Source organism: Terracoccus sp. 273MFTsu3.1, assembly GCF_000383675.1.
Taxonomy (GTDB): domain Bacteria; phylum Actinomycetota; class Actinomycetes; order Actinomycetales; family Dermatophilaceae; genus Terrabacter.
The window spans coordinates 227,316-282,514 of record NZ_KB911826.1; the positions used below are offsets into that span (position 1 = coordinate 227,316).

General features: G+C 68.1%; 49 protein-coding genes (1 of these 49 only partly in view). 20 read left to right on the top strand and 29 right to left on the bottom strand.

From position 1 onward, the window contains the following. Window positions 1-1,043 carry the 5' portion of an alkaline phosphatase gene (locus tag H283_RS0119515; RefSeq protein WP_020145213.1) on the bottom strand. The gene continues 622 nt to the left of window position 1, outside the view, so 1,043 of the gene's 1,665 nt are visible here — the first part of the coding sequence; its start codon is at window positions 1,041-1,043; its stop codon lies beyond the left edge, outside the window. 280 nt (window positions 1,044-1,323) lie between these two features. On the opposite strand from H283_RS0119515, the gene acs reads away from it, so the two are divergent. The 10 genes from acs (at window position 1,324) to H283_RS0119565 (ending at window position 14,909) form a co-directional block, all read left to right on the top strand. Then, entirely contained in the window at window positions 1,324-3,318 is a 1,995-nt protein-coding gene (gene acs / locus H283_RS0119520) for an acetate--CoA ligase (RefSeq protein WP_051103698.1), read from the top strand. A gap of 356 nt (window positions 3,319-3,674) precedes the next feature. Beyond that, window positions 3,675-4,745, top strand: coding sequence for a trypsin-like peptidase domain-containing protein (locus H283_RS0119525; RefSeq protein WP_020145215.1), 1,071 nt, complete (start codon window positions 3,675-3,677; stop codon window positions 4,743-4,745). Then, entirely contained in the window at window positions 4,733-5,881 is a 1,149-nt protein-coding gene (locus H283_RS0119530; protein WP_020145216.1) for a hypothetical protein, read from the top strand. The genes H283_RS0119525 and H283_RS0119530 overlap by 13 nt, the downstream gene beginning before the upstream one ends. Next, complete coding sequence (locus H283_RS0119535) at window positions 5,878-9,006, top strand: ATP-binding protein (RefSeq protein WP_020665709.1); 3,129 nt, start codon at window positions 5,878-5,880, stop codon at window positions 9,004-9,006. The genes H283_RS0119530 and H283_RS0119535 overlap by 4 nt, the downstream gene beginning before the upstream one ends. After that, on the top strand, window positions 9,003-9,599 hold the full coding sequence (locus H283_RS0119540; RefSeq protein WP_020145217.1) for a hypothetical protein: 597 nt from the start codon (window positions 9,003-9,005) through the stop codon (window positions 9,597-9,599). Before H283_RS0119535 ends, H283_RS0119540 begins: the two co-directional genes overlap by 4 nt. A gap of 106 nt (window positions 9,600-9,705) precedes the next feature. Then, the gene (locus H283_RS0119545; RefSeq protein WP_028785754.1) at window positions 9,706-10,251 is read left to right on the top strand and encodes an NADPH-dependent FMN reductase; all 546 of its coding nucleotides are present in this window, start codon (window positions 9,706-9,708) and stop codon (window positions 10,249-10,251) included. Window positions 10,252-10,485: 234 nt separating this feature from the next. Beyond that, window positions 10,486-11,076 carry a hypothetical protein gene (locus H283_RS0119550; protein WP_020145219.1) on the top strand — a complete coding sequence of 197 codons (591 nt, stop codon included), beginning with the start codon at window positions 10,486-10,488 and terminating at the stop codon, window positions 11,074-11,076. 114 nt (window positions 11,077-11,190) lie between these two features. Further along, window positions 11,191-12,951: a DEAD/DEAH box helicase gene (locus tag H283_RS0119555; protein WP_020145220.1), complete on the top strand. Its 1,761-nt coding sequence runs from the start codon at window positions 11,191-11,193 to the stop codon at window positions 12,949-12,951. A gap of 353 nt (window positions 12,952-13,304) precedes the next feature. Then, window positions 13,305-14,111 carry a LuxR C-terminal-related transcriptional regulator gene (locus tag H283_RS0119560; RefSeq protein ID WP_020145221.1) on the top strand — a complete coding sequence of 269 codons (807 nt, stop codon included), beginning with the start codon at window positions 13,305-13,307 and terminating at the stop codon, window positions 14,109-14,111. A gap of 60 nt (window positions 14,112-14,171) precedes the next feature. Continuing rightward, a complete protein-coding gene (locus H283_RS0119565; protein ID WP_028785755.1) occupies window positions 14,172-14,909 on the top strand; it encodes an AAA family ATPase in 738 nt (245 codons plus the stop codon). On the opposite strand, the gene H283_RS0119570 is transcribed toward H283_RS0119565, so the two are convergent. The 12 genes from H283_RS0119570 to H283_RS0119635 all read right to left on the bottom strand — a co-directional run bounded on the left by H283_RS0119570 (window position 14,903) and on the right by H283_RS0119635 (window position 26,924). After that, a complete protein-coding gene (locus tag H283_RS0119570) occupies window positions 14,903-15,949 on the bottom strand; it encodes an acyltransferase (RefSeq protein WP_196806025.1) in 1,047 nt (348 codons plus the stop codon). The genes H283_RS0119565 and H283_RS0119570 overlap by 7 nt on opposite strands. Window positions 15,950-16,089: 140 nt before the next feature. Next, window positions 16,090-16,983, bottom strand: coding sequence for a glycosyltransferase family 87 protein (locus tag H283_RS0119575; protein WP_020145224.1), 894 nt, complete (start codon window positions 16,981-16,983; stop codon window positions 16,090-16,092). Then, window positions 16,980-18,410, bottom strand: a complete 1,431-nt coding sequence (locus H283_RS0119580) for a hypothetical protein (RefSeq protein WP_156023318.1) — start codon at window positions 18,408-18,410, stop codon at window positions 16,980-16,982. Before H283_RS0119580 ends, H283_RS0119575 begins: the two co-directional genes overlap by 4 nt. Before the next feature lie 8 nt (window positions 18,411-18,418). Further along, window positions 18,419-19,339 (bottom strand): type II secretion system F family protein, encoded by a 921-nt coding sequence (locus H283_RS0119590; RefSeq protein WP_020145227.1) that lies wholly within the window; start codon window positions 19,337-19,339, stop codon window positions 18,419-18,421. A 1-nt stretch (window position 19,340) separates the two neighbouring features. Continuing rightward, window positions 19,341-21,299, bottom strand: coding sequence for a type II secretion system F family protein (locus H283_RS0119595; RefSeq protein WP_231372328.1), 1,959 nt, complete (start codon window positions 21,297-21,299; stop codon window positions 19,341-19,343). A 29-nt stretch (window positions 21,300-21,328) separates the two neighbouring features. Continuing rightward, window positions 21,329-22,726 (bottom strand): CpaF family protein, encoded by a 1,398-nt coding sequence (locus H283_RS0119600; RefSeq protein ID WP_020145229.1) that lies wholly within the window; start codon window positions 22,724-22,726, stop codon window positions 21,329-21,331. Further along, window positions 22,723-23,895: an AAA family ATPase gene (locus H283_RS0119605; RefSeq protein ID WP_020145230.1), complete on the bottom strand. Its 1,173-nt coding sequence runs from the start codon at window positions 23,893-23,895 to the stop codon at window positions 22,723-22,725. The genes H283_RS0119600 and H283_RS0119605 overlap by 4 nt, the downstream gene beginning before the upstream one ends. Then, complete coding sequence (locus H283_RS0119610; RefSeq protein ID WP_020145231.1) at window positions 23,892-24,689, bottom strand: Flp pilus assembly protein CpaB; 798 nt, start codon at window positions 24,687-24,689, stop codon at window positions 23,892-23,894. The genes H283_RS0119605 and H283_RS0119610 overlap by 4 nt, the downstream gene beginning before the upstream one ends. 45 nt (window positions 24,690-24,734) lie before the next feature. Then, window positions 24,735-26,009: a pilus assembly protein TadG-related protein gene (locus H283_RS27885; RefSeq protein WP_156023319.1), complete on the bottom strand. Its 1,275-nt coding sequence runs from the start codon at window positions 26,007-26,009 to the stop codon at window positions 24,735-24,737. Continuing rightward, window positions 25,997-26,389 (bottom strand): TadE/TadG family type IV pilus assembly protein, encoded by a 393-nt coding sequence (locus tag H283_RS26905; RefSeq protein WP_156023320.1) that lies wholly within the window; start codon window positions 26,387-26,389, stop codon window positions 25,997-25,999. The genes H283_RS27885 and H283_RS26905 overlap by 13 nt, the downstream gene beginning before the upstream one ends. 70 nt (window positions 26,390-26,459) lie before the next feature. Continuing rightward, complete coding sequence (locus tag H283_RS0119630; RefSeq protein WP_020145235.1) at window positions 26,460-26,630, bottom strand: Flp family type IVb pilin; 171 nt, start codon at window positions 26,628-26,630, stop codon at window positions 26,460-26,462. A 123-nt stretch (window positions 26,631-26,753) separates the two neighbouring features. Beyond that, the gene (locus tag H283_RS0119635) at window positions 26,754-26,924 is read right to left on the bottom strand and encodes a Flp family type IVb pilin (RefSeq protein ID WP_020145236.1); all 171 of its coding nucleotides are present in this window, start codon (window positions 26,922-26,924) and stop codon (window positions 26,754-26,756) included. Window positions 26,925-27,227: 303 nt separating this feature from the next. Between H283_RS0119635 and H283_RS25820 the strand changes: the two genes are divergently transcribed. Both H283_RS25820 and H283_RS0119645 read left to right on the top strand, forming a co-directional pair. After that, complete coding sequence (locus tag H283_RS25820; RefSeq protein ID WP_020145237.1) at window positions 27,228-28,340, top strand: glycosyltransferase 87 family protein; 1,113 nt, start codon at window positions 27,228-27,230, stop codon at window positions 28,338-28,340. A gap of 143 nt (window positions 28,341-28,483) precedes the next feature. Next, window positions 28,484-29,731, top strand: a complete 1,248-nt coding sequence (locus H283_RS0119645; RefSeq protein WP_156023322.1) for a hypothetical protein — start codon at window positions 28,484-28,486, stop codon at window positions 29,729-29,731. Here H283_RS0119645 and H283_RS0119650 read toward each other — a convergent pair. Beyond that, window positions 29,728-30,855 (bottom strand): acyltransferase, encoded by a 1,128-nt coding sequence (locus tag H283_RS0119650; protein WP_196806026.1) that lies wholly within the window; start codon window positions 30,853-30,855, stop codon window positions 29,728-29,730. The two genes, H283_RS0119645 and H283_RS0119650, sit on opposite strands and share 4 nt — an antisense overlap. Before the next feature lie 276 nt (window positions 30,856-31,131). Between H283_RS0119650 and H283_RS26910 the strand changes: the two genes are divergently transcribed. Next, the gene (locus tag H283_RS26910) at window positions 31,132-32,424 is read left to right on the top strand and encodes a hypothetical protein (RefSeq protein ID WP_020145240.1); all 1,293 of its coding nucleotides are present in this window, start codon (window positions 31,132-31,134) and stop codon (window positions 32,422-32,424) included. A gap of 14 nt (window positions 32,425-32,438) precedes the next feature. Here H283_RS26910 and H283_RS0119660 read toward each other — a convergent pair whose 3' ends face one another. The 9 genes from H283_RS0119660 to H283_RS0119700 form a co-directional block, all read right to left on the bottom strand. Beyond that, the gene (locus tag H283_RS0119660) at window positions 32,439-33,356 is read right to left on the bottom strand and encodes a glycosyltransferase family 2 protein (RefSeq protein WP_020145241.1); all 918 of its coding nucleotides are present in this window, start codon (window positions 33,354-33,356) and stop codon (window positions 32,439-32,441) included. Beyond that, a complete protein-coding gene (locus tag H283_RS0119665; protein WP_020145242.1) occupies window positions 33,353-33,841 on the bottom strand; it encodes a GtrA family protein in 489 nt (162 codons plus the stop codon). The genes H283_RS0119660 and H283_RS0119665 overlap by 4 nt, the downstream gene beginning before the upstream one ends. 236 nt (window positions 33,842-34,077) lie before the next feature. Next, window positions 34,078-34,962, bottom strand: coding sequence for a transketolase family protein (locus H283_RS0119670; RefSeq protein WP_020145243.1), 885 nt, complete (start codon window positions 34,960-34,962; stop codon window positions 34,078-34,080). Beyond that, window positions 34,959-35,771: a transketolase gene (locus H283_RS0119675; RefSeq protein WP_020145244.1), complete on the bottom strand. Its 813-nt coding sequence runs from the start codon at window positions 35,769-35,771 to the stop codon at window positions 34,959-34,961. Before H283_RS0119675 ends, H283_RS0119670 begins: the two co-directional genes overlap by 4 nt. A gap of 1 nt (window position 35,772) precedes the next feature. After that, entirely contained in the window at window positions 35,773-36,759 is a 987-nt protein-coding gene (locus tag H283_RS0119680; protein WP_255324766.1) for an NAD(P)-dependent oxidoreductase, read from the bottom strand. A 43-nt stretch (window positions 36,760-36,802) separates the two neighbouring features. Beyond that, window positions 36,803-38,125, bottom strand: coding sequence for a lipopolysaccharide biosynthesis protein RfbH (rfbH, locus tag H283_RS0119685; RefSeq protein WP_028785758.1), 1,323 nt, complete (start codon window positions 38,123-38,125; stop codon window positions 36,803-36,805). Next, window positions 38,122-39,195, bottom strand: a complete 1,074-nt coding sequence (gene rfbG, locus H283_RS0119690; RefSeq protein WP_020145248.1) for a CDP-glucose 4,6-dehydratase — start codon at window positions 39,193-39,195, stop codon at window positions 38,122-38,124. The genes rfbH and rfbG overlap by 4 nt, the downstream gene beginning before the upstream one ends. Continuing rightward, window positions 39,196-39,969 carry a glucose-1-phosphate cytidylyltransferase gene (gene rfbF, locus H283_RS0119695; RefSeq protein WP_020145249.1) on the bottom strand — a complete coding sequence of 258 codons (774 nt, stop codon included), beginning with the start codon at window positions 39,967-39,969 and terminating at the stop codon, window positions 39,196-39,198. Then, window positions 39,966-40,961, bottom strand: coding sequence for an FAD-binding oxidoreductase (locus H283_RS0119700; RefSeq protein ID WP_020145250.1), 996 nt, complete (start codon window positions 40,959-40,961; stop codon window positions 39,966-39,968). Before H283_RS0119700 ends, rfbF begins: the two co-directional genes overlap by 4 nt. A 251-nt stretch (window positions 40,962-41,212) precedes the next feature. On the opposite strand from H283_RS0119700, the gene H283_RS0119705 reads away from it, so the two are divergent. Together H283_RS0119705 and H283_RS0119710 are read left to right on the top strand one after the other, a co-directional pair. After that, the gene (locus H283_RS0119705; RefSeq protein ID WP_028785759.1) at window positions 41,213-42,148 is read left to right on the top strand and encodes a glycosyltransferase family 2 protein; all 936 of its coding nucleotides are present in this window, start codon (window positions 41,213-41,215) and stop codon (window positions 42,146-42,148) included. A gap of 53 nt (window positions 42,149-42,201) precedes the next feature. Next, window positions 42,202-43,746: a hypothetical protein gene (locus tag H283_RS0119710; protein ID WP_156023324.1), complete on the top strand. Its 1,545-nt coding sequence runs from the start codon at window positions 42,202-42,204 to the stop codon at window positions 43,744-43,746. A 23-nt stretch (window positions 43,747-43,769) separates the two neighbouring features. On the opposite strand, the gene H283_RS0119715 is transcribed toward H283_RS0119710, so the two are convergent. From H283_RS0119715 to H283_RS0119740, 6 genes are all read right to left on the bottom strand, one after another. Next, entirely contained in the window at window positions 43,770-45,602 is a 1,833-nt protein-coding gene (locus H283_RS0119715) for a hypothetical protein (RefSeq protein WP_231372329.1), read from the bottom strand. 171 nt (window positions 45,603-45,773) lie between these two features. Further along, window positions 45,774-46,448 carry a bifunctional 2-polyprenyl-6-hydroxyphenol methylase/3-demethylubiquinol 3-O-methyltransferase UbiG gene (locus tag H283_RS0119720; protein ID WP_020145254.1) on the bottom strand — a complete coding sequence of 225 codons (675 nt, stop codon included), beginning with the start codon at window positions 46,446-46,448 and terminating at the stop codon, window positions 45,774-45,776. Window positions 46,449-46,460: 12 nt separating this feature from the next. Next, the gene (locus tag H283_RS0119725) at window positions 46,461-47,483 is read right to left on the bottom strand and encodes an NAD(P)-dependent oxidoreductase (RefSeq protein ID WP_028785760.1); all 1,023 of its coding nucleotides are present in this window, start codon (window positions 47,481-47,483) and stop codon (window positions 46,461-46,463) included. Continuing rightward, entirely contained in the window at window positions 47,480-48,235 is a 756-nt protein-coding gene (locus H283_RS0119730; protein ID WP_020145256.1) for a glycosyltransferase, read from the bottom strand. The genes H283_RS0119725 and H283_RS0119730 overlap by 4 nt, the downstream gene beginning before the upstream one ends. Then, on the bottom strand, window positions 48,232-49,413 hold the full coding sequence (locus H283_RS0119735) for a nucleotide sugar dehydrogenase (RefSeq protein WP_028785761.1): 1,182 nt from the start codon (window positions 49,411-49,413) through the stop codon (window positions 48,232-48,234). Before H283_RS0119735 ends, H283_RS0119730 begins: the two co-directional genes overlap by 4 nt. A gap of 129 nt (window positions 49,414-49,542) precedes the next feature. After that, window positions 49,543-49,785 (bottom strand): hypothetical protein, encoded by a 243-nt coding sequence (locus H283_RS0119740; protein WP_020145258.1) that lies wholly within the window; start codon window positions 49,783-49,785, stop codon window positions 49,543-49,545. 321 nt (window positions 49,786-50,106) lie between these two features. Between H283_RS0119740 and nhaA the strand changes: the two genes are divergently transcribed. The 5 genes from nhaA to H283_RS27890 form a co-directional block, all read left to right on the top strand. Beyond that, window positions 50,107-51,480, top strand: coding sequence for a Na+/H+ antiporter NhaA (nhaA, locus tag H283_RS0119745; RefSeq protein ID WP_020145259.1), 1,374 nt, complete (start codon window positions 50,107-50,109; stop codon window positions 51,478-51,480). Window positions 51,481-51,579: 99 nt separating this feature from the next. Then, window positions 51,580-52,128, top strand: coding sequence for a phage holin family protein (locus tag H283_RS25830; protein WP_020145260.1), 549 nt, complete (start codon window positions 51,580-51,582; stop codon window positions 52,126-52,128). Between the two features lie 22 nt (window positions 52,129-52,150). Beyond that, window positions 52,151-53,062 (top strand): alpha/beta fold hydrolase, encoded by a 912-nt coding sequence (locus H283_RS0119755; protein WP_020145261.1) that lies wholly within the window; start codon window positions 52,151-52,153, stop codon window positions 53,060-53,062. A 1-nt stretch (window position 53,063) separates the two neighbouring features. Beyond that, window positions 53,064-53,891, top strand: coding sequence for a serine hydrolase (locus H283_RS25835; protein ID WP_020145262.1), 828 nt, complete (start codon window positions 53,064-53,066; stop codon window positions 53,889-53,891). A 476-nt stretch (window positions 53,892-54,367) separates the two neighbouring features. Continuing rightward, a partial coding sequence (locus H283_RS27890) for a hypothetical protein (protein WP_156023326.1) occupies window positions 54,368-55,199 on the top strand: 832 nt, incomplete at its 3' end.

The following is a 55,199-nucleotide window of genomic DNA, read 5'->3' on the forward strand; positions in this document are numbered from 1 at the left end:
CACTGCTCCTGCTCCATCCCGGGCAGCGAGCGCGTCGGGTCGTCCGCCGCGGGGCAGTCCTTGTAGCCGTCGCCGCAGGCCTGGTCGGAGCGGTACTGGCGCGTGTCGAGCATGTGGAGGTTCGCGAGCCGGCCCCACCGGACGCGGCGGTAGAGGTCGAGGTTCGGGCCGTCCGGCACCGACGAGCGGCGCAGCGGCATGTTCTCGTAGTACGCGCGGTAGGCCGCCGCACGGCGCTGGAGGAACGTCGGCGTCTCGGCGACCTTCTCGGGGACGTCACCGGCGTAGTTGTTGTCGACCTCGTGGTCGTCCCAGACGGCGAGCCATGGCGCGGCGGCGTGAGCGGCCTGGAGGTCGGGGTCGCTCTTGTACTGCGCGTAGCGCTGCCGGTAGCCGGCGAGCGTCGTCGTCTCCGGTCCGGCGTGGTTGCGGCCGACGCCGTTGCCACCACCCTCGTACTGGTAGTCCCCGAGGTGGAGGATGACGTCCGGCCGCTCCTCCGCGAGACGCCCGTACGCCGTGAAGTAGCCCGCGGGGAAGTTCGAGCACGAGACGAACGCCATGGCGAGCGCCGACGGGGTCTCCCACGGGTTCGGCGCAGTGACCGCTCGACCGGCCTCGGAGAGGTGCTTGCCCAGGCGGAAGCGGTAGAAGTACTCGCGGCCCGGTCGGAGGCCGTGGACCTCGACGTGCACGGAGTGAGCCCAACCGGGCTGTGCCGCAACCGATCCCGCCTTGACGACGTCGGCGAACCGCTCGTCCGACGCGACCTGCCAGTTGAGCTGGTAGGTCGCGGACGGCATACCGCCCAGTCCGTCGGCGGCGAGCGGGTCGAGGGCGAGGCGCGTCCAGAGGACGAAGCCGTCGGGCTCGGGGTCGCCGCTGGCGACCCCGAGGGTGAAGGGGTTGGTGGCCGGGACGACGGCCGCCGCGCTCGGGCGGCTGTCGAGGACGACGCCGGCCCCGGCGAGGGCGACGGTCCCGGTGGCGAGGCCACCACGGAGAAGGGTTCGGCGAGAGGGCAGCTGGTGAGTCGTGTCCATATCGTCCACATTTGTGACTCTGCGGCCCGCGCAGCCCACCACGCGGAGAACCTCTGGTGAAGCGTTGGGGCGAGATGGCGTATGCCGTCCGCCCGCCATGGGTGCCCACGGGCCCGACCGCTCGTCCTCGGACTCGGACCGCTCGGCGGGCTACTGGTCGGTAGCGATGAGACCCGGCTCACTCCACCCTTGAAGCGCGAACTAGCCTGCGTTTGAGTTGTGCATCAACCACGTCGACCCCGCCGACACGCGCGCGGGCGGCGCGACCGCACCATCGTCGATGCGAAAGGGTGACACCGTGAGCGAAGAGCCGCTCGAGAACCTCGTCCATGAGGGACTGACCTTCCCACCGCCGCCCGAGTTCGCCGCGGAGGCGAACGGCACGGCCGACCTCTACGACCAGGCGGCCGCCGACCACGAGGGCTTCTGGGCCGATCAGGCCCGCCAGTACCTGACGTGGAGCACCCCGTTCACGCAGTCGCTCGACTGGAGCAACCCGCCCTTCGCGAAGTGGTTCGCCGACGGCGAGCTCAACGCGTGCGTCAACGCCGTCGACCGCCACGTCGAAGCCGGCCGCGGCGACAAGGTCGCGATCCACTTCGTCGGTGAGCCCGAGGGCGACACCCGCGACATCACGTACGCCGACCTCCACGCCGAGGTGCAGCGCGCGGCCAACGCCCTCGCCGACCTCGGCGTCGGCAAGGGTGACACCGTCGCGATCTACCTGCCGATGATCCCCGAGGCCGCGGTCGCGATGCTCGCCTGCGCCCGCCTCGGCGCCCCGCACTCCGTCGTCTTCGGCGGTTTCTCGGCCGAGGCCCTGCACTCGCGCATCGACGATGCCAAGGCGAAGGTCGTCATCACGGCGGACGGCGGCTACCGCCGCGGCGCCCCGTCAGCCCTCAAGCCCGCGGTCGACGCGGCCCTCGACCACGACGACACGTCGGTCGAGCACGTGCTCGTCGTCAAGCGAACCGGCCAGGACACCGCGTGGAACGACCGCGACGTCTGGTGGCACGAGGCCCTCGAGAAGGCCGCCCCGACCCATGAGGCGCAGCCCTTCGAGGCCGAGCACCCGCTCTTCATCCTCTACACGTCGGGCACGACCGGGAAGCCGAAGGGCATCTTCCACACGACCGGCGGCTACCTGACGCAGGCCGCGTACACGAACGCCGTCGTCCACGACGTCCACCGCGACACCGACGTCTACTGGTGCACCGCCGACATCGGCTGGGTCACAGGTCACTCCTACATCGTCTACGGGCCGCTCACCAACGGCGTCACGCAGGTGATGTACGAAGGCACCCCCGACACCCCGCACCAGGGCCGCTGGTGGGAGATCGTGCAGGACTACAAGGTCACGATCCTCTACACGGCCCCGACGGCCGTGCGCACCTTCATGAAGTGGGGCGCCGACATCCCGGCGAAGTTCGACATGAGCTCGCTGCGCCTGCTCGGGTCGGTCGGCGAGCCGATCAACCCCGAGGCGTGGCTCTGGTACCACAAGCACATCGGCGGGGGACGTGCCCCGATCGTCGACACGTGGTGGCAGACCGAGACGGGCGCCATCATGATCAGCCCGCTGCCTGGTGTCACGAAGCTCGAGCCCGGCTCGGCGCAGAAGCCGATCCCCGGCATCAGCGCCGAGATCCTCGACGACGAGGGCAAGCCGTTCACGACGCCCGAGCAGGTCGGCTACCTCGTGCTGACGAAGCCGTGGCCGTCGATGCTGCGCGGCATCTGGGGCGACCCGGAGCGCTACAAGGAGACGTACTGGTCGCGGTTCGGCGAGAAGTACTACTTCGCCGGCGACGGCGCGAAGTACGACGCCGACGGCAACATCTGGCTGCTCGGCCGGGTCGACGACGTCATGAACGTCTCGGGCCACCGCCTCTCGACGGCCGAGATCGAGTCGGCCCTCGTGTCGCACCCGAAGGTCGCCGAGGCCGCGGTGGTCGGCGCCAACGACGAGACGACCGGCCAGGCCGTCTGCGCCTTCGTCATCCTGCGCCAGGAGTTCGTCGAGGAGGCCGACGAGGTCGGCGAGGGGAAGGACCTCGTCCAGGAGCTGCGCAACCACGTGGCCAAGGAGATCGGCCCGATCGCGAAGCCGCGCTCGATCATGATCGTCAGCGAGCTGCCCAAGACCCGCTCCGGCAAGATCATGCGACGCCTCCTGCGTGACGTGGCCGAGGGCCGCGAGGTCGGCGACGTGACGACCCTCGCCGACAGCTCGGTCATGGACCTCATCAAGACGGGCATGACGAAGGACTGACGCCTCACCGCCAGAGCACGTATGCCGCCCGCCTCCACCTTCGTGGTGAGGCGGGCGGTGTGCGTCCGCGGTCCAGTACGCCGGTAGGCCGTCGGTCCACGACCTCGGCTCACCTCCCACACGGGTGTCGGGATCGCCCCGGATCGGCCGCGTACGACGTATCACGGACGTGACGCGCGAGCTCTGTTCCGCATGGCCCGGCGTGGGCCGACCCGCACCGGTTGCGCAGCGCATGTCCCGCGTTGTCGCAAATCGGGCGTGCTGCCAACGCACTGGTGCTTCACTGGAATGACTGACGGTGACCCCGCGACGGGGACCTGAGCGCGGGGTGCTCCGACCGACCTCGGAGGGCTCTGATGACGCACCCCCTCGACACCTATCCCCTCGACTTCTCTGAGTCCGACGTCCAGGACGTGCGCACGGCGCTCATCAACGCCTACGACAGCCCCGACGCCCTCAAGGACTTGCTCAGGCAGTCGGGCGTCCGCACCGGCAGCATCAACCTGGCGCGGGCCGTCGACTACGTCTGGACCGACGCTCTGGCCGTGGCCCGCAAGCAGGACAAGCTGCGCGTGCTGCTCTCGACGGCTGCGCGCGACCCGAACGCTGCCGCGATCCGGCCGCTGCTCGACGCACTCGTCGCCGGCACCTCGACCGACTCGACCGACTCGACCGACTCGGCCGACACGAGCGACGCGGCGGGGCCCGACGCGCTCGCGTGGAAGGTCAACCCGGCCGACGAGACCGGGCTCGAGCGGGTCATCGAGAGCGAGTCGACGCTGCTCGACATCTCCTTCCTCGAGCGCGGCCTCGAGGTGGCGGCCTCGGTGTGCAAGCTCGTCGTCGTCCACGGCGGCAAGCGTTTCCACGGCACCGCCTTCCACATCGGCATGGGCACGCTGCTGACGAACCACCACGTCCTCTACGCCGGGGGGACGCCCGCGTCGTCGGTCGAGGCATGGTTCGGCTACGAGCAGTCCTTCGACGGTGGCGAGCGCGTACACACCGTGGTGCCGTGCGACCCGGCGTCGATCGTCGGGAGCGCCGACCACGACTGGGCGGTGGTGCGCGCGAGCGACGCGCTCCCCGACGACGCACGCCCCCTGCCCCCTACGGGTCCCTTGCCCGAGGAGCTGGACCGGGTCTACATCGTGCAGCACCCCAACGGCGAGGTGAAGAAGATCGGCATGGTGCACAACGTCGTCACCGCGGTGACGGACGACGTGCTGCAGTACCGCACCGACACGGCCGGGGGCTCCTCCGGCTCACCCGTCTTCGACGAGTCGTGGCGGGTCGTGGGCCTGCACCACCGTTGGGGCAGCACGACCCGCGCCGGCCGCACCGAGTACTACAACCAGGGTCGGCGGGTCGACAGGGTGGTGGCCGGTCTCGAGGCGAAGGGGGTGGGCACGCCATGGGTCAGCTAGACGGCGAGTTCCACGTGACCAACCCCAACGCGAAGGCGCTCTACGACTTCGTCCGGGTGACCTTCGACAGCGTCGACTCGGTCAAGGTCTTCACCCAGACCGCCGGCATGGCCACCGGCATGATCGAGGTCGGTGGCCCCATCGACCCGCTGTGGCTCGACGTGCTCCGGGCAGCGGGCAAGCAGCGGCTGCTGCGCAAGCTCGTCGCGGCGATCCAGGCCGACCCCAACAGCGCCGACCCAGGCGCACAGGCGCTCATGCTCGAGCTGCTTGCGGAGCCCGAGGACGCGACCCCGGCAGAGGCGTCCCCACCCGGCCCCCAGCCCGCCGCAGCAGCCGCGGTTGCCGCCATGGCAGCAGCCGTCGACGCCGTGGCTGCCGACATCTACGACGAGGGCCTGCTGTGGAAGGACATGCCCTTCATCGGTCGCGACTCCCTCCGCGAGAGCCTCAAGCTCATGGTGCCCCCGGCCCCGCACCGCTCGCTGCTCGTCATCGGCAACGAGGGCTCCGGCAAGACGTGGACGCGCCAGTTCCTGCGGTACCTCAAGGAGAACGGCGGCTCGATGCAGCTGCGTCCGATCGACATGTCGCTGCGCGCCGGGCTGCCGGTCGACGAGCGCGAGCTGGCCTCGCTCGTCGCCGACGCCCTGCTCGGCAAGGAACCGCCGACGTTCGACCCGACGGCTCAGCCCGAGGCCGTCGTGAGCCGGATGCGCATCTGGCTGAGCGGCGAGCTGGAGGACTCGACCCGCCCGATCTGGCTCGTGCTCGACGGCTTCACGCCGAAGACGGCCACCGCGGGCGCGATCCAGCTCGTCAACGAGCTCGCCCAAGCCGCCGCCAACGGTGAGCTCGGCCCGGTACATGTCATCGTGCTTGGCTACAACGGCAACCCGGCGCTGACGGCGGCGGCTCTGTGCGAGGCGCTGGCCGCACCGACGCGCGATGAGGTCAAGGAGTTCTTCGCACGGGCAGCCCTGGCACTGCAGGGGACTCAGCCAGCAGACGCGGCTCTCGAGCAGCTCGTCGACCGCTTCGACGCGAAGCACGGACCTCTCGCCACGACGCCGATCAGCCGGCTCGGCCCCCTGGCCCGAGAGCGCGCGCTCACCCTCTTCCGGGACGAGCCGTGACGAGCGACGAGGCGGAGCGCAGGACACCTCCGATCATCACCGCGGAGGACATGGCGGCGCGGCTGGACGCCCTCGAGTCACGCGAGGCGCAGGCTGCTCATGAGTCGGCGACGACGGAGACGCCGGATGTCGGTCCGCCGATCAGCCCACAGCGCCGGCACTGGCGCGAGCACGTGTGCCTGCTCGACTACTTCTCCCTCGAGGACCTCCACGGCGACGGACCCGAGGCCCCTTCGCACCCGACCCGGAGGGCGCCCACGAGCTCCCTCTGGGACTCGGCCGTGCGCGCGGTGCGGGGCATGATGCACCCCGACGAGCTCCCGTCCGGCTCGAGCACGCCGACCCACGCCAAGGACGACGCCAGGCACCACGAGCTCGACGTGTTCGTCCGTGAGGACTGCGACGTCGTGGCCACCCGACGCGGGTCGGCCTGGCAGCTGCGCCTCGACGTCCGACGGGCGACGCTCGAGACCCTCGGGCGCGCACGGGCGCTAGCGCTCATGGCGAGCCCGTATGCCGTCGAGCCGGCTCGCGACGACATCGCCCACCACATGGCTCACCGCCTGCTGGAGGGCACCACCGCGCTGCGCGGTCTCACGCCGACCGAGCTCGCCGGCATACTCCGGGCCCTCGACTGGCTCTCCGGGATGGGGATCGACCTACCGAGCGAGCACGACGTGGAGTGCGAGCTAGACCTGGCCAACGTCCTCACCCCGTTGCGGGCCGTGTCGACCGACGACTTCCTGGGGCGCGAGCGCGAGCTGACGTTGCTCGGGACGTACCTGTACGGGCCCCCGCCGACGAGGCCCCTCGCGCTCCACGGCCCGGGCGGCGTGGGCAAGTCGACACTGCTCGCGCACTTCGTGCTCGAGCACGTCGAGCGCACCGACGACCCCTTGCTCTTCACGTACCTCACGTTCGACCGGGGTGAACTCGACGCGCAGTTCCCGCTGACGCTCGTCGCGGAGGCGTGCCGACAGCTCTCGCTCCAGGCACCGATGCTCGTCCAGCCGCTGACGCAGGTGCGGGCCTCGATAGACGAGGTGCTGACGGCGCAGCTGAGATTGGCGCACGAGCACTCCCTGGCCCGCGGGCGGTCGAGCCGTGATGCCGCGCGCACCCGGGCCGACCAGGCCGTGCTCGCCGAGCAGTTCGCCCACGTCGTCAACGACGCAACGGGTGGCGCGCCGATCCTCGTGCTGCTCGACACTTTCGAGATGGCGCAGCGCCGCAGGGGCTCGTTCCTCGGCCAGCTGGGCGCCGCCCTCGGGCGCATGCAGGCGCGGATGCCGTCACTGCGCTTCGTCATCGCCGGGAGGGCACCCGTTGCCGGGATGAAGGCGCACAACGTCCCGCTGGAGGGGCTCGACCCCGCCCAGGCACGGGCGCTGCTCCGCCACGCGCTGCGCGGCCTGACCGTGCCGGACGACCTCGTGGACAGGGTGGCCTCGAACGTGTCGGGGAACCCGCTGAGCTTGCGCCTCGCCGCGGACCTCATCCGGCGGGAGGGCGCGGCGAGCCTCTCGACGAGCCGCGGGCGCAACCGGCTGCTGTTCGAGCTGCGCGAGGAGCAGGTGCAGGGCGTGCTCTACCGCCGCATCCTCGACCGCGTCGACCGGTCGGTGCGGCCACTCGCCAACCCGGGCCTCGTCGTCCGCAAGATCACGAGCGACGTCATCCTCGAGGTCCTTGCCGAGCCGTGCGGCCTCGCGCGCCTGACACCGAAGAAGGCCGAGCGGCTCTTCGACACCCTGCGCCGCGAGATCTCACTCGTCACCGAGGCCCGGCCGGGGGTGCTCGTCCACCGGGCCGACGTGCGTCGCGAGATGCTGCCGCTGCTCGAGACGGAGGCCCCGGCCCGGGTGCGCGAGATCCACGAGCGCGCCGTCACGTACTACGCGGGACGGCCGGAGTTCGACGACCAGGTCGAGCACCTCTACCACCGGCTCATGCTCGGAGAGCCGTCGACGACCCTCGACCGGTACTGGGTGGACTCCGCAGCGCCGTTCCTGTCCGACGCCTGGACCGAGTACCCGCCGGACGGACGCGTCTACCTGGCCGGGAAGCTCAGGGTCGACGCGGACCCTGAGGACCTGACCGCGGCTGATCGGATCGCGTGGGTCCGGCAGGCGACCTACCAGGCGCAGGCACAGCTCGACGCCGGGCAGCCGGCCCTCGCGCTGGAGATCCTGCGCGGCCGCACCCTCGAGCCGTCCGATCCGACGATCACCCGGCTCGTTGTCGAGGCCCTCGCTGCTCAGGGCGACGACGCCGAGGCGCTCGTCGTGGCGGAGCAGGGCATCGTCGATGCCGGACACGAACTCAGCCTCGACGGAGTGCACCTCGGCATCCTCGCCGCCCGCGTGGCGGAGGACGGTGCCGCCACCGACGATCCCGGTTCGGGGTTCGCCATCGCACGCCGGCACTACCTCGACGCACGCGACGCGGCAGTCGACTTCGGCGCGCCAGCAGAGGCGCTCACGGCAGCGGCGGGGGCACTGCGAGTGACGCGCCGCTTCGATGGGCTGCGACGCACCCTGACCCGGGAGGCCGTCGCCGCACTGCCTCCCTGGCCCGACCCCGAGCGGGACGTGGAGCTGCGCTCGACGCTCGTCAAGGAGATCACGGGGCTCGGCACACAAGAGGTCACGCAACACCCGGGTCTGCTGCGCGAGCTCGCTGCCGAGCTCGGCTCGCAGCTGCCCTCGCTGCTGATCGCGGCCGCCGACACCCTGGGCGTGGACGCGCTCGGCGCGACGGCACGTGACCTGCCGAGCGCCACGAGGTCGGTCCTGGCCGAGACGGCAACTGGTACGCGGTCGCTCCCTCTTCCGACCGGGACACCACCGGTGGCCGAGGAGCCCGTGGCAGAGGACGCTCCTGCCCAGGCAGATTCCGTAGAGCCGACGGCCGAACCGGCCGCCGCCTCACCGACACCTGCACAGCCCGTCACCACCGACCCGCCCGGCACGTCCAGCTCCTACGGGTCGACGATCGCCGACGCTCTGCGCACCAGCCCTGGGGACGACGAGCTCAAGGAGTCGCTGTCGACGTACTGGCAGCGAGAGGCCGACCAACCCTCGTACGACTACGACGAGGGTTCCAGCGAGGGGAGCGCACCATGAGCACTACTGACACCACCACCACCAACCCCCAACCCGCCAAGGGCAACGGCGTCCCGTGGCTGGCCCTCTTCATAGTGGCGGCCCTCGTCACCGTCGTCTACGCGTCGCTGTCCGTCGCAGCGTGGGTGCGGGCCGATGACAGCGACGTGACCGCCGACGTGTGGACGCGGCTGACGTTCGTGCTCCACGGTGTCGAGGCGATCGCGTTCACCGCCATCGGGTGGCTCTTCGGCCGTGAGGTGCACCGCGGCGAGGCCGAGAGCGCGAAGAAGGACAAGGAGCAGGCGCAGGAGACCGTCGAACAGGTGCGCGAGGAGAAGACGGCCGCCCTGTTGCGCGAGCGGGACGCGGAGTCACGCGGCCGCGAGCTCGCCGAGGGCGTACGCGTGGCCAACCTCGCACGGGCACGGACCGGCCCCAGCGGCGCCAGCGCTCCCACCGGCCAGGACACTGACGGCGGCGACGAGGTCTCGCCAGCCGACGACGGGACGCGCTCGCTGCCTCCGGCCGGGTCGACGGGCGCCGGGCCGGCCGTGGACGCGGTCCCCGACCACCTCGTCGGCCTCGCCGACCGCCTCTTCCCGCCGCGCTGACGCACGTAGGGACGAGCCGGCATACGTCACCTCGTTGTGACCCGGGCCACGCGCCCAGCACGGGCCCTCGCGGAATGCCCAGCCGACTGTGATAGTTGGTTGAAACGTGAAGCAACTTCGAATCGTCGTGTCCTCCACCCGTCCCGGCCGCATCGGCCCGAAGGTCGCCGAGTGGGTCGCCTCGCAGGCGCCCGCGAGCGAGTGGGAGGTCGAGCTGCTCGACCTGTCGTCGCTGCCCTTCTTCGACGAGGAGGACATGCCGCGCAACGGCAACTACGCCAAGCCCCACACGAAGGACTGGGCCTCCAAGGTCTTCGAGTCCGACGCCCTCGTCGTCGTGACGCCGCAGTACAACCGCAGCTTCCCGGCCCCGATCAAGAACGCCATCGACTACCTCTTCGCCGAGTGGGACGCCAAGCCCATTGCGCTCGTCGGCTACGGCTGGAGCGGCGCGAGCGATGCCACCGCCGACCTCACAAAGGTCCTCGCCCACGTCAAGGCCGACGTCGTCGGTTCGACCGGTCTCGTCTTCACCCAGGACGTCTCCCCCGCCGGTGAGCTCGACGTCACCGACGAGCGCCGCGCCGAGCTCGGCGCCCTCCTCGACGCGCTGGCCGCCAAGGTCGACGAGCCCGTCGGCGCCACCGCCTGAGCCCAGCACTCGCACACCGCACCTCCGACGGGGGCCGCCCACGGTGGGCGGCTCCCGTCGTCGTCCCCTGGCGTATGCCGCCCTCCCGAGGTCGGCGAGTGGGGCGGCCTTTCGTGGCCGTTTCGACGACGAACCTCTTGATCCGGTGATACAAAGCGGGGCATACGAGGCATACGTGTCGTTCCTGAAACAGCCCGGGACGCGGCCGCCCCCCGCCACGACCCCGGAGGATGCATGTCGCACGACGACGCCGACGCGTCTCACAGCCCGACCCGACGCACCGTCGTCAAGGGCGCTGCCTGGACGATGCCCGCCGTGCTCGTCGCGGCTCCGGCCCCGGTGGTGGCGGCGTCCGTCGCCCCGCTGACCTTCACCGGGTCCGCCTGCAAGCTCCCGGGCGGCTCGTCGGACACCTACAAGGGCTACGTCTTCGAGCTCGTCGCCACGAGCGCCGGCGGCTCCGACAACACGGTCACGGTGATCACCGGAGTGACCGTCGACGGGGTCCCCGAACCGCACTACGCCGTGTCGGTCAAGAGCGGCTCCTGCACGTGCTCCTCGTGCGGGAGCGCCCCGACGAACCACCAGTGGTGCACCCAGAGCGGCGCCGGCACGCAGCGCGTGCTGCTCTACACGGACGGCGCTGCGAGCGGGACGAGCTCCAACAGCGAGGTCTGCGTGACCTACACCCGCTACCGCTGCGACTGCTCGCCCGTGGTCGGCTCGCAGCCGGTCACGATCTGCAGCGGCCGCCGCTCGACGCCACCGATCACGGGCGGCGGCGGCGCCTGCCGGATCTCCGACGTCTTCCCCCTGCCCACCTGACCCAGACGCGGGGCCGACGGCATCGCGTGTCGCACACCCCCTCCGAGGCACTACCGTCAGGGGGTGAGCGAGCGCAGCCTGGAGTCCGAAGCACCCGAGACCGATGCCCCTGAGGTGGAGGCGGGCGCGGTCGAGCCCGATCGGGTCTCGTTCGCCGACCTCGGTCTCGACGACAAGGTGCTCAAGGCGCTGCGAGACGTCGGTTACGAGTACCCGTCGCCGATCCAGGAGGCGACGATCCCGGCCTTGCTCGACGGGCGCCACGTCGTCGGGCTCGCCCAGACCGGCACGGGCAAGACGGCGGCCTTCGCACTGCCGATCCTCAGCCGCCTCGACCTCAAGCAGAAGAGCCCGCAGGCGCTGATCCTCGCGCCGACGCGTGAGCTCGCCCTGCAGGTCTGCGAGGCGTTCGAGCGGTATGCCGCCCACCTCCGGGGCGTGCACGTGCTGCCCGTCTACGGCGGCCAGGCCTACGGCGTCCAGCTGAGCGCGCTGCGCCGCGGCGTCCACATCGTCGTCGGCACCCCGGGCCGCATCATGGACCACCTCGAGAAGGGCACGCTCGACCTGAGCGAGCTGCGCTTCCTCGTGCTCGACGAGGCCGACGAGATGCTCAAGATGGGCTTCGCCGACGACGTCGAGACGATCCTGGCCGACACCCCGGACGACAAGCACGTCGCGCTCTTCTCGGCGACGATGCCCGCGCAGATCCGGCGCATCTCGAAGAAGTACCTCCAGGACCCCGTCGAGATCACGGTCAAGACGACGACGTCGACGGCGCCGAACATCACGCAGCGCTACCTCACGGTGAGCTACCCGCAGAAGGTCGACGCCCTGACCCGCATCCTCGAGGTCGAGAACTTCGAGGGGATGATCGTCTTCGTCCGCACGAAGAACGAGACCGAGACGCTCGCGGAGAAGCTGCGCGCCCGAGGCTTCTCGGCGATGGCGATCAACGGCGACATCGCCCAGAACCAGCGCGAGCGCACCGTCGACCAGCTGAAGTCGGGCAAGCTCGACATCCTCGTCGCCACCGACGTCGCGGCCCGCGGCCTCGACGTCGAGCGCATCAGCCACGTCGTCAACTACGACATCCCGACCGACACCGAGTCCTACGTGCACCGCATCGGCCGTACCGGCCGCGCCGGCCGCAGCGGGGACGCCATCTCCTTCGTCACGCCGCGCGAGCGCCACCTGCTCAAGGCCATCGAGAAGGCGACCCGCCAGTCGCTCACGCCGATGACCCTGCCCACGGTCGACGACATCAACGCGACCCGCCTCACCCGGTTCGACGACGCCATCACCGAGGCCCTCTCGACCGACAAGGTCGACTTCTTCCGCGACGTCATCGCCCACTACGTCAACGAGCACAACGTGCCCGAGGCCGATGTCGCGGCGGCCCTGGCCGTCGTGCTCCAGGGTGACGAGCCGATGCTGCTCGACCCCGAGCCGGTTCGTCCCGCACGGACGTTCGACGACCGCGGCTCGCGCGACCGTCGTGACGACCGCGGTGACCGCGGAGGCCGGCCCGGTCGCAACGACCGCAACGACCGGGGCGACCGGGGTCCGCGACGCGGCACGTCCGGGCCGATGGCGACGTACCGGATCGCCGTCGGGCGCCGCCACAAGGTCGAGCCGCGCCAGATCGTCGGCGCCCTGGCCAACGAGGGCGGCCTCGGCCGGCAGGACTTCGGGCACATCGACATCCGCGCCGACCACTCCCTCGTCGAGCTGCCGGCGACCCTGCCACCCGGCACGTGGGACAAGCTGCGCTCGACGCGCATCTCGGGTCAGCTCATCGAGCTGAGCGAGTCGCAGGAGCGCGGTAGCCGACCGGCGGCGTCCACGCCGTACCGCAAGGGCCCGCGCGACTGACCCCACCGATCGGCCTCGTCGGCCGTGTCGCGGTCGTCGGCGTCGTCGCCGGCCCGGTCGGTCTCGCCGTCCGGGCAAGGACGAGGCTCACAGAAGGGGCTCCCGACGGCGCACGGTGCGCTCCCCCCTGTGCAGCACACCCTGCCGTTCCGTCGGCTCGTGCCAGGCTCCCGGCGCCCTGACGCCGACGAACCTCCACGAACTCGTCCAACCCCACCCTCGTCGTGCCATTCTGAAGGCCGACGCGGATCGCTGTCGAGTGTCGTTTCGGACACCTTGACGGCGACCGCGCTCGGCTCTTCGCAGGGCTTCGACAGACGGCGGCGGCAACCGCCCTCGTTGGAGGAGGAGACGTGGTGCTCGGTCGAGAGGTGGCAGCCGCGAGCGTGGCGCGAGACCTCGCTGTGGCTGCGGCGCGCGGCGAACCCTTGTTCCCGCTGCTGCCCGCCGTCGTCGAGGTCCTGCGGGCCGACACCGGCGTGGGTCTCACCCGCCTCCGCCGGACCGGACGGGGCATCGACGTGTCGGTGGAGGTCGCCGGCTCGGCCCCGATTACGCCGGCGATGGGTCGCCTCGCCGCGGAGGTCGCCGACCGGCACCCGGCGATCCCCGTGCTGTCGACGTCCGGAGCGGTCCGGGTCAGCGACCTCGTCTCGATCCGGGACTTCTGGCACACGGACGTCTACGAGCGAATGCACGGACACGTCGGTGGGCGTTACCCGGCGGCGGTCATGCTCCACAGCTCCTCGACCGACGTCGTGTTCCTCGGCGCGCACCGCGGCACCGTCGACTTCAGCGCGGAGGACCTCCAGCTGCTCGAAGCGATCCAGCGCCCCCTCGTGGCGGCGCTGGCGTTCCGGGCCGCACTCGACGACACCATCGCGGTGCTCAGCGGCCACGGGACCGCGCTGACCTGCGGCTCTCTCGGAGAGGACCTGGGGTCGATCGCCGCTCTCTGCGCCGACTACCGCCCCACCCAGCGCGAGGCCGAGGTGCTGAGCCTCGCCGCCGCCGGGTGGACCAACCTTCGCATCGCCCGCCGGCTCGGCATCACCGAGCGCACGGTGCGCAAGCACCTCAGCTCCGTCTACGAGCAGTCGGGTCGGCGCGGTAGGGCGTCCGCGGCGGCATGGTGGACGGCCCAGCAGGACCACGGCTGAGCGATGGCGTATGCCGTCCGCCCGGGCCCGCGCGCCCCGTCCTTCTCGTAGGGTCGGCACATGGGGGACGACTGGACCGCACCACTGCCGGTGCGGCGCGTGCGCCGATCGGAGGATGCGACGCTCGCCGACTCGCAGTGGCCGGCGACGCTCGGCCCCGTTGCCCACGTGCTCGGCCGGGGACTCGACCTCGCACAGGCGACGATCGTCGTCGGTGAGAACGGCACCGGGAAGTCCACGTTCGTCGAGGCGGTCGCGGTGGCATACGGCCTCGCTCCCGAAGGCGGCTCGACGGGAGCCCTGCACTCGACTCGACCGACGGAGTCCTCACTGGCACAGTCGATCTCACTGGAACGTGGCGCAGGCGCCTCGAGGTGGGGCTACTTCCTTCGCGCCGAGACGATGCACGGCCTGTTCACCTACCTGGAGGACAACCCGTCGCGTCGCCCCGAGCCGCGCTTCCATGAGTTGAGCCACGGAGAGTCGTTCCTCGCGATGCTCAACTCGGACCGCTTCACCGGTGAGGGCTTCTTCGTCATGGACGAGCCCGAGGCGGGTTTGTCCTTCCACGCGCAGCTCGCCCTCGTCGGGGCCCTCATCCAGCTTGTCGCCCAGCCCGGGGTGCAGGTGCTCATCGCCACCCACTCACCCGTCGTGGCGAGCCTGCCCGGTGCACTGATCCTCGAGTTCGACGACGACGGCATCCACGAGCGGGCCTGGGACGACCTCGACGTCGTCGACCACCACCGCCGCTTCCTCGAAGCGCCTGAGCGCTACCTCCGACACCTCCGCTACTGAGCGGGCGCAACAGTCTCGACGGGGACGACCGGGGCGGGCAGGCCACCGACCGGGACCAAGCGACGCAGTCGCATCGCCGGTCGCTCCACGAGCAGCCACGACGCCCACGCGACAGGTACCGTCACAGCGACGGACAACACCGCGAACCACTCCAACCCGATGGCTTCCGGCACACCGGCCACGGCCATCAGCTGTTGGATCGGGAACGCGAAGAGGTAGACGCCGTAGGAGATGTCGTTCCTCGCGCCGACGCGTATCGAAAGACGCGCTCCGAGCCACAGCAACAGGAACGCCACGGCTACCGGAGCGATCGCGAAGTAGATCGCGCGGTCGAGGACCAGCGCGCCCACCACCAGGCCGCCTGCTCCGGCGCCCGCAAGGCCGGACAGCGGCAGCCGCTCCCGGAGGAACCAGAGGAGCACTCCCGCGGCGAAGAAGGACCACAGACGGGTCAGGTCCGGCGTGACGTTCACGCCCACACCGGTGGCGCTCTGGACCACTGTGGCCGCACTCAGCGCCAGACAGACGACCGCAGCGGCTCGTCGACCGAAGGCCGGCATGGCGAGCAGGAGGGCGAACAGAACGTACGCCGCGGCCTCGAACGGAAGGCTCCATGTCGAGGCGTTCCACAGGCCGAAGTAGGCGACGCCCTCGGGCGTGCCGCCGATGCCCATCTGAGTCGTGACCAGCAGCGAGTTGTTCACGACGTAGCCGGCTCCGCTCGCCCAGTCGTAGGCGGACCGCGTGAACACGGTTGAGAGCGGAGCGACCACAAGCGCAGTCAAGAGCAGGAGCGCCCAGTAGGCGGGCATGAGCCGAAGCGCCCTGCGCCAGAGGAACGGCCCCATCGCCATGCGGGCGCGACTTCCGGCGATGAGATAGCCCGAGATGGCGAAGAAGCCCTCGACGGCGAAGTCGCCCATGTGGGCCCAGGGACCGGGCCTGCCGGTGGCAGCCTTGTAGGAGTGGTCGACGACGACGAAGATCGCAAGCAGCAGGCGGATGGCGTTGAGTGCGTTGTCGCGATCGTCCAGACGCACGCCGATGGGAGCCGCGTCGGCGCTCCCCCTCCGTGCCATGGGGCAAGCGTGCCGGACGGGCGAATGGGTCTCTCGAAAACGCGAAAACCACTGGCATCAAAGCGGATTCGAATCCGTACAAGATGTGTCAAATCGGACACTCAGGCTGTAAGTCGATCGCCTTTCATTGCGTCATGACGCATCCTGGGCAGAGCTGTCAGGAGGACCAGGACACCGCTCGACCACAGCGGCATGGCGAGTGCCATCGCCACCGGGATCGTCCTTCTTCGGCCTTTGAGCGCCCCCCACACGAGCACGAGGAGGGCGGCGCCAAGGCGCAGGACGAGCGGCGGATACCCTGATTGCGTCGGAGGAGTCGGGGACCCGACGATGAAGTCCCACCACTGGAGCCAGAGATCAGGCGAGACCGCCCATGACACCGCGGCGATTGCCAAGGTGCCGAGAACCGCTACGGCCGCGTGACGCCACTCGCGTCGCACGGCGAACCACACCGGCCCCAGGCCAGGAGTGACCTTCGTCAGCAGCGGGAAGGCCCAGGCTGTCGGACGCCGCATACCGACCACGGCAGCAACGGCGAGGAATGCCTCGATGTTGCCGATGAGCAGCGCCGGCGGCGCGACGTAGGCAAGCAGCAGCCACCGCCAGCGCGGCGACACGGGCCACAGCAGCCAGACCAGGGCGATGCCGAGCAGCACCGACCACACCGTTAGGAAGACCGGCCACGGCAGCAGTGTCAGCGGGTAGATGGCCTGCGCGAAGGCGGGCGTGTAGTTGAAGGCGTCCGGGGACCCTGGTGGCAGCGAGTACGGGCCGACCCTCCAGACGTTCCAGTACGCATGGGCCGAGTCCATGCCGTACGACGCCAGTCGGCTGCCGAAGAGGATCCACAGTGTCGGCGCCAGCGCGATCCAGAGTGCCACTCGGCCGACACCTGCCACCGAGCGCTCCTGCGCACCGGGCGTGGCCGACACCATCGTGGCGTCGATCGCCGCGACGATGTCGTCATGGTCGAGGTCGGACCTGTCGCGATTCATGCGCGCCCTCTCAACAGGACATAGCCACCTGCCTGCTCGACCAGCACCCAACTGCCACTGGCGCGCATGGCGGCCACGACGGGAGCATGGACCGGCAACGCGGCATACGTGCAGCCGACCTGGTCGGCGTAGTCCTGCCAACCGGGCTCTGCGGCAACGAAGTCGAGGTAGGCCTTGATTCGCTCCATGGAGTAGAGCTCGACCCGGGTGTCCATCGTGGGACGCAGACCCGGGTGCCGGAGCATGAGCCACCCTCCGTCGGACTGGTCGTTGCACACGACCGTGCCTGTCGGGAGCCGGTCGAGGGCGGCGTCCAGCTCATTCGGTCCGATCCTCGGCGAGGCCGCAGCCACCGGGGCGAGCACAGCCGCGAGCACGAGGCTCAGGCCGCTCGAGAGCAGCACCGCGACCCGCTCACGACGCGGGACTGCGGACCCCTCCTCTCGGGTGAGTCGCTGGAGTGCCAAGGCCGCCAAAGGTGCCAGCATGACCGCGGCAAGCCCAACGGTCCGGGACCACGTGACGGCGAGCACCAGGGCCAGGACAGCAAGGAGCGCGACCGTCCACTCCTCGCGCCCGCGGACGACCTGGTCCACGATCACCACGGCTACCAGCAGCAACGCCGCGAGCAGCCCCGGGTCGGTGAGGCCCGGGGGCTGCCACTCGCTGATCATGCCGGTCACCCCACTCACCTGGAGCGGCGAGCTGAAGAGTCGCGGCCCCACCGGCGTCAAGGCAGCGACGGCCACTGAGAGCACCGGCACCATGGCGAGACGCGCCCCCTCGGCAATCGAGAGGCGTCGCTCGAGCAACATCCCGACCACGACGACGCCGCCGAGGACGGGACCGATGAACCACATGCCGTGGCTACACGCCCAGAGCCACGTGAGCGGCACGAGCCACCAGCGGGCGCGCCCGTCCTCGCGGGTCAGGAGCCACGTGCTCATCGTGACCGCGGCCAGAGCGAACGTCACGAGCTGAGGTCTGGGCGACAGGCTCCCGCTCAGGGCGGCAAAGGTCACCGCCAGAACGACCGCCGAGACGAGGGCTGTAGACCGACGCCGGCACGCGGCATACACAGCGACCCCGACGAGCAGGGAGCCGAGGCAGAGCAGCCACGCAACGCCGGGGAGTCCGCAGGCCGCGTGCGCCCAGTGCATGAGCACCTCGGGGAGCCACTGGTTGAGGATCCACACCTTCTCTGTCGCAGCCCCGAAAGGGTCGTCAAGGACGAACTGTCCTGTCTGCGTGAGGTGCTCGCCCGCCACGACGTGCCAGAACGCGTCTGGGTCCTTGAGCGGACCGAGCGGTTTGAGGGCGAACAGGGCGAGAGTCAGGGCGGGCATGAGCCAGCCGAGCCGTGCCGCCGGCGAGCTCGACCCGTGCTGTCGGGTCGCACCGGCCTTCGAGTCGGTGACGACGGCCACGGTGTCGATCAGCCGCCGCTGAAGGCCTGCATCATGCGGATGCCGCCGGGGCCGATGATGACGATGAAGAGGGCCGGCAGGATGCAGAACATGAGCGGGAAGAGGATCTTGATGGTGACCTTCTGGGCCTTCTCCTCCGCCTTCTGACGACGGACGAGGCGCATGTTGACCGTCTGCTCACGGAGGACGCCGGCGATGGGCAGACCGAGACGGTCGGCCTGGACGAGCGCCGTGATGAAGTTCTTCACCTCGGGAAGGGTGACGCGGTCGCCCATCGAGCTGAAGGCCTCGCCGCGTGACTTGCCGATCTGGATCTCGGACAGGACGCGGGCGAACTCGCCGGAGATCGGGCCCTCGACGTTGCGCGCCACCTGGAGCAGCGCCGAGTCGAATCCCTGTCCGGCCTCGACGCACACGCTGAGCATGTCGAGAGCGTCGGCCAGGCTCTTGCTCGTCTCCTCCTGTCGACGCAGGGCGACATTCTTGATCAAGATGTCCGGGAGGAAGAAGAGCGCGGCGCCACCGATGACGGCGAAGAGCAGAGCGTTCGGCAGCTGGAACTTGCCGTAGAAGGCACCGAGGACGACGCCGATCAGCAGGGCTGCGCCCTTGAGCCCGAGGATACGTTCGACGGTCCAGCCCGCCGGGTTCCCCGCCTGGTCGAGCAGCTTCGTGTAGCGGTCGTCCGCTCCACCGGGCGAAAGCGCACGGGCCAGGCCCTTGGTCCGCTCGAGGATGGGCGCGACGAGCCGGTCCTTGGCCGCGAGGTCGGTGGTGACGGCAGTGCGCCGGTCGACGGAGTTCTCGATGAGCATGAGGGATTTGGCGACGCCGCGCGGCTCGCCGCCGGAGAACGTCATGCTCAGGACGGCGATGAGCAGGCCGAGGCCACAGAGTCCTGCGGCGATGTAGACAGGGTTCAGGGTCACGTCACACCTCGATGTTCACGACTTGGCGCATCCACACGATGCCGACACCGAGCGAGATGAGTCCGCCGACGCTCATGAAGAGGCCCACTGTCGTCGTCCAGAGCAGGCTGACGTACTCGTAGTTGACCTTCGTCATGTAGATGAAGATGAAGATCGGCAGCGCGACGAGGATGTAGGCGGAGAGTCGACCTTCGGCTGACAGGGTGGCGACCTGCCGGTGGAGCGACTCGCGCTCGCGGAGCGTCCCGGCCGTCGTCCGGAGCGTGTCGGCGAGGTTGCCGCCGACCTCGCGCTGGATGCGGATCGCCATGACGGTCCAGTGCATCGAGGTGCTCTCCATGCGGTCGGCCACCCGCTCGAGAGCGTCCGAGATGTCGGTGCCGATTCGGGTCTCCGCGAGGGCGCGGCTGAACTCCTTGCCAGCGGGCTCGGCGGCGTCCCGGGCCACGGCGTCGAGGGCCTGCGGAAGGCCGAAGCCGCTGCGGAGGCTCGTCGAGATGAGCAGGAGGATCTGGGGCAGCTGGGCCTCGAACTTGCGAGCCCGCCGAGATGCGGCGAAGCGCAGGCCGACCGGCATGACGATGACGCCGAGGACCGCCCCGACGATGAGCCCGATGACCTTGGCCTGCCCGCCGAGGACCAGCCCCACGGCCATGGCGACGATCACCGCGACTACGCGGAGCACGAGCCACTCCCCGGCCCGGAAGGGCAGGTCGGCGCGCTCGATGAGGGCCATCGTCTTGCTCGTCGACTTGCGGTCCTTCATGACGCGGTCGCCCATGTCGAGCAGCTGCGCAGTGATGGTGCTCTGCGCTGCCTTGATCTCCTGGCGCGAGAGCGTCACGGTGTCACCGACGACGTAGGAGTCGATGGACGCGACGCGACGCTCGCGCTTGGTCTGGAGGGTGGGCATGAGCGACGTCGAGAGCACGACGAAGAGTGCGAGGGCCAGAAGTCCGCCAGCGATGTAGGGAGTGCGGTCCGTGATCGGGACGGGTCCCAGGCTCAGGCCGGCAGCCTGAGGCGCGGTCGCCGCGACGGGTGGCGGTGTCGACGCGCCCGAGGGCTTGGGTGCGGTCGCCGGCGCGACAAAGTCGACCTCCCGTGCGAAACCGAAGACGGTGCTACCGGCGACGCCGGAGATCTCGTACCGGTGGGGACCGTTGAGCGGCTTGGGGATCGCCGAGGTGAACTGGACCTGGCGGTTGAGCGCCTGTGCGGATGCCGCGAATGCTGCACTCACGCCGGCCGTGTTGTCGGCTGCCACGACGGTGCCACCGTTCGTGTCCGCGAAGGCCTGCAGCGCCTTCGTGGCCTCGGGGTCGTTCGTGTTGAAGCGCACGACGTCGACGCGGATGCCACCGGCCTTGAGCTTCGCGACCGCGTTCTTGAGCGCGAGAGCCTTGTTGTCGGCCACGGTGTCGGCACCGTCGCTGAGGAGGACGATACTGCGGTCTCCGGTTCCGCTCAGCGCGGCAGCGGCGCTCTGCATGGCGGCATACAGGCTGGTGTCGCCGCGCGAGTCGAGGCCGTTGATGACGCGTTGCGCGGCACCGCGGTCCACGGTCGGCGCGAGGTCGACGCCTGCGGTGTTGGCGAAGGAGGCGACCCCGACCTTGACGTCCGCCGGCACCGTCTTGAGGTAGGTCGCCGACGCCTTGCGAACGGTCGACATCCCCCGGGCGCCCATCGAGCCGCTCGTGTCGATGACGAGCATCGCGCGGCGGTCGAGCTTGGCAGCCTGCTTGACGGTCGCGGGGAACGGCTCGTCGTCGACCTTCAGCTTCAGTGTCTTGGGGTCGAGCTGCACGTCCTCCTTGCTGCGCAGCGTGATGACGCCAGTGACGGTCGAGCCCGAGCCGGACGAGGTCGCTTTGACGTTGCTGAGCCCCACGGAGACGTCGTCGGCTCTCGCGATCCCGGCGGGGAGGACCACGAACCCGACCACGAAGGCGGTCAAGCCGATGAGGAGACGACGGGACGAAGGGCTCACAGCGCTGACCGTGAGAAGAGGTTGACGGGCAGCTCGACCCCCACGTCGGCGAGGTCGGAAGTGAACTTCGGGCGGATACCCGTCGGCATGAGGCCGCCGAGGAAGCGGCCGTTCTCGTCACGCCCGGCGCCGTAGTTGAAGGTGAAGATGTCCTGGAGGGTGATGACGTCCGACTCCATACCGACGACCTCGGAGATCGCGACGATGCGGCGCGTGCCGTCCTTCAGTCGCGACTGCTGCACGATGAGGTCGACGGCGCCAGCAACCTGCTCGCGGATGGCTCGAACCGGGAGCTCGACACCGGCCATGAGAACCATCGTCTCGAGTCGGGCGAGGCTGTCTCGAGGGGTGTTGGCGTGGACCGTGGTGATAGACCCGTCGTGACCGGTGTTCATGGCCTGCAGCATGTCGAGGGCTGCGCCGTCACGGATCTCACCGACGATGATGCGGTCGGGACGCATACGCAGGGTGTTCTTGACGAGCTCGCGGATGGAGACCAGGCCGCGACCCTCGATGTTGGCCGGACGCGCCTCCAGCCGCAGCACGTGCTGCTGCTGCAGCTGGAGCTCGGCGGCGTCCTCGATGGTGACGATGCGCTCGTCGTGCGGCAGGAAGGAGCTGATGACGTTGAGCGTCGTCGTCTTGCCCGAGCCGGTGCCGCCGCTGATGATGATGTTGCGACGGCCCTTGACGCAGGCGCTGAGGAAGTCGCGGACGTTCTCGGTCATCGTGCCGAACGAGATGAGATCGCGGTCGGTGAACGGGTCGGCCGAGAACTTTCGGATCGTCAGCATCGAGCCGTCGAGGGCGATCGGCGGCACGACTGCGTTGACACGGGAGCCGTCCGGCAGACGGGCGTCCACCATGGGGCTCGACTCGTCGACACGACGGCCGACGCGACCGACGATCTTGTCGATGGTGCGACGCAGGTGGCTCTCGTCGGAGAAGCGCGCGTCGACGGGATAGATCTTGCCGGCGCGCTCGATGTAGATGTCCTCGGCGCCGTTGACCATGATCTCGGAGACCTCGGCGTCGCGCAGGTAGGGCTCGAGAGGACCGTGGCCGAGGATGTCATCGGAGACGTCCTGGGCGATGCGGGTGCGGTCGGCGTGCGAGAGCGGGGTCTGCTCGGAGTCGATGACCTCCTGCAGCGTGGTGCGCACCTGTGAGGCGAGCTCGTTCTCGCTGAGGTTCGGGTCGTACAGGCGCGGACCGAGCGAGGCAACGAGGGCCTGGTGGACGCGCTCCTTGACGCCGGCGAAGGGGTCGACGCCGCGGCGGCGGACGGGCGCAGCGCCGTTCGTGATGCGGACCTGACCGTTCGTGGTCGGCGCAGGCTCGTTGATCTGGGTCGACTGGCGGGCCCGCTCGAGGCGGTCGGCGAGGTTGCTCATCTCTTGCTCCCGAAGAGTCCGAAGCTGCGCTTCGCGCCGTTCTGCAGATCCTCGCCGAACCGGCGGCGGATCTCGTGATCGGCGAGGTCGCGGATCGCGAGGGACACCGGGTTGCGCGGGTCGTCGAGGACGAGCGCGACGCCGCGGTTGACCGAGGCCGGGACCGTGAGGCTGTTCGGGACGTTCGCCGAGATGGGCGCCTTGAGCGCGGCCTCGACGTCGTCGGGCTTGAGCCCGACCTTGGCGTCCGAACGGTTGAGCACGATGGTCCGCGCCTCCCTCGAGGCGCCGAGCGTGTCAAGCGTGTTGATCGCGATTCGGAGGTTCTTGACCGCGGGGATGTCGAGCGTCGCGATGAGGACCGTGAGGTCGCTGACGTCGAAAGCCGCCAGCACGTGCTCGGTGAACGAGGGCGGGGTGTCGACGATGACGTAGTCGTACTGCCCGCGCGCCACACGGAGCAGCTCGATGATGACGTGCGACGGGACGCGGTCGGCGTCGGCCGGGTCGGCCGGCGCCGCGATGACGTCGAGGCCGCTCTCCTCGTGACGCGTGACGACCGACTGCACACCCTGGTCGTCGAGGTGGCCGCTCATGGCGACGACGTCTCGAACCGAGCCGTGGGGCTGTAGCTGGAGGCTGATCGCGACGTCGCCGAACATCAGGTCGAGGTCGACGAGGAGCGTCTTGGCTCCGACGGAAGCGAGATAGACGGCGAGGTTGGTCGACATCGTCGTCTTGCCGACGCCGCCCTTGGCGCTGAAGACGGTGATGATCTTGCCGTCACGCCCTCCGACCGTGGTCCCGTGGCCGCTGAGCTGCTGCGTGAGCGCCACCGACCGGCGAACCGCGTCGGCGAGCGCCGTCTGGTCGTCGGCCTGGACGACCTCGCGGACACCGCTGCGCAGGGCCTGCGCGAGCGCCGTCACGTCCAGGCGGTGCCGGAGCAGGATGACGCCGAGCTCCGGACGGTCGATGCGCTCGCGCTCGGCGAGCTCGCAGGCTGAGTCGAGGTCTATGTCGGGGCCGATGACGACGAGCGACTGGTTGCGGTCCTCCTCGAGGGCGCGGCTGACGCGCGGCGCCGAGTTGAGGTGGAGCGCATCGCCACCGAGGGCGAAGCGGTAGGTGTCGACCGAGGCCGGGTCGTAGTCCCAGAGGATCGTCATTGGCCGGTCACCGCATCTCGCAGCTGGAGGTCGGTGACCTCGGTGGACGGGTCGAGCTTGACGTCTGAACCCCGCAGCCCTGCGTAAAGGGCGCGGCGGTTGATCCCGTGGATGAGGACGGTCGCATCGGCAGGCTTGACCGCGACGGTGACGAGGTAGTTGCCGCTCGCCCCGGCGGCCGTGGCAGGCTGGCCGTCGGCCGGCGCGGCGGCGGCCTGGCCTGCCAGCGGCGCGTCGCCCATGGCGATGACCAGCACGTCGGGCAGTAGGAGGCTAGTGCCGCTGACGTCGTTCTCGTTGAGGATCTTGGCCTCTGGTGTGTTCCTGAGGTCCTTGATCTTGTACGTCTGGAAGAGCGCGATGTGCGAGCCCGGCGTCACGAACTTGCCGACGCGGGCGGGGTCGGTGAGAGACAGCGACACTGCGAGCATTCCGGTAGGGACCTCGATGGCCTTGGTGCCCGCCGGAGTCGTGCCGAAGCGAGCCGCCAGGAGGTACTCGCCTGCAGGGATGTCAGAGGTTGCGAGCAGCGCATTGTTGTCGGCGTTGATCTCCTGGAGCGCGCCGATCGGGACCGCCTTGGCGCTGACCGACGTCTGGGCGATGAGACCCGTGCGCTGTGCGTCCTTGAGGGTCGTGCCAGCGGGAATCGGTTGCTGAGCCACCCAGACCGGCGCTGGCGAGGATTCGGCGATGGCCCGGGCGTCTGCGTTGCGCGCGTACATGATGACGAGCGCACCTCCACCGATGGCGAGGGCCAGCGCCACGACGATGGCAAGAATGCGACGGTTCATGCGGAGATCCCCCCAGAGAAGAAGTTCATGGTGCTGCGTCTGGTGTCAGCCAGCCGGCTTCACGATGGTGATGCCGTAGTTCGGGTTGGTCGGAGTCGACGGGACGAAGTCGCCGGCGGGAATCAGGTCCTTGAGGAACCACCCGGACAGGCAGCGCTGCGAATTGCTCGTGCCGCAGAGTGGGTTCGGGGGTCTGATGCTGGTCTGGTCGCCCTTCGTCAGGCGCCAGCCGCTGAGGTAGAAGGCTGCGAAACCGGAGATGTGATACCACGTGTTGCTGCCGCTTCCGGCATTGCACGGATCTGTCGAGATGGGCTCACGACCCAGATTGCTGGCCGCCCTGCAGTCGAAGACCGGAACGTAGATGACGGTGCCTCGCAGCGGGTTGAACACCGAGGTGTCGCAGCCGTCGGCGCCTGTATCGCCATGGATCCACGTGGTGTCGCTGACGACACCGGTGCACGAAGTGATCATTCCGTCGAGCCACGCGAAACCACCCGGAGCTGTGCCTCCCGGGCTGGACGTCTCGCACGTCGTGTCGTTGCCCTTGGAGTAGATCGCGTTCTCGCTCGTCGGCCAGTCCGGTCGCGCGTCCGAGTTGGAGTAGCCGGGCCACGTGCCGGACGGGCCGGATGGATAGTTGGTTGCACCGGGATATCCAACCTGAGTCGCCCAGTCGCACTCCGACATCGCCAGGGGCAGAACCGTGAGGGAAGACGGGCCACCCGGACCCCACGCGGCCCGGGAACAGGCGGTGTCCCGGGTTCCGCCGGTGACGGCCTGGGAGAAGATGCCCGGCAGGAGCGTGTTATCAGAGGCACCCGACTTCGTCTGGACGTAGGTCTCGACGTAGCCCAGATCCTTACCTGCTCCGGAGACGTAGTAGTCGCTCAGTGGAGGACAGAGACCCAGATTGTTCAGTGCAGCCGTCTGTTGGGCTGAAGTGGCCGAGGACGAGGCGCACGCGGGCATGCCGGTGAACGAGACACCTGTCGGGGGCCTCGCGCACTGGCCGTTCGTCCCGATCGCCGTGTTCAGCTGCGAGGCATTGTCAATCGCATTAGCGCTGGCGAGCGTGTTCAACGAGGTGGCACTCGTCGTCGCGTTGCACGTCGTGGCGTCGTTGGCACACATCTGGGCGAGTGCCATGGATGTCGCGTCTGACCCGTTCTGAAGCTGGCGACGCTCGAACATGATGTTGCCGATGTCCGCGCTCAGGGCCAGAGCCGGCAGCGCGATGAACGTGACAACAAGAGCAGCCACCACCGCGGTGGCGCCCCGATCCCGTCGTCCGGCCCAAATCCTGATCAGCCGCCGCATTTCATCACCGCCGTCGAGGAGAGGACGTTGCCTGCGCCCCAGGTGCCGCCCATGATTTTGATAGCCGGCCCCATGACCAGCCACTGGAAGCTTGCCTGCGCGGTCACCGAAGCGTTGGTGGTGCCACACGTGACCATCCCGGGAAAGCTGAGATCCGCCACGGGGATGCCGCCGACGGCGGCCTTGGCCCGGTCTTCGATCTGAGTGGTCGTCAGCGTGCCTACCACGGCAGCGCGCACGCCCTCTCGAGCGGCGTTCGCCAGCTGGATCTGGTAGAAGTACGCCCGGCCGAAATCGACGATCCCGGCGATGATGAGGAACAGCACAGGGAGGACGATCGCGAACTCCACGGCTGATGCGCCGCGTTCAGTTCTGGCCATGCCGGATCGCCCTCCCCAAAGTTGTGCAGTTTCGTCCATTGCCCCCCGGCACGGACGTCGTACGAAAAAGTCAGATCTGCGCGGCGACGTTGTTGAACGTCGTCGACAGGTTATTGCCGAGCAACGAGACGGCGGCGATGATCACGACAGCGATCAGGGCGACCATGAGGCCGTACTCGACGGCGGTCGCACCGCGCTCGGCAGCGAGTCGGCTCTGGATCTTGGCAGCAAGCTTGGTCATGAAACTCTCCCTGGTGAAAAGGCACTACGCCCGAACTGTGTGAAGTCAGAGCTCGTAGGACCCCTCCACGAGCGAGTCACGGGTGCGAAGCCGTACCCCCGGCTTCGCACCCGTGGTCGATGCTCAGACCTTGGCGGCGACGTTGTTGAACGTCGTCGAGAGGTTGTTGCCGAGCAGCGAGACGGCGGCGATGATCACGACAGCGATCAGGGCAACCATCAGGCCGTACTCGACGGCGGTCGCACCGCGCTCCTTGTTGAGCAGCGTCTGGACCTTGGCAGCAATCTTGGTCATGGTGAAGGGTTCCTCCCAGTGATGCAGGGCCACCCGAATGTGCCCCCCGCTGATCGGAAGAGTAGGCGGGCGCCGACAGCGTGTCTTGAAAATGCTTGAACTTCACAACACCTTCCCAATCTGCGCCTTTCGGACAGGCGCAGATGGCACCGTTGGACCGACCGGCCGGCTGTACCGGCACCGAAGCGAGACAGTGCTCGTGGACCGCGAAAACACGTGTTCCGGCGACGAAGACGAAGGAGATGGATGCCTGCTCACGACACCTTGACCAAACCCGACCGAGAGCTGCACCGAGCTCCCGGCATGGGCGTCGTGATCGGCTGGATGTTCGTCATCTCAGCCGTCTATCTCCGCTGGAGTGCTTCTGTCACATGGAATTTCGTCGATCTGACGGACTTCTACCACGGCGGCCTCTCCGTCCTCGACGGTGTGGACATCTACGCTCCCAGGCCGGGGGTCCTCGCCTTCAACTACCCGCCGTTCGCGGCCGTCGCGTTCGTCCCGCTCGCCATCATCGGACTGTCGGCGTCGAAGGTGGCCTTCACCGCAGCGACGCTCATCGCCTATGTCCTGAGCCTCGTCGCCATCCGGAGGGCCCTCGACGCGCGCTGGGGCACGATTCTCCTGCTCGGCACCGCCGGCCTTGCTCTCGAACCCGTCGTCCGAACTCTGGTGCTCGGGCAGATCGGCGTCATCCTCATGGGGCTCGTTCTGGCGGATCTCTTCCTCGTCCCAGCACGCTTCCGCGGCGTCCTGATCGGGCTCGCCGCAGGGATCAAGCTCACGCCAGCAGTCTTCATCCTCTACTTCGCCCTGCGCCGCGACTGGCGTGCCACGGGTCTCGCCATGGGCACCGGCGCGGCAACGGTAGTCGTGGGCTGGGCTGCGGCGTCAGGCTCTTCGTCCAGCTACTGGTTGGGTGGCTTCGACAAGTTCGATCGATTCGGCGAGCTGGCCTTCTCCCCCGTGAACCAGTCCGTGAGGTCGTTCGTGTCGCGCGTCGCACCCGGAGCACCGGATTGGGTCCTGTGGGTCGCGATCGCGGCGGCCGCCACGCTGGCCTTCTCCGCCGCCGTGCTCCAAGGACGTCGCGACTGCTGGGGCGACATGGCGCTCAGTCTGGCCGGTGCAACACTGCTGCTATCGCCCATCTCGTGGACCCATCACTGGGTCTGGGTAGTTCCGACCCTCGTGGCCCTCGTCCACTCGCATCGCCTCGTCGCCGCAGCGTTCATCGCGCTGGTGTTCTACGTCGCCCCGATGTGGGCCGTGCCGGAGTCCGGACCGCTGACGGCCGCAGAGCTGCTCTTGGGCTACGCCTATCTCGGCGTGGCAGTCGTGCTCCTCGCGACCGCCATCACTGCCCCCCTGACCCGCCATCGGCGACCTCGATCTGACGGGGCCGTCGCGCTGTGACTCCGTCCGAGACAACCAACCGCCCTTCCAGCTCAGACAGGGTGGGCACGCTCCCTGTCCCCGTCCTCCTTGCCCTTGGCGCTGTCGCGTGCGTCGTTGCGTGGCTCTCAGTCGTCGGATCCGACGCCTTGTGGCTGAGTGCCTTGGGGGACACGATTCGCGCCGATCATCGGATTCCCCAAGGTGTTCCGTTCGCGGCTGCGCCGTCCGACCAGTGGGTCAACACCACCGCTCTTGGCCAGGTGCTCTTCTCCGTCCTGCACCTCGGAGGCAGCGTCGGCATCGTCGCGGCTCAGGTCGTGGCGGTCGCCTTGACCCTGTCGATCCTGGTTTCGTCCGCTCAGCGTCGCGGCGCACGGGTGTTCGGTGTCGTGTCCGTCCTCGTGCTCGTTCTGGTCGGCGGAGCCGCGCCGCTGCTCATCGCGCGGGCCCAGCTGTTGTCCCTGGTGCCTTTTGCTGCACTCCTCGTGTTGTTGCGGCGCGAGCACGATCATCCGTCGCAGTTGATCTGGGTGGCAGTCCCGCTCATGGCGTTGTGGGGCAACCTCCACGGCGCCGTGCTCGTCGGCGTCGCGGTACTCGGGTGCTACCTGGTCTTCTCCCGACTGCGCTCAGATCCGTGGACGGCCGTCGGCGTGGGGCTCGCATCACTCGCGGCGACCTGCCTCAACCCGGGCCTCCTTCGAGCGCCTCATTACTACCTCGGTGTCTTCGGTGGAGCCGCCACGAATGACGACTCCGGCATGTGGAGCCGACTCAGCCTGACCAGCCCCTTCGACCTGCTGCTGCTGGTGGCATCTATCTGCTTGGCCTACATGACTTTTCGCCGAAGGCAGCCGGTCTGGGAGTACGCCGCGGCGCTGGGTCTCGGGATGGCGTCGGTCGTGGCCGCACGTCACGGCGTCTGGTTGCTGCTCTTCCTGTGCGTCCCGGCAGCCCTGGCACTGAGGCTCCCCCCAGGACCTGCTCCTGCGTCTTCGGCGCGCGCATCCCGGCTGGTGCCGTTGGCGATCTCTGCCGCGTGTGTCATCGTCGTGGGCGGTCTGCTCGCGGTACGGGCCCCGACCTTCCGGGACGCCGACACGGTGGCAACGCGGCTCGCCGACGCAACGCGCGGGCAGGTCGTGCTCGTCGCCGAGCCGCTCGCTGAGTCGATGGCTGCCGCCGGCGCGACGGTGTGGGTCAGCAACCCGTTGGACGCGTTCGACCACGCCGACCAGACGGCATACCTCGCCTTCATGGACGGCGACGCGACAGCTGGCGCGCGAGCGCTGACCCAAGCCGACGTCGTCGTGGCGCAGCCAGGCACTCCGCCCGCACAGGCGGCATTGGTCAGTGGATACACCGCGAAGCAGGTCGTCGGCGTGTACGTCCTGTTTCGGCGTGACTAGTTCGTCGCGATAGCGGATGACCCATTGACCACCGGCACGACCTCCTCGGCCTCGTCCTTCTCGGTGGCACCTGAGGTCCGGAGGTCGCTTGCGCCACGCAGCCTTCGCTCGAGTGGCCGCTCTACGACGACATGGAGCACGAATGAGACGCCCACGACGGTGAGCACCACCAACGTGCAGCCCAGCAGGGAGCCGAAGACGCCGGCAGCTCCGAGGAGCGGCTCGGTGAGCCCTAGGACCAGCGGATGAGCCATGTAGATGCAGAAGGACCACTGACCGAGACTCACCAGCGTCCGACTCTGTAGCGGAGACGGTGCACCGACGAGGTCGACGTGGGCGTTCACGGCGATGAGCATGACGAGGCTCGGAACCATTGCGAGTGACAACGCCCACCGGTCCTCGAATCGGTAGCCGATGGCGACGGGAAGGACGAGCACGCTGAGGTAGGAGACGACGACGAACACGCCGGCCCACCGCACCCGCAGGCGCGGCACCCAACCGCGTGTCATGGCCATGGCCGCCAACGATCCCGCGACGAACTCAACCATCCGGAACGCGGGCAGGTGGAAGAGCCATGTACCCCATTCCGGGTCATGCCGCTGCATCCCGACACCGATGGCGAGTGCCAGCGCGATGGATGCTGCGCCGACCACCAGGGGACGCCGTACCCAGCGCCACATCACCCGGACGAGCAACGGAAACACGGCATAGAAGAAGAGCTCGCACGACAGCGACCACGAAACACCCGAGAAGGACCGGACCACGGCGTCATCTGGCGACCAGGCTTGCAAAAGAAGGAGATTCGTCGGGAGAGTGCCCCAGTTCGGTGCCGCGCCCCAAGGCACGATCGCGAGCGCGATGAAGAGCAGGTGCACGGGATAGATCCGGGCGAACCGGCGCCGATAGAAGCGGGAGGTGGTGGCGTCGATGTCCCACGAGTAGGTCAGGACGAAGCCGCTGAGCACGAAGAAGAACGTGACGCCCACATAGCCCGCCGCGGCCAACCGGCCGATACCACCGAGGCCGGGCGCGACCAGGGACAGATGGAAGACGACGACGAGGATCGCCGCTGCAAACCGCAGGCTTGTCAGCGAGCGCAGGTGTGCGCTCGGCGCACCGTTCACGAGCCCCCCACTCCGCGGACAGAGCCCGCACCACCCCGGCTGAGCCGATGATTCGGCCGCCTCCCCGAGGCTGACCTTAGGGCCGGAGCACCACGCGACGGCGGGCATTTCCGAAAGGTCCGATTCGTCCGACATCGCCACGATGCCACGTCAAGCCGCCGCGACTGCCGGGGCAATCGCCCAATCTGCGACCCCGTCCAATTCGTCGCGATATCGTGACGCCGCCGGCCCGCGCAGCTCCCGGCGCAGACCAGGCCACGAATGGGGACGCACCAGATGGCACGACAGCAGGTCGACGACCAGGCTCTAGGTGCCGGAATCGCGACTCGCGACCTTCCTGATGCGTCGTCGTCGGCGGCGGGCTCGATTGCCCTGACAGGCCGCTGGTGGCTCTGGCCGCTCGCGATCTATCTCGTCACCCGGGCCCTGAACGCCGTCATGATCGTGGTCGCCGGCCGATCCTCGATCACCCTCGAAGAGTTCGTCGGCTCCGGACACAAGCACTTTGGCACCTTCGCCGGCACGGCGCCGCCCGGTTACCTGACCTCGGTGACACGTTGGGACGGCCAGTGGTACTGGGAGATCGCCGCCCACGGCTATCCGTCCGTGCTGCCGACGGACGCGAACGGCAACGTCGAGCAGAACCCCTGGGCCTTCTTCCCGCTCTACCCCTACCTCGTGCGCGGCGTGATGTTTGTGACGCGCCTTGACTTCCCGGTGTCGGCGACCTTGGTGTCGCTCACGTGCGGCGCCGCGGCCATGCTGGTCCTTTACCGAGTAGTGCAACCTAGGTACGGACACCTCGGGGGCACTCTGGCGGTTTTGGGCATGACCACCTTCGTCTGCGCACCGGTATTTCAAATGGCTTACGCCGAAGGCCTGGCGCTGCTGCTGCTCCTGATTTCTCTATGGTCAGTCCTCGCTCGGCGATATGTCCTCGCCGCAATTGTGTTGCTGTTGCTGGCGTTCACCCGAGGCGTGACCGCACCACTGGCGCCAGCTCTCTTGCTCTATGGGGCCCTGATGTGGCGACGTGGACGGATCCGGCGAAAGGACGCCGTCGCCCTGGTGTTACTCGCGACCTGGGCAGGTCTGCTTGCATTCGCGTGGTTCGTCACTGCAGGGGTGGTCACGGGTCGGTGGAATACGTATGTCCTCACCCAGAAGGCGTGGAATCCTGAGCTGACGGTGATCCCGGTCGTCCGCTTCATCGCGCGTAACAGCGATGTCGCCGGTGGTCAGATCGGCGCCTCAGTCATCGCCATCGCGTGGGCGGCACTTCTCATATGGTTCCTGACCAAAGGGCAGAAGGAGCCGCTCCTGGCCCTCTGGACGGGCATGTACGTCGCCTACCTTCTGGCGGTCACAGACTGGAACTGGAGCAATGTCCGCTACTATTTGCTCGCCCTCCCTGTACTTTGGCCACTCGTTGCGCCCTTTCGAGGCGAGCGCAGCGCACGTCCGCGGGTTCTCGTGGCCTGCGTGGTTGCAGCCGTCAGTCTCGCGATGCAGTGGTGGTACATCCGCTACTGCGTAACCATCTCGCCTGAGCTCGTGCAGGTGCCATAGGGCCTGCCGCTCGTCTACTTGACGATGGACCTTGCCGGCTGAAGCGCGACGGGAGCCGGGCTGGCGATCTCGATCGGCGTCAGCGGCGTCTTCAGCTTCCGGGCCAGCGAGAAGTATGCCAAGCGGCGCGCGTAGGCCAGTGCCTTGGCGCGCGCTCGCCCACGCATTAGGTCCCCTTGGCTCAGCAGGCCGGGGTGCTCCTGCGCTAGGGACTTGTGAAAGTCGACGACCTGCCGGTACTGGCTCTTGGCCAGGGCGTGGCTCCACTGGCTGTCGCTCAAGCGGAATGTGGCCAAAGCGTCCGCAATCCCGAAGAAGTCGCCCTGCGTGAGGACCCGGGCGTAGGTGTGCTGGTCAAGGACATACGAGAACGAGCCGTCCCAGCCGCCGGCACGCGTCACGCTCTCACGATCAAGGAGGACACAAGCAGGCTCTCCAAAAGGGTTCGTCCCGGATCGGACCGCTTGGCGGATGGCGCGAGCCCCCTCGACTCGGCCGACGAGGTTGGGCAACCCCCAGGAACTGAGCACGACGTCACCGGTGGCCGTCACGACGTCGCGTCGCGAGGCCACCATCACCGCGGTCGGATTGGCCCGCATAGCTTCGACCTGGCGCTCGAGACAGGTGGGAGAGATGACGTCATCACCACACACGAGCTTCAGATAGCGCCCCGACGTTGCTCGCGTGGCGTGCTCCCAGTTGTCTTCGGGCCTCCCGGTGCGCTCGAGTCGAAGGAGTGTGACTCTCGGGTCCGCGGCAAATGGCTGCAATACCTCCCACGTGCCATCGGTGCTCGAGTGGTCGCTGACGATGAGCTCGAAGTCGGTGAACGTCTGGCCCAGGATCGAGAGCATCGTCTCGCGGACGAACGCGGCGTTGTTGTAGGTCGGAACGACCACGGAGACCAGGGGCTGGTGCTGGCGCGAGATCACGCTGCCACCGCCTTCCGGTGGAAGCTGAAACGGCTGTGACCCATCCAGCTGACGAACGCGTTGAGCGCCGTGATGCCGGCCTGGGCGACGAGCACCGGGAGCCCTGCCAACTCGACAGCGAGAGGCAACAGGACGGCATTGATCCCGAGAGCCACGAGGTAGACCGACTCGAAGCGCCAGAGGTCGCGCATCACCGAGCCGGAGACCTGGAACACGAGGCGCCGGTGCGTCACGAAGGCGAAGAGCACCGTCGTGATGTGCGAGAGGACGAGCGTCCACATGTAGCCGAACCGCACGCCGACGAGGTACTGGTAGGCGACGAAGCACCCGAAGCCGAAGGCGGTGTTGAGTGCGCCGGTGAGGACGAACTTCACACGCTTGTCGGCAAGGACACGGCGGCCGAGACCGAGGAGCCGGTCGATCGGGCGTAGTGCAGCAGGCTGTACGACGAGGGCCTCGAGCCCGCTGTCCGCCTGTGCCGTCATGAGCCCTCCCCAGAGCCGGCGACGCTCCCCTAGTCGGCGTCCACCGCCGCCCAGCATGCCTTGCGATACACGCCGCGTCCGCAGAATCGCGAAGTTGGGCTCAATTCGGGCGCCGCCCCGTGGCATGGGTGCTCGGTCGCGACTCGAGGTGCATCATCTGGGTCGGCCCGGGCCGCTCCGCCCACTCCGAGCCATCACCCCACGAGGCCTGCCTCCCGTCGCGGCCTGGCTTCGGGCTATGGACGGAGTCCGCCCAGTTCATCGAGCATCACCTGGCTGCCCACGGTGTCGCAGACGACGGGGTCGAGCGCCTCAACCTCGATTCGACCCAAAAAATCTCGGTTCGCATTCAAGGCTTCGAGCATCCATGAGCCGAAGCCGCCGTCGACCAAGTGATCCTCCATGGTGCGGATCACCTCAAAGCGTGAAGCCTGTTCAGGTTGCAGCGACTTGGCGGCCATGCCCCAGAGCGGCATGGAGAAGACCCACGGTCGCGGGAACGTGGCCTCCTGCCAGCGACGGACGGCGTATTGGAGCGCTGCACCCGTCGTGACGATTGCTTCACCTTGCTCATCCCCGCGGCGTACCTCGAGCCAACGACCGGGGAGAGCGACCGGCACGTCTGCGTGGAACGTTGGTTCGCCTGCCTTGCCGAGCCGCAAGTACGACGGGCCCGGCTGGGACACGAGGTGGCGCATCACTCCGCGCACCTCCAGGGGGTCGCCAGGCGCAGCGATGGTCATGTTTGGCATGCCCCGAATGAGGCCGTAGTCCTGCACCGCGTGATGTGAGTAGCCGAGCGACCCGTAGGCCAAGCCGCCCCCGACGGCCACGATCGTGACGGGTAGCCGGTGATAGGCCACGTCATTGCGCACTTGCTCAGCACATCGAAACGTCGGAAAGTTCGCGATCGAGTAGGTGAAGACATGAAAGCCCTCCGATGCCATACCGGCCGCGACCCCAGTCATGTTCTGTTCGGCCACTCCCGCGTTGAGAAATCGTTCGGGGAATCGCTCGGCGAACGGCTCGACCACGCTGTACCCGAGGTCCCCTACGACCAAGGCGATCTGCTCGTGCACCTCGGCCAGGTGAACGAGCTCGTCGATGAAGGCGTTCCTCATGAGGGCTCACGAAGTTCGGCCAGGGCAGCGGCGAGCTGCTCGTCGTCAGGAGGGCTGTAGTGGAACTTCACCTGATTCTCCATGAAGCTGACCCCGCGGCCCTTGACGGTGCGGGCGATGACGACGCTCGGCCGCCCGAGCTGCCACGGCGCCGATGACAGAGCACTCGTCAGGGCGACGTGGTCGTGTCCGTCGAGCTCGAAGACTTCGCAGCCGAAGGCGCGGAACTTGTCGGCAAGGGGTTCCAGGCGCAGCGTGTCCTCAACCGTGGTGAGGCTTTGAAGGTTGTTGGCGTCAATGAGGACGACAAGGTTGTCCAGCGCATGGTGACTCGCAAACATGATCGCCTCCCAGTTGCTGCCTTCGTCCCATTCACCGTCACTGGTCAGTACGAACGTTCGCCATACATCTCCCCGACGCTTTGCGGCAAGCGCCTTGCCGACGCCGAACGGCAGCCCGTGGCCGAGGGACCCCGTGGAGAACTCGACGCCCGGGACATGATGGCTGATGTGATTCATGAGAATTGACCGGTCCTGACCGTAGGTCAGCAGGGCATCAGCGGGGATGAAGTTCTCCGCCGCCAGAACGGCGTACACCCCGACGCAGGCGTGACCCTTGCTGAGGATGAACCGATCTCGCTCCGGCCACTCTGGGGCGGCTGGGTCGAAGCGCAGCACCGCGCCATACAACACGGCCAGCATGTCCGCGATGGACAGCGCGCTGCCGATGTGCGCGGCTCGGGCCCGATGGACCATCTTCAGAGCGTCGACACGAACCCGACGCGCCAACTTCTCGGTAGCCAGCGTCATGTCAGGACCCAGCCCTTCCTCTGTGCCAAGCCGCCGTTCGGGCAATGGCCTCATCGACCGGAATCGGCTCAGGCAGCCCAAGGTCCCGCCGAATCGCCGAGACGTCGGGCACGTATCGCGTGCCCGGTGTCCCCCGGTCTGGCCGGCGGCCCACCACAACGCCGGCGTCCGAGCCCAGGACCGAGTTCACCCGATGCGCCAGATCAGCCAAGGACACGGCCTCCGGGCCGCCGACGTTGTACGTCGTCCCTGCGGCGCTGCGAAGCAGCATCGCCCACAGCCACCCCGCCATGTCCGCGGCGTGGAGGTAGGAGCGTTGGTCGGTGCCGTCACCCCTGACCTCGATCGGGCGGCCGGCCATCGCGTCCGCGATGAAGTTGCCGATCGCGAAGTGCTGGTCAAGCGCCAGATGAGGTCCGACGAAGGCGAAGCATCGGGCCACACGCGCTTGCAGCCCGTCTGCGGCAGCCAAGTGCGTCAGCCACTCGGCGACGCGCTTGCCCTCACCGTAGGCCGACCCGGGTGCCACAACCGGCGGAGCACCGAGGTACGACTCCGAAATCGTCGGCATCGTCGTGGGCTGAGGGCCGTACACCGCACCCGAGCTGACGAGAAGAACGTCGCGGGCGCCACGTGCGAGGGCGACCTCGAGGACGCGCTGCGTGCCGCGGACGGTCACGTCGAAGGTCTCCATGGGCTCATGGGTGGCAACGACATCCGTGGCGGCGTGGACAACGTGCGTGAACTCACCGGGGGCCGGTTCGAAGTCGCGGACATCACCGGGCAACAGCGTGAGCCCAGACGCGAGTTCGGGGTTGGCACGAGCGAACGCCCTTGGATCTCGGCTGAGAAGGACCAGCTCGGTGGCGACCTCCAGTGATCGAGTGGCGTGGAGGGCGGTTGCCAGCAGCCACTTGCCCACGAAGCCAGTTCCCCCGGTGATGAGGACGCGAGCACCGTCAAGGCGATGCCACGCGTGGTCACCCACCAGGGCACGGGCACGCGCCAGATCTTCGCCGGGCAGACCCCAATCAGAAGCCAAGACCGAAGAACTCCTCGAGCTTGAGCGCCACGAAGTCCAGGTGCTCGGTCGTCAAGCCTGGGTAGACCCCCAGCCAGAAGGTCTGGTTCATGACGATGTCAGTGTTGGTGAGCTCCCCGCTCACCCGGTAGGTGCGGCCCATCATGTACGGCTGCCGCGTCAGGTTGCCCGAGAAGAGCAGCCTCGTGCCGATGTTGTTGTCGTTGAGGTAGTTGAGCAGGTCCACGCGCTTGACTCCGCCGCTCTCCTTCAGCACCAGAGGGAAGCCGAACCAGGACGGCTCCGAGTTGGGGGTGGGCTCCGGAAGGTGCACGAACTCCTCGAGGGTGCGGAGCCGGTCGCGGAGGTAGGCGAAGTTCGCGTTGCGGGCTGCTACGAACGTGTCGATCTTCGCCAGCTGGGACAGGCCGATGGCCGCCTGCATGTCCGTGATCTTCAGGTTGTAGCCCACATGGCTGTAGATGTACTTGTGGTCGTAGCCCTCGGGCAGTCCGCCCATGCGCCACATGAAGCGTTTGCCGCAGGTGTCGTCGTCACCCGGCGCGCAGTAGCAGTCCCGGCCCCAGTCACGGAAGGACTCTGCAATCAGCTTGAGCTGCGCGTTGTCGGTGAACACGGCGCCACCCTCCCCCATCGTGATGTGGTGCGCAGGGTAGAAGCTCAGGGTGGCGATGTCGCCGAAGGTGCCCACCTTCTGACCGTTGTACGTCGCACCGAGCGCGTCGCAGCAGTCCTCCACCAGCCACAGGCCGTGCTTCCGCGCGACCGACGTGACGATCTCGAGATTGAACGGGTTGCCAAGGGTGTGCGCGAGCATGATCGCCTTGGACTTCGGTGACACCGCTGCCTCCAGCTGGGAGGCGTCGATGTTGTGGGTCGCGAGGTCGACGTCGACGAACACGGGCACCGCGCCGCACTGGATGATCGGGTTGACCGTCGTCGGAAAGCCCGCGGCCACGCCGATGACCTCGTCGCCCGGCCCGATGGCGCGCCGACCCAGCTTGGGCGAGGTGAGCGTCGAAAGGGCCACGAGGTTGGCCGAGGAGCCCGAGTTCACGGTGATGGCGTGCTTCACCCCGAGGTATTTCGCGAGTCTGGTCTCGAACTCCGTGTTGAACCTGCCGGTGGTCAGCCATCCGTCGAGGCTCGCCTCGACGAGATTGGTCAGGTCCGATCCGTCCAGCACCTTCCCCGACACCGGTACGGCCGACTCTCCCGGCACGAATGGCGTTGGCGCGTAAGTCAACCCGGCGAACTCCGCGACGAGAGCCGCGATCTCCTCGCGGATGACCTGGGGGGTGCGGGCAGTCATGTCGTCTCCAATGGGGAGGTCCGGGCGTAGTCGTCGATCTGCTGAAGGCAGAGGGCGTGGACGTCGTCTCCGGAGAGCCACGCCCGCTGCCAGGCGACGACGTGAGTGAGCGCATCAGCAAGGCTCCACCGTGGCCCCCAGCCGAGCTGCCGGCGAGCCTTGGAGACGTCGAGCCTGAGATAGGTCGCCTCGTGAGGCTGTCGACGGTCCTCCGTGCCCCAGACGGCACCGTTGCCCCATTCCCTGGCCAAGGCGTCGGCGATCCAGGACACCGGCCGGGCGTCGCCCTCGTGGGGCCCGAAGTTCCAGCCCTCCGCGTACGTCTGCCCGCCGAGCCAGAGCCGCTGGGCGAGCAACAGGTAGCCGGACAGCGGCTCGAGGACGTGCTGCCATGGCCGGACCGAGCCCGGATTGCGGATCTCGGCCTTCTCCCCGGCTGCGAAAGCCCGAAGAATGTCGGGCACGAGACGGTCTTCCGCCCAGTCGCCGCCGCCGAGGACGTTGCCTGCGCGCGCCGAGGCCAGTGCCGTTGCGCCTTCCGCGAAGAACGAGCGGCGGTAGGTCGAGGTCACCAGCTCAGCGCAGCCCTTGGAGCTGCTGTAGGGGTCATGACCACCCATCGGGTCGGTCTCGCGGTAGCCCCGATCACCCTCGCTGTTCTCGTAGGCCTTGTCGGACGTGACGTTGACGACGACCCGCACACCGGGCGTGGCGCGCACGGCCTCCAGAAGGTGGACCGTGCCGAGGACGTTGGTGGCATATGTGCCCACGGGGTCGGCGTACGAGCGCCGGACGAGGGGCTGCGCGGCCAGGTGGAACACGATCTCTGGGGCTGCGGCGAGCACGATGTCCTTGAGCATCGCTTCGTCACGGACGTCGCCGATCACGGACTCGATGCCGTCGCCGAGGGCCAACGCGGCGAACATGCTCGGCGACGTGGGCGGCGGCAGGGCGTACCCGGTGACCTCGGCACCGAGCGAGGTGAGCCAGAGCGTGAGCCAGCTTCCCTTGAACCCAGTGTGACCGGTGACAAGGACCCGCTTTCCCGGCCAGAAGTGGGAGTCGATCATTCAGTCCCACGCCTTCCATGGCGCCGCGCCACGAGCCCACAGCTCCTCGAGCAGCATTCGGTCCCGCAGGGTGTCCATCGGCTGCCAGAAGCCCGAGTGCCTGTAGGCCATGAGCTCACCGCTAGCTGCGAGGCAGCTCAGTGGACGCTCCTCCCACACCGTCGCATCACCGTCGATGAGATCGAGCACTTTTGGCGAAAGCACGAAGAAGCCGGCGCTGACGATGGCCCCCTCGCCTGTGGGCTTCTCCTGAAACCGTCGGACGGCGTCGCCGTCAAGATCCAAGACTCCAAAGCGCTCCGGTGGGGTCGCCGCGGTGAGCGTCGCCAGTCGTCCGTGTGAGCGGTGGAACGCGATGGCCGCCGAGATGTCGACGTCACCGACTCCGTCGCCGTACGTCAGACAGAAGGCATCCTCGTCCCTCACGTACTCCGCGATGCGTCGGATGCGACCACCTGTCATCGAGGCCTCGCCGGTGTCGACGAGCGTCACGCACCATGGCTCAGCCCGCCGGTGGTGGACAAGCATCTCGTTCTGACTCATGTCGAAGGTGACGTCGGACGTGTGCAAGAAGTAGTTGGCGAAGTACTCCTTGATGACGTATCCCTTGTAGCCACAACAAATGACGAAGTCGGTGACGCCATGATGGGCATACATCTTCATGATGTGCCACAGGATCGGCTTGCCGCCGATCTCGACCATCGGCTTCGGCCTGACCGTCGTCTCCTCGCTGAGTCGAGTCCCCAGTCCCCCTGCCAAGATCACCGCCCTCACTCGTCGGCCACCCTTGGGGCGGACTCCACGAACGCATCTGAGAAGAACCGCCGGGGGTCAAGTCCGGCTGCTACCAGGAGACGTCGGGCGTCGCGGATCATCGCGTCCGAGCCGCAGGCATACACATCGATGGCGGCAAGATTCGGGCAGTCAGCGAGCAGTGCTTCCTGCACATAGCCCGTCCTTCCGCTCCAGGACCGGTCACACCGAGACAGCACAGGGACAAAGTCCCAGTGCGCCGGCCATGCCGGTGGCTTCCAGTGCAGTTCCGCCGCCGTACGAACGCCGAGGTACACCGTGACCGGCCGCTGGGGGCCGACCTGCTCAAGGTGTTCGAGCATGGCCTTGACGGGGGCGATCCCGGTGCCTGTCGCAAGGAACACCAGTGGCCTGTCTGACTCACGCAGGACGAACGTGCCCAGCGGCCCGCGCAGCCGCAGAAGGTCGCCCACCGCCGCCTCACCGAACCAGTACTCGCTGAGCTCGCCGCCCGGGTACCGCTTGACATGAAGTTCGAGGGCGCTATGTCTGCCTGGTGCACCGGCCAGCGAGTAGGCCCGACGAATGCCGTTGGGGCCGATGATCTCGACGTGCTGTCCGGGCACATAGTCCCAGCAGGCACTCGGCGCGAGCCTGAGTCGCACCACGAGGATGTCCTCGGTCACTCGCTCGAGGGCCGTGACGCGTAGCGGAACAATCACTGCGCGAGGCAGGTCGAACTCGATCTCGTTGTCCTCCGCGAAGACGACATCCGAATCGGCGGACCGCACGCAGGTCAGGATCCACCCGGCCCCCTGCTCTTCCGCCGAGAGACCGGACTCGTGTTGCAGCGCGGTCGTGACACCGCTCAGCACCAGCGCCTTGCACGAGATGCAACGGCCCGTGCGGCAGCTGTACTCAAGACGCGCGCCGTGCTTCTCCCCGGACAAGAGAATGGGAACGTCCGGCTCCGAGTCGAACTCGACACCGCTCGCGAGGCTCACCCTCGCCATGAATGACCCCCCGCGTCAGGCAGCCGGAGAGGAGACGCCTCGTGACCCGCGTGGCTGCAGCGCTCGGTCAACGGTCTGGTCAGTGGACGACGTCCGCTGCTGCACCCTAACTGCCGAGAAGGGCGGATGTGGGTCAGATGCGAAGATGCACCCGCGACTGCCGACCGAGGCATTTTCGGCCGTTATGGGGCGGCGGCCGACGTCGGCACCCATACTGACTCGGACGTCTCACACCATCAGGGGAAGCGCTCGTGAAGATATCGATGCTGACGCCATGCTTCAACGAGGAAGCCAACGTCCGGCTCTGCGCAGAAGCCGTGGCCGGGGTCATGCGCGGGCCACTGGCCGCCTACGACTACGAGCACGTCTTCTGTGACAACGCCAGCACGGACAAGACCGTCGACATCCTTCGGGAGATGGCTGCTGCCGACCCACATATCAAGGTGGCGGTGAACTCGCGCAACGTGGGTCCGATGCGCAACACCGTCAACGGCCTGCAGTACCTCTCCGGCGACCTCGTCGTGCCCTTCATTCCGGCCGACCTCCAGGACCCTCCCGAGGTCATCCCTGACCTTCTGGCAGCGATGGGACCAAACATCGACGTCGTCTACGGTGTTCGGTGTGACCGGCGTGAACCTCTGCACTTGAAGGTCTCACGTGGGCTGTACTACCGCCTGTCGTCGTTCATCAGTGGAGGCGTCACTCCACCGAACCATGCCGGCGACTTCATGCTCGCGCGCAGTCACGTCATCGACGCCGTCGTCGGGACCGCGGGCGGACAGTCCTACCTGCGCGGGCTGGTCGCGCAGACCGAGCCTAGGCACGCAACGCACCCCTACGCCTGGCGGCAACGCGAGCACGGAAAGTCTCGCAACTCCTACCTCTCGTTGATCGACCAGGCCTTCACGGGTCTGCTGTCCACGGCCAAGAGCCCGCTGCGGTGGGCGATGCCAGTCGGGTTCGTCGCGTCGGTCCTCGGCTTGCTCTATGCGGCCGTGACCGTCGTGCTGCGCCTGCTGAACATCGGCGGAGGAGACGCCGGTGTCGCGACGATCATCGTGGGGGTGTTCATGTTCGGCGGACTGCAGCTCTTCGTGATGGGAGTTGTGGGCGAGTACGTGCTGAGCATCCACCGTTCCGTCCATCCGCCACCACCGGTCATCGAGCGTGAGCGGATCAATCTGTGACCTCTCGGCAGTTCGCACTGCGTGCGACAGCGGCCGTCGCGATCACACTGACCGTGTCAATCGCCATCCGCTGGAACGCCATCGGCTACACAGGGTGGTTCAACCCCGACGAGGCAGAGCTCCTCGCGGCCGGCCGGCGGGCGGCCATGCAGGTGTGGATGCCGATGGCAACCTCGTCCGCGAACACGTATCTCGTCCTGTGGCCGACGACGCTCGGGCTCCTTGACCTGCTGGGGGTGCCGATGAGTCTGAGGACGGCTCACACCCTGTCCACCGGTGCCTACGCCGCTGTCATCGCGATGGTCTGGATCGCGACCGCCCGACGCTGGGGCTTCGTCCGCACCGCCGTCTTCATAGTGCCGGCGGCGTACTGGATGCTGGCCAGGTACAGCGACTTCTTCCAGATGGGCTCAGAGCTCCCGTCGGTGCTGCTCCTCGTGGTCGGCGCTGTGCTCGCCTTCACCCCAGGCAGGGCCGTGAGCGCGCGTCGTCTCGCAGTCGTGGCCGCCCTGGCCTCGTTGGCTCCTTGGTTCAAGGTCCAGTCCGGGCTCCTTGCCGTCGGGCTGGTCATCTCTGCCTGCGGCTTCGCGTTCCTGTCACGAGACTCCGTCTGGACGCGTCGCGAGTGGACGCAGCGTCTGCTGTTGTTGGCGCTCGGGGGCTTGGGACCGACGGCAGTGCTGTTGGCCGTCATGGCCGTCGGGGGGACGCTAGATCTCTTCTGGGACGAGCCGGTCGAGTTCCTCCGCGCCTACCTGACCCACAACGTCAAGGGCCTCGGCTACGGACTGGGCGAGACCACCGCCCCGCTGACGGAGAAGCTGCGTGGGTTCGTCGTCAGCGTGCTCACCAACGCGTTCGCTTTCAGCTGGGCGCTGCTTGGCCTCGTAGCCCTGTGGAGCGGCACACGCAACCAGGCTGGGCGCCTCGCCCGCATCGCCGTGTGGTCGATCCCCATGCTGGCCGCACTGGCAACCCTGCTCGTGATGTACCCCATCTACGTTCACTACCTGAATTTCCTGTTCGCGGGCACCGCCATCGCAGCGATCGCGGCAGCCGGTCTGGCACCCGCTGAGACCATCCCGGACCGGGGACCATCGCTCTTGGCTCGTCGGCTGCCGGCATGGGCACTGCTGACGACCATGGTGTTCCTCTTGGCCGCGGTCGAGCACCAGGGGGCCTCGCCCGCGCCACCAGCCGTCGCCCACCAGGACGAAGAAGACATCGCGGCGCTGTGCCCAAGGGGATCGTCGGTCTTCGTCTGGGGGTGGGCCGCAGAGCTCTATGCCTACTACGACTGGCGGCCTGCCAGTCGATACGTCACCTACGGGCTGCTCCTCGCCAAGACGCCGAACCAAGGTCACTACCGCGCGCGGTTCCTTCAGGAGTTGACGGACGATCCGCCGACCTGTGTCGTGAATGCCATCGGTCCGGCGTGGTTCGGCGACGACGCCGCAGCCACGCCGCTGGAGAACGAGATCCCGGACACCGGCGGATGGCTTCACCGCTGCTACGTGCCGAACCGCGTGGTGCTCCGGCCAGCCGCGGCCCCGGAACCAGAGTTGATCGATGTGTGGACGCGTCGCTCCGACTGCTGACTGCGTGCTGCGCCGGCGCAGGGTCACCGCAGACTGACAGGTGTGATCGTCACAGTGAAGTTGTGCGACCAGAGGGTCCTGTCGGAGTCGAGCGTGATCGCGGCCACCTCGCGACTCGGCGGAACATCGGCTCCGTGGGCGAGGTAGAGCGCCGCGAAGTCGTCGGCGGTCGCCACCGTGGGAGACAGGAGGAAGCCCGCCTGCGCCATGCCGAGAGGGAGCCGATAGGTGCGCTCGACTCCGTCCGCGGTCCGGACCGTGAGTCGAAGTGGCTCGGACTTGAAGAGCGCCAGACACACGTGTCCGAGGGGACTGGGTCGGATATCCACGGCGATGAACGTCATCGCCCCCTGCCGGGGCACGGTCAGGGACTGGCCGAGCACTGCGGGCAGCGTCGCCCTCAGGCCTGACCCATCGTCCTCCCGCGCGACTGGACGTCGGGAGAGGACGAGCTTGTCACGCGCGCTGTAGGCGGGCTCGTATCTGCGCAGCAGCTCAAGCCAGGACGGCCCGTCCTCCGCACTGGGGTAGCGCTCGTCGATCGGCTGGGGCGCGAACACGACCCACTGGGGCGCCCCCGGACCGGCGAGGTGCCGTCGGTTCATCTCTGCGAGATCGGGGGTGAAGGCCGCATAGCTCTGGAAGACCGGGCGCGGACTCCAGTCGGCCTGGATCGAGAGGAGGTCGGCCTGGTCGGACGAGTAGATGTCGACGGAGCCCGCCATGGGTGGAAGCCCACTGGTCTCTCTCACGGTGGACTGAGCAGCCAGGTACTTCTGGTCGAGGCTCGGGGCAACTCCAACGAACCGACCCACCCCCTTCGCCGCCGCGACGACGGCCTGGGCCTGATGGGCAGGCAGAAGCCTCACCAGACCTCCGAGTCCGAGAAGCGCGCCGACGACCACGAGCCCCGCCGTCATCCCGGCCAGGACGCGCAAGCGATCTGTCTCCCGCGCCACCGCCCAGACCACGAACCCGACCGCCGTGAGGGCCGAGATCAAAGCGAACAGATGCTGGTCCGCCCTCACGAGTCCAAGCTTGGTTGCCGTGAAGGCAGTTGCGCCCGTCACGACGACCACCACCGCCGAGTCGACGACGTCGAGCCACGGGACCCGCGCGAGCGTCAGAGCCAGAAAGCAGGCAAGCCCTGCCGCGACGACGAGGAGCGGAAGGGTCTCCAGGGGACTGCCCAGGCTCATGGCGTCGGTGTAGCCGCTCGCAAGCTCAGCGATGCCGCTGGCGTAGGCCGTGATCTCACCGACCGACTGGCCGTAGGCGACCCAGACCGTGAGAAACGTGCCGGCAGCGGCGAGCACGTTCACGAGCGACAGCCACGGCCGTCGAGCGCGGGCTAGCAGGACGGTTCCGCCGATGACACATGCCCCCGAAACGACGAATGTCGATCCCTTGGCCGCGACGGACGTGCCGCACGCGACAGCGGCAAAGGCGATCATGGACAGACGTGGCCAATGAGCCGCGCCCCGCGTCGTTCGGGCAATGGCGAGCAGCGCGAGGAGCGGGATGACGATCAGGAGGCCCTCGCGGTCATAGAGCCCCGCGAGCACCACGGATGCCACCCCAGCCGCCAGACGACGTTCGGGACCGCACACGATGTGCAGCGACAGCCAGGTCCCGATCGCCAGCAGCAACGTGAGCAAGACCGTGCCGACGTAGGTGCTCGGGTGGTAGCCGCCAGTGACGACGCTCGATGCGGGCCCCCCGGTGAAGACGATGTCGCCACCGAAGCTGAGGCCTCGGGGAATCGCATCGTTCAGAGCCCATTGCCACGACGGGTCCAGGCCGCGCGCCGGCATCTGGGGGTCGAAGGGAACGAGTCTGGCCACGAGGAGGGCCAAGCCCAACAGGGCCAGGGTTCGGGCGCCCAGGGGTCCCGGAACTCGAAGGTCCGACCGAAGGGTCTCGGACCTGTGACCGAGAGAGGTGACGCTCACTCGGTCAACCGCCTGAGACGACAGGACACGGCGCGCTCGCCCGCCACCGGCGGGCAGCCGAGTCGGTCGCGCTGGTCATGCCTGGTGCGGCCTGCGGGCCACCACGAGCATCTGCTTGCCGAGCAGCCACCAGGCCGGCCGGAGGGCGAGGTACGCGCGAATCGTCCAGCGCGACACAGGCATTCGCGAGTTTCTGATCGTGTACGGGAGGTAGCGCGGCTCGACTCTGGTCACGTCGAAACCACTGAGACCGAGAGCTTCGGAGAGACTGTGCTGCGTCAGGGCGAGGTGATGGTCGAGGTAGTCCCAGTAGGCCCCGGGCAGGTTCCTGATGTTGGGCATGAGCACCACGATCGTGCCGCCCGGACGCAATACCCGGTGACTCTCCGCAAGGGTAGCCAGCAGCGCCTCCGTGTCAGGAAGGTGCTCGAAGAAGTTCGACGTGAACACCGTGTCGACGGAGGCGTCTGCCACTTGGTGCATGTCGGCGGAGTTGGTCTCGATGACCTCGACCCCAGTGGCCGCGAAGGCCGCGGTGTCCGGGTTCAGGTCGACCGCGATTCGTCGCCGTGCCCGAATGTTGTTGCTGAACTCGCAGTAGCCCGCGCCGAGGTCGAGCACCGTGCCGTCCTCGGGAACGTACTGCTGGAACTGCTCCTCGCACAGCACCGACCAGAGGGTCTGCTTGTCCCGGAGCTCGGCATCTGAGAACCGCGCCTGATAGGTGGCCTTGAGGTAGTCGGAGTCCATGGTGCCGCCCTGCTAGAGGATCCCCGACGCGATGGCCAAGCGGATCCATGGGATGGTTTCGTCGAGCATGTCACTGAGGGTCGTCGTCGCCTCGAACCCCAGCACCTGCTTCGCCTTGTCGACGCAAGGGACGCGCTTCTGCACGTCGTGCTCGAACGCCGGGTCGTTGACGAGCGACATCGGTCGCTCACCGTTCACCTTGGTCCAGATCTCCTGGGCCAGCTCGGTGACGGTCGCGCCCATGGCAGTGGAGAGGTTGAAGTCCTCGTTGGTCGCCTTGGGGTGCCCGACCGCCGTCACGATGCCCCGCGCGAGGTCGCCGCCGTAGGTGTAGTGCCTTACCTGGCTGCCGTCGCCGAGGATGTGGAGGGGGTCCTGCCCCTTGATGACCTTCTGCACCAGGTCAGGGACGACGTGGCTCATGGCCAGCGGGACGTTCCCCGACCACACCTCGAGGTCGCCGAGCGCTCGGCGCTCACCGATGCCGACGCAGTTGAAGGGCCGCAGGATCGTGAAGGGCAGCTCGTACTGGTCCCACGCGGCCTGGGCGAAGTACTCGACGGCCAGCTTCTGGAAGCCGTAGCTCGATCGCGGCGGCGGCACGAGCCGCTGGTCGCCCTCGGCCGAGGGCCAGCGATCCGTCGACTCAAAGACCATCGACGACGACAGGTAGGTGACCTTCTGCAGCGGTGCGCCGTCACGTCGGACGGCGATGGCCGCGTCGCACGTCGAAGCGATGATCCGTTCGTTCTGGGCGAGGAGGTCATAGGCGTACTTGTGGAAGTAGGTGATGCCGCCGATGAGCGCCGCTCCCGCGATCACGTGGTCGACGTCGCCCATCAACTGCCGCATGAGGGCCGTGTCCTGGACGTCCCCCTCGACGAACGAGTAGCGCTCGTGGTCGTCGTAGGTGTGCCGCACCGGCCCGTACTTCGAGTAGTTGTCGATGCCGACGACGTCCCACCCCTGCCTGAGCAGCTCCTGCACCACGTACCCACCTATGAAGCCAGCGGATCCCGTGACCAAAACCTTCATCGTGAGCCTCTCACCTTGGCGCTGACACGTGTGCGCACGCTTTCTTGCGGGACGGCCGGACCGAAGGCGAAGGCATACCAGTAGAGGTACTTCGGCAGCCATGCCCTGATCTTGAAGTTCGACGCCCCGACCTCACGGTCGAGCCAGATCGTAGGGATCTCCGCCACCGGCCGGCGAGCGCGACGAGCCTTCGACACCAATTCGATCGCTATCTCGAAACCGGACCGCGAGTCGATCCCCACCTCCCGGACGAACGCCGTGTCGTACGCCTTGAAGGCGTTCGTGACGTCGCGCGTGCCCACGCGGGCGAAAAGGTTCAGGCTGCGCCCTGCCGTCTCCGACATGAGTCGCTTGCCGACGGGACCGCCCCGTTGGGCGCCACCCGGCATGTAGCGGGAGGCGGACGCGACGACAAAGCCCCGCTCGACGAGACGGACGAGGTCGTCGATGACGCGGACGTCGTCGGACCCGTCCGCCATCGTCACGACGACGCAGGGCGCCTCCGCGTGATCGATACCGTAGCGAACGGCGTTCGCGGGCCCGCGGCCGTAGTCCTGCACGGCGACCCGGGCATGCGGCATACGACTGATCTCGTCCTGCGCGGCTGCGATGGTCGTGTCGGTCTCGGAGTCCACCACGACCAGGATCTCGTGGGGAAGGGACACAGCGTCCTCGATGCGCCGAAGTGCCGTGGCGATGGACTCGTGTTCGTTGTAGGCCGGCAGGATGATCGTGGCTCGAGGAGCCGTCATACGAGGGTCCCGTTTCCTTGGAGGTCCCACACGTCGATCACCGGCTTGTCGGTGACGAGGGCCTTGTACTCCGGGTGCGGAGCGCCGATGACGAGGAGGTCGGACTGCTCGAGCACGACGTCGAGCGGGCTGAGCGAGGGATCGCTGGTGACATAGGGATCCGTGGTGAGGACTCGTTTGGCGCGGAACCGAAGCGTTCGCTTCAGCTTGTAGGACAGGCTCGATCGCGAGTCATCCGAGCCAGCCTTAAAGGCCATACCGAGGATGCCGACAGTCATGTTCTCGAGGTCGAAACGCGCCGCGAGGCGGTCGACGACGTAGAGCGGCATGCCCTCGTTGACGAGCATCGCCGAGTGTCCAAGCGCGAAGGTGTTCTTGGCGAACGCGGAGAGCTGCATCGCGTCCTTGAAGAGGCACGGTCCGGCCGCGAACCCGGGACCCGGCAGATCCGCCGCTCGCGGGTAGTCGAAGGTGATCGCCTCTCGAATCCGCGCGAAGTCGAGCCCGGCATCGTTGGCCATCTCCCAGAACTGGTTGGCCGCCGCGAACTTGATGTAGCGCCAGGTGTTGGTGAAGAGCTTGGCGAGCTCGGCCTCCTCCGGCGTCACGACCATGCACTGGATGTCGAGGTGGTCGAAGACCGCTATGGCCCGCTCGGCCCCTTCGGCCGTCATGGCTCCGACGATCTGGGGCAGGGAGCGCAGCTCACGCAGGGCGTGACCCTCGAGGATGCGCTCGGGGCAGAAGACGACGGGCGCCTTCACGCCGCGCTCCTCCAGCATGCGACCGACAGACCTCGTCACTCCTGGGTAGATCGTGCTGCGCAACATGACGAGCTGGCCGTCGTTCAGGTAGGGAAGGCACTCCTCGATGGCACCGACCACGGCGTTCGGGTCGGGGTTGAGGTGGTCGTCGACCGGGGTGCCGATCACGACGACGACGACATCGACGTCGGCGATCGCCCGGGCGTTGGTCGTCGCCGAGAACCGGCCGGCCGCACGCACGGCGAGCAGCGTGTCGTCGGCCCCTTCCTCCTGGAAGGGCATGACGCCGGAGTTCACCCGAGCGACGGCCTCCGCATCGGTGTCGAGAGCCACCACGTCACAGTCCGCAGCTGCGAGCACGAGCCCCAGTGGTAGGCCGACATGACCACAACCCCCAACGATGCAAATGCGCATTCGTCCCCCTGACCGTCCCTGTCGAGGGATTCCGCCCCCTCAGCGCAGGAGTATTCCCAGAGCCGGCTCAGCGCGCAGGAAAATCGTAGGAATCGTGTCGACACAGATGCGCGACACGATCGAGGTTGATCAGTGAGCGGCCTTGCGTCGTCGTCCGAAGATCGTCGAGACGCGACGGCGGTGGGCGGCAGCCATCGACCGCGCGGCCTCGTCCTCACGCAGCTGCTGGAGCATCGTCTTCGGCTGCGGCGGCGGCCAGTCCTGGGCGCGCGGGTCCTTGGTGTCCATGTAGTACTCGGTCCACCCGTAGTCGTCGCGGTAGCGCAACGTGCCGTCGCCGACGTAGTACCAACCCGCTGGCTTGTCGTTCATCGTCAAACCCCCATAACACTCACCCAGTGGGAGCCCCCCTCCCGAGCCACAATCTATGGCCGCCAACCGGCCGAATCCACCGATGTCTAATTAGTCCGATTTGACCGTGGCGCAGCGTGTTCCGTCCCGAGCCGTCGGCCGCTCGGCCACCCTCGGACCTCTTCATGCCGCGCCGCCTCGTCCGGCTCCCGGAAGGCGTCTCGGGGCGGGCGTCGCCACCTCGCTAGAATCGAGGCGGCTCACGGCGACGACGCGAGTGGCCATGGTGTGCCGGGAAGTCTGGTCGGCGGCCCATGACCCATCCCCCGAAGGGACCCCAAGGTGAGCGACCCGCACCCCGCCACGACCCCGCCGACACCGGCCCGAGACAGCGCCGGCAACCGGCTGCTCGGCCGTGGCAGTTGGCGTGAGGCCCGCTACGTCGCCGACCTCCTGCGCGCCGAGACCGTCGGCGGGGCGATCCTCCTCGCCGCCGCCGTGGCCGCCCTCGTCTGGGCGAACTCGCCGTGGCGTGACGGATACGCGGCCCTGCGCGACACCGTCATCGGCCCACACGCCCTGCACCTCGATCTCTCGCTCGGGACCTGGGCGGCCGACGGACTGCTCGCCGTCTTCTTCCTCGTCGCCGGCATCGAGCTCAAACGCGAGTTCGTCGCGGGCGACCTGTCGGACCGTCGCAAGGCGGCGCTTCCCATCGCAGCCGCGGTCTGCGGCGTCGCGCTGCCCGCGATCCTGTTCGTCGTCACGGCCACGCTGATGAGCCGGGGCGACAGCGCGAGCGAGCTCGGCGGCATACTCCGCGGTTGGGCCATCCCGACGGCCACCGACATCGCGTTCGCGCTGGCGGTGCTCGCCGTCATCGGCACGCACCTGCCGAGCGCGCTGCGCTCATTCCTGCTGACCCTCGCGGTCGTCGACGACCTCATCGCGATCACGATCATCGCCGTCTTCTACACCGACACGGTCAGCTTCCTCTGGCTGCTCGCCGCAGTCATCCCGCTGGCCGCGTGGCGCCTGCTCCTCAAACGCAAGATCACCAACCCGTTGATTCTCGCGATCCCCGCCCTGCTCGCCTGGGTCTTCGTCCACTCCAGCGGCGTCCACGCCACGGTGGCCGGCGTCCTGCTCGGGCTCCTCGTTCCGGTCAACCGCGAGGTGGAGGACGATCCCGATCGCCACTCGCTCGCCGAGCGGATCGAGCACAAGATCCGTCCGTTCTCCGCGGGCTTCGCGGTGCCTGTCTTCGCCTTCTTCGCTGCGGGGGTCACGGTCGTCGGCGGCGGGTTCGGCTCGGCACTCACCGACGCCGCCGCAGTCGGCGTCGTCGTCGGGCTGGTCGTCGGCAAGACGGTCGGCGTCCTCGGTGGCACGTGGGCCGTCGCGCGATTCACCCGCGCCGAGCTGGACGAGGACCTCGCCTGGACCGACGTCCTCGGGCTCTCCATGCTCGCCGGCGTCGGCTTCACCGTGAGCCTTCTGGTCGGCGAGCTCGCCTTCGGCAACGGGTCCGAGCGCGACGACCACGTCAAGCTCGCCGTCCTCTGTGGCAGCGTCATCGCCGCGCTGCTCTCGAGCGTCGTCCTCAGGATGCGCAACCAGCACTACCGGCTGGTCGAGGCCCGCGAGACGGCGGACCGTGACCACGACGGCGTGCCGGACGTCTACGAGACCGAGGGACGACTCGATCCGGCGTGATGGTGCCTACCGTGCACGTTCGGGTAGGGACTGCGCAGTAGGGTTGCATCTGGTAGGCGCGACCGCGCAGTCACCGACGATCACCGAGGAAGTGAGCCGATGAGCACGGATCCCCGGCAGGAGCGGACACTCGGCCAGCTGGTCGCCTCCGCGACACAGGACATCTCGACGCTGGTCCGCAGCGAGATCGCCCTGGCCAAGGCTGAGGTCTCGGTGCAGGTCAAGAAGGCTGGAGTGGGCGGTGGCCTGCTCGCCGGAGCGGCCGTCATCGTCTTCTACTCCGTCTACTTCCTCTTCACGACGCTCGCCGAGGGCATCCAGGCGCTGGGTCTCCCCCGCTGGGCCAGCTTCCTCATCGTGACCGTCTTCATGCTGCTCGTCGCGGCCGTCCTCGGCCTGCTCGGCGTGAGGAAGATGAAGACCGTCGACCCCACCCCGGCGAAGACGATCGCCGAGGCGCAGGAGACGGTCGGTGCGATCAAGTCGGCGGTCGAGCACCCGGGCACGACCGTGCCGGCTCCACGTCCCGAGTGGGACCGTCCGAACCTGCCGGCAGTGCCTGCCGACGCTCCCGTCGCGCCCGCGACCCCCGTGTCGTCGAGCAACGGGAGCACGTCCGGCACGCCAGACCCGTCCCGCGACGCCTGACCAGAGACGCCCCACCGCACCCATGTCCGTCGACGCTGCCTTCGTCAACATCGACGGTCCGTGGGAGCACCGCTACGTCTCCGCCAACGGCGCCCGCTTCCACGTCGCCGAGCTGGGCGACGGGCCGCTCGTCCTCATGCTGCACGGCTTCCCGCAGTTCTGGTACGCGTGGCGCCACCAGATGGTCGCGCTGGCCGACGCCGGCTTCCGGGTCGCCGCCATGGACCTCCGCGGCTACGGCGGGTCCGACAAGCCCCCGCGCGGCTATGACACCTACATGGCGACCCTCGACGCCGCCAGCGTCATCCGTGCGCTCGGGGAGAAGGACGCCGTCGTCATGGGCCAGGGCCTCGGCGGCTGGATCGCCTGGTGCATGCCCATCCTGCGACCCGACGTCACCCGAGCCATCGTCTCGCTGTCGATGCCACACCCGCGGATCCTGCGGCATGCGATGTGGTCCAACGCCAAGCAGCGTCGCGCGTCGTCGTGGATCGCCGGCCTCCAGAAACCCTTCGTGCCGGAGCGCGAGATGGCGAAGTCGCACGACTACGTCGAGGACCTCCTCCGCTCGTGGTCCTCGCCCTTGGGCACCTTCCCGACGCCCGAGGACGTCTCCCGTTATGGCGACGCGATGATGATCCCCTTCGTCGCCCACTCCGCCGCTGAGCACTACCGCTGGCTCGGCCGGTCGGCAGTGCGTCCGGACGGCCCGATCTTCATGCGGCGGATCCGTCACGCGATCCGCGTCCCGGTGCTCCAGCTCCAGGGCAGCGACGACGGCTGCGTCATCGCCGCCGCCACCCACGGGTCCGGCGCCTTCGTGCCCGGCGACTACCGCCACGTCAAGGTCCCCGGCGCCGGCCACTTCCTCACCGAGGAAGCGCCCGACCAGGTCAACGCCGCCCTCGTCACGTGGCTCGGATCCCTTGCCTGACATGGAGCTCGACCTTCCCGACGCGGGCGGCGTCACGTGGTCGGTGTGCATTCGCGACGGCGTTGGTATGCCGTTGGCTGCTTCAGCCGCCGACGTGCCGTTGCGCACGGCCTCCGTCGGCAAGGTGCTGCTCCTCGTCGAGACGGCTCGACTCATCGCCGCCGGCGACCTCTCCCCCGACGAGCCGCTGACCCGCTCCGTCGACCTCTGGGTCGGCGACTCCGGTCTCTGGCACACGCTGTCGGTCGAGACCCTCCCCCTCATCGACGTCGCGGCTCTGGTCGGCGCCGTCTCCGACAACCTCGCGACCAACGTCCTGCTCCGGCGGGTCGGGCTCGCCGAGGTCGCTGCCCGTGCCACGTCCCTCGGCCTGCGTGCAACCGCCCTGCACGACCGCGTCCGAGACGTCCGTGGCGCCGACCACCCCGCCACGTTGTCGACCGGCAGTGCGGCCGAGCTGAGCCAGCTCATGGCGCGTCTCGCCTCCGGCACGGCGGCGGGTCCCGACGCGGACCGCCTCGTGCGCCAGTGGCTCTCGGCCAACGTCGACCAGTCGATGGTGGGTTCCGCGCTCGTCGAGCAGGGTGGTCTCGACCCGATCGCCCACCACTCGTCGCTGGACCTGCCCACGACGTTCTGGAACAAGACCGGGACGGACTCCGGCGTGCGAGCCGACGTGGGCGCGGTCACCGCGGGCGATCGGACGATCACCTGGGCCGCCGTCGCCAACTGGGACCCCACCCCAGGCACGACGCTCGACCACCTCACGGTCTGGGCCGTCCTGCGCGGGATGCGCCACATCGGCGAGCAGGTCCTCACCCAGCTCTGACTGCGCGGCTGTGCGGCATCGTTGCGTAAAACGAAGCAACCAGGAGCAGACCGAGTCGATGTGAGGCAGTGTCCCTCACCGGGCCTCATCGACCGGATGGGCCGCCAGGGGCGCGCTTCGCCCACTTCGGACGTGGAAGCTCGCCCATCGAGGAACAAATGGGGCAATTCCGGCATCGTGAATCCCTCTGAACCCCAAAGGAACCCAGTTATGTGGATTCCGCATACGGGCATCTCCGCACCGCCCTAGTTTGTGCCCCACGTCGAGTCGCGGGGGCGAGGGTGTCGACGCTCAAAGGGGAGGAACCCACACCAATGCCTGTCCGTAGACTTCTTGCTGCGTTTGCCACTGCCGTAACTGTTCTGGGCATCTCGGCATCGATCGCCCACGCCGACAACGTCCTTATCGACGGAGACCAAGTGTCGCCAGGCACCCAGACCGCCTTGGCCTTGGGGACCATTGCTTGTGACACTCCGGTGAGCAAGAGCCAGCGAATTTGGATCTCTCGGAACGGGAATTACGGCACCACCAACGTGTTCAAGAAGGGCACCACAGCTCAGGTGTCCGCGAGCGTGTCCGGCACTGACGCCCTCTCGGTCACGGTGACTGCGTCGAGCGACACCGGAGTCAACGTTCCGACAAACTGGGATGCGGTCGCCAACAACACGTCAACGTCCGACTCAGCGGGCTTCACGATCACGGTGAGGTCCACGACGACAGGCGCATCACAAGCCGCGTCCGTGAAGTTTGTCGCCACAGGCGTAGATGACAACAACGGCCCCCTGAGCCGCGAAGTGGCGCTTCCCGTCGCTTGGTCCACGGCAAGTTGCATCACAAACACTCCGCCTCAGGTGTCCGTCACCGGAGTCGCCAACGGAGGGACGTACGCCTTCGGCGCTGTACCCGAAATCGGGTGCGCGGTTACAGACGGTGAGGACAGCTCGCCTTCCGCATACCCTGTGATTTCGCCCGCCAACGGCAGCATCGGCCAGCACACCGTCACATGCTCGTACACCGACACTGGAGGTCTGTCTCGGACGGCTAGTGCAACCTACACCGTCGCTGCAGCTACCCCGACGATCGACCTGACCTGCGCGGACGCCACCTACGACGGCACCACCCACGGGTGCAGCGCCATCGTCAACGGCGTCGGCGGCACCCCGCTCGCCGGAGCCACCGCCACGATCACCTACAACAAGAGCACCACCGACGCCGGCACCATCACCGCCAAGGCCAACTACACCGGCACCGGCAACTACGGCGCAGCCACCGAAGCCACCAAGAGCTACACCATCGGCGCAGCCACCC

Bases quoted from the DNA above. Each gene is read 5' to 3' on its own strand.
- acs (WP_051103698.1), top strand. From the start codon at position 1,324: ATGCGAAAGGGTGACACCGTGAGCGAAGAGCCGCTCGAGAACCTCGTC.
- H283_RS0119525 (WP_020145215.1), top strand. From the start codon at position 3,675: ATGACGCACCCCCTCGACACCTATCCCCTCGACTTCTCTGAGTCCGAC.
- H283_RS0119530 (WP_020145216.1), top strand. From the start codon at position 4,733: ATGGGTCAGCTAGACGGCGAGTTCCACGTGACCAACCCCAACGCGAAG.
- H283_RS0119540 (WP_020145217.1), top strand. From the start codon at position 9,003: ATGAGCACTACTGACACCACCACCACCAACCCCCAACCCGCCAAGGGC.
- H283_RS0119550 (WP_020145219.1), top strand. From the start codon at position 10,486: ATGTCGCACGACGACGCCGACGCGTCTCACAGCCCGACCCGACGCACC.
- H283_RS0119565 (WP_028785755.1), top strand. From the start codon at position 14,172: ATGGGGGACGACTGGACCGCACCACTGCCGGTGCGGCGCGTGCGCCGA.
- H283_RS0119575 (WP_020145224.1), bottom strand. From the start codon at position 16,983: ATGAATCGCGACAGGTCCGACCTCGACCATGACGACATCGTCGCGGCG.
- H283_RS0119600 (WP_020145229.1), bottom strand. From the start codon at position 22,726: ATGAGCAACCTCGCCGACCGCCTCGAGCGGGCCCGCCAGTCGACCCAG.
- H283_RS0119605 (WP_020145230.1), bottom strand. From the start codon at position 23,895: ATGACGATCCTCTGGGACTACGACCCGGCCTCGGTCGACACCTACCGC.
- H283_RS0119610 (WP_020145231.1), bottom strand. From the start codon at position 24,689: ATGAACCGTCGCATTCTTGCCATCGTCGTGGCGCTGGCCCTCGCCATC.
- H283_RS27885 (WP_156023319.1), bottom strand. From the start codon at position 26,009: ATGCGGCGGCTGATCAGGATTTGGGCCGGACGACGGGATCGGGGCGCC.
- H283_RS26905 (WP_156023320.1), bottom strand. From the start codon at position 26,389: ATGGCCAGAACTGAACGCGGCGCATCAGCCGTGGAGTTCGCGATCGTC.
- H283_RS0119630 (WP_020145235.1), bottom strand. From the start codon at position 26,630: ATGACCAAGCTTGCTGCCAAGATCCAGAGCCGACTCGCTGCCGAGCGC.
- H283_RS0119635 (WP_020145236.1), bottom strand. From the start codon at position 26,924: ATGACCAAGATTGCTGCCAAGGTCCAGACGCTGCTCAACAAGGAGCGC.
- H283_RS25820 (WP_020145237.1), top strand. From the start codon at position 27,228: ATGGGCGTCGTGATCGGCTGGATGTTCGTCATCTCAGCCGTCTATCTC.
- H283_RS26910 (WP_020145240.1), top strand. From the start codon at position 31,132: ATGGCACGACAGCAGGTCGACGACCAGGCTCTAGGTGCCGGAATCGCG.
- H283_RS0119665 (WP_020145242.1), bottom strand. From the start codon at position 33,841: ATGACGGCACAGGCGGACAGCGGGCTCGAGGCCCTCGTCGTACAGCCT.
- H283_RS0119670 (WP_020145243.1), bottom strand. From the start codon at position 34,962: ATGAGGAACGCCTTCATCGACGAGCTCGTTCACCTGGCCGAGGTGCAC.
- H283_RS0119675 (WP_020145244.1), bottom strand. From the start codon at position 35,771: ATGACGCTGGCTACCGAGAAGTTGGCGCGTCGGGTTCGTGTCGACGCT.
- rfbH (WP_028785758.1), bottom strand. From the start codon at position 38,125: ATGACTGCCCGCACCCCCCAGGTCATCCGCGAGGAGATCGCGGCTCTC.
- rfbG (WP_020145248.1), bottom strand. From the start codon at position 39,195: ATGATCGACTCCCACTTCTGGCCGGGAAAGCGGGTCCTTGTCACCGGT.
- H283_RS0119700 (WP_020145250.1), bottom strand. From the start codon at position 40,961: ATGGCGAGGGTGAGCCTCGCGAGCGGTGTCGAGTTCGACTCGGAGCCG.
- H283_RS0119720 (WP_020145254.1), bottom strand. From the start codon at position 46,448: ATGGACTCCGACTACCTCAAGGCCACCTATCAGGCGCGGTTCTCAGAT.
- H283_RS0119725 (WP_028785760.1), bottom strand. From the start codon at position 47,483: ATGAAGGTTTTGGTCACGGGATCCGCTGGCTTCATAGGTGGGTACGTG.
- H283_RS0119730 (WP_020145256.1), bottom strand. From the start codon at position 48,235: ATGACGGCTCCTCGAGCCACGATCATCCTGCCGGCCTACAACGAACAC.
- H283_RS0119735 (WP_028785761.1), bottom strand. From the start codon at position 49,413: ATGCGCATTTGCATCGTTGGGGGTTGTGGTCATGTCGGCCTACCACTG.
- H283_RS0119740 (WP_020145258.1), bottom strand. From the start codon at position 49,785: ATGAACGACAAGCCAGCGGGTTGGTACTACGTCGGCGACGGCACGTTG.
- H283_RS25830 (WP_020145260.1), top strand. From the start codon at position 51,580: ATGAGCACGGATCCCCGGCAGGAGCGGACACTCGGCCAGCTGGTCGCC.
- H283_RS0119755 (WP_020145261.1), top strand. From the start codon at position 52,151: ATGTCCGTCGACGCTGCCTTCGTCAACATCGACGGTCCGTGGGAGCAC.
- H283_RS25835 (WP_020145262.1), top strand. From the start codon at position 53,064: ATGGAGCTCGACCTTCCCGACGCGGGCGGCGTCACGTGGTCGGTGTGC.